This is a genomic window from Streptomyces sp. NPDC051567, from assembly GCF_044454165.1.
Lineage (GTDB): Bacteria > Actinomycetota > Actinomycetes > Streptomycetales > Streptomycetaceae > Streptomyces.
Genome location: NZ_JBITDK010000014.1, coordinates 1 through 57,671 on the forward strand (window position 1 = coordinate 1; position 57,671 = coordinate 57,671).

A 57,671-nucleotide genomic window follows, 5' to 3' on the forward strand; every position below is an offset into this window, starting at 1 on the left:
TGCTGTTTCCTGCTGTTCCTGCGTTTCCGACTCTATCAGACTCTTTCGTGTCCGACTTCCCCGGCGCTTTCCAGATCCAGCACTTCCGCGCTTTCTCTTTCCGGCGAGTCCGACTCTATCAGATCCTTTTCCGTGTCCGCTTCCAGAAGAGAAAGCAGTCAAGTGGATTCGAATTCCGATGGCCTTCGGAGGGCCTTTCCCTTTCGGGTGAATCAGACTTTATCAGGTCTCCCTGAGCCTTGATCCCCACCCGCTCGCAGGACGGTCCGGACACACGTGTATGCCGGGGTGCCGTGCGAGGTGGAGACGTAAACGTACTGGAGCGGGGCCCCCGGACGCAAATCCGGTTGCCCCGCTCCCGTGCGGTCGCTACGGCGAGGGTCAGACCTCGACGACGACCGGGAGGATCATCGGGCGGCGGCGGTAGCCGTCCGAGACCCACTTGCCCATCGTGCGGCGGATGAGCTGCTGGATCTGGTGCGGCTCGGCGACGCCGTCGGCGGCGGCCCGGGCGATGGCGTCCACGATCTTCGGCAGGACCGAGCCGAAGGCCGAGTCCTCGATGCCGGAACCGCGGGCCTGGATGTTCGGGCCGCTGACGACCTTGCCCGTGGTGCTGTCCACCACCACGTAGACCGAGATGATGCCCTCGTCCCCGAGGATGCGGCGGTCCTTGAGCGAGGCCTCGGTGACGTCGCCGACCGAGAGGCCGTCCACGTACACGTAGCCGGCCTGGACCTTGCCGGAGATGCGGGCCTTGCCGTCGATCAGGTCGACGACCACGCCGTCCTCGGCGATGACGATGCGGTCCTTCGGGACGCCCGTCAGGGCGCCGAGCTCGGCGTTGGCGCGCAGGTGGCGCCACTCGCCGTGGACCGGCATCAGGTTCCGCGGTTTGCAGATGTTGTAGAAGTACAGCAGCTCGCCCGCGGAGGCGTGGCCGGAGACGTGCACCTTGGCGTTGCCCTTGTGCACGACGTTGGCGCCCCAGCGGGTCAGGCCGTTGATCACGCGGTAGACCGCGTTCTCGTTGCCCGGGATCAGGGACGACGCCAGGATCACGGTGTCGCCGGGGACGATCCGGATCTGGTGGTCGCGGTTGGCCATGCGGGACAGGGCCGCCATCGGCTCGCCCTGGGAACCCGTGCAGACCAGGACGACCTCGTGGGCCGGCAGGTCGTCGAGGGTCTTGACGTCCACGACGAGGCCGGCCGGGACCTTCAGGTAGCCGAGGTCACGGGCGATGCCCATGTTGCGGACCATCGAGCGGCCCACGAAGGCGACGCGGCGGCCGTACTCGTGGGCGGCGTCCAGGATCTGCTGGATGCGGTGCACGTGGCTGGCGAAGCTCGCCACGATGATCCGGTTGTTGGCGTTCGCGAAAACCGTGCGCAGGACGTTGGAGATCTCGCGCTCGGGCGGCACGAAGCCGGGGACCTCGGCGTTCGTCGAGTCCGAGAGGAGGAGGTCGATGCCCTCCTCGCTCAGACGCGCGAAGGCGTGCAGGTCGGTGAGCCGGTTGTCCAGCGGGAGCTGGTCCATCTTGAAGTCACCGGTGCACACGACCATGCCCGCGCCGGTGCGGATGGCCACGGCCAGCGCGTCCGGGATGGAGTGGTTGACCGCGATGAACTCGCAGTCGAAGGGGCCGAGGTTCTCGCGCTCCCCCTCCTTCACCTCAAGGGTGTAGGGGCGGATGCGGTGCTCCTGGAGCTTCGCCTCGATGAGGGCCAGCGTCAGCTTGGAGCCGATCAGCGGGATGTCCGGCTTCTCCCGGAGGAGGTAGGGGACGGCGCCGATGTGGTCCTCGTGACCGTGCGTGAGCACGATGCCCTCGATGTCGTCGAGGCGGTCCCGGATGGACGAGAAGTCCGGCAGGATCAGGTCGATACCGGGCTGCTCCTCCTCGGGGAAGAGGACGCCGCAGTCGACGATCAGCAGACGGCCGTCGAACTCGAAGACCGTCATGTTGCGGCCGATCTCACCGAGACCGCCCAGGGGGGTGACCCGGAGGCCGCCCTTGGGGAGCTTCGGCGGGGGACCGAGTTCAGGATGCGGATGGCTCAAAAGTCTCTCCTCACCACACGCGCCACGTACCTCGGTAAGGCACGTGGCGCGCATGTCATTCGTGTGTCGTTCGTGCACTTGCGCTGTCTGTTTTATCTTGTTTGTTCAGTTGTGAAGTCTGGTGTCAGAGCTGTACCCCGCCGGCGGCGAGATCGAGCTTGAGCCGGTCCGTCTCTTCCCCGGTCAGCTCGACCAGCGGGAGCCTCAGCGGGCCCGCGGGCAGTCCCTGGAGGTTCAGCGCGCCCTTGGTCGTGATCACGCCCTGGGTGCGGAACATGCCGGTGAAGACGGGGAGCAGCCTCTGGTGGATCTCGGCGGCCTTCTGGACGTCCCCGCCCAGGTGGGCCTCCAGCATGGCGCGCAGCTCGGGGGTGACCACGTGGCCGACCACGGAGACGAAGCCGACCGCGCCGACCGACAGGAGCGGCAGGTTCAGCATGTCGTCACCGGAGTACCAGGCCAGGCCGCTCCGCGCGAGGGCCCAGCTGGCACCGCCGAGGTCGCCCTTGGCGTCCTTGTTGGCCACGATACGGGGGTGCTCGCCCAGCCGTACGAGAGTTTCGGTGTCGATCGGGACACCGCTGCGGCCGGGGATGTCGTAGAGCATGACCGGCAGGCCGGTGGCGTCCGCGATCGCCGTGAAGTGGCGGTAGAGACCCTCCTGCGGCGGCTTGCTGTAGTACGGGGTCACGGCGAGCAGGCCGTGGGCTCCGGTCCGCTCGGCCGCGCGGGCGAGTTCGAGGGTGTGGCGGGTGTCGTTGGTGCCGATGCCGGCGACCACGTGGGCGCGGTCCCCGACCGCTTCGAGGACGGCTCGTACGAGGTCGGTTTTCTCCGCGTCGGTGGTGGTAGGCGACTCACCGGTGGTGCCGTTGACGATCAGGCCGTCGTTGCCTGCGTCCACCAGGTGGACGGCGAGCCGCTGCGCGCCGTCGAGGTCGAGTGCGCCATCCGCCGCGAACGGCGTGATCATGGCGGTGAGGACCCGCCCGAAGGGGGTCTGCGGAGTCGAGATCGGAGCCATGGGTAACACGCTACTCGCTGCCACGCTCGCGATGTCCCTTCGGGGGACGTCAACAGGGGGGTACCTCCCGGCGGGGGCCGGGGAAGTAGGGAGCCCGGCACTGCCTGCTCGGGGGTTCAGGCAGTGCCGGGTCCGTTTGATCAGCCTAGATGAACTTTACGAAACGCCGCAATACGGACACTTCGGACTTGCTTCGTACATGCGTACGTTACGAGGGGGCGTCCGGGGCCCGATCCCTTGCGGCGCCTACGGTGCGACGCGGCCGTTGGCGTTGAAGGCCGCGTACGTGAGCGGCATCAGGCCGGCCCAGTGCTGCTCCATCTTCTCGCCGACCATCTCGATCTCCCGCTGCGGGAAGGACGGCACGGCCGCCAGCTCGTGCTGCGTGCGCAGACCGAGGAAGTGCATCAGCGAGCGGGCGTTGCAGGTGGCGTACATCGAGGAGAAGAGACCGACCGGCAGGACCGCACGGGCCACCTCGCGGGCCACGCCCGCGGCGAGCATCTCCTGGTACGCCTCGTACGCCTGCCGGTAGGAGTCCTCCATGACCCGGCCGGTCAGCTCCCGCTGTGCCTCGGTGCCCTCGACGAAGACGTACTTGCCGGGGCGGCCCTGCTGGACGAGCTTGCGCTCCGCGTCCGGGACGTAGAAGACGGGCTGGAGCTCCCTGTAGCGGCCGGACTCCTCGTTGTACGACCAGCCCACGCGGTGGCGCATGAACTCGCGGAACACGAAGATGGGGGCGCTGATGAAGAAGGTCATCGAGTTGTGCTCGAAGGGGCTGCCGTGGCGGTCCCGCATGAGGTAGTTGATCAGGCCCTTGGAACGCTCCGGGTCCTTGCTCAGCTCCTCCAGGGACTGCTCCCCGGCCGTGGAGACCCGGGCGGCCCACAGCACGTCGGAGTCGGCGGCTGAGTGCTTCACCAGCTCCACCGTCACATCACTGAGGAAGCTGGGTTTCAGATCTGAAGCGGTGGTCTCGCTCACCGGGGGTCCTTCCACACGTGCGTTACCTGGGGCGCTGCCACTCTACGTCGCCGTCCGGGGGCCGCCGCGCAAGTGCGCTCCGGTGCGCACCGGAGCACGGTCGGCGGTACCAGAGGCGACTTGCCATAAAATTCGGGCCGATGTGCCGAATCGAGGCACCGATCGGGCGGCCCGGACGTCCTACTGGGCAGAGGACGAAACGCACACCCCGTCCGCCACCACCGCCCCAGGGCCCCGATCGTGAGGAGAGCCACGCCCATGTTCCTCCCCCAGCTGCCGCCGGGAGGTGCCCCTTCGCGCGAACCCGTCCCGTTCGCGTTCGTCGCCGAGGCAGACCGTTTCCGCAGCAATGTCACTCCGCCGCCGCGCGAGCGTCCGAGCATGACCCAGATCGCCGCCCGTAGTCTGGTCGGGCTGACCGTGGTAGCGGGGCTCGTCGGCTCGCTGCTCTTCGGCATGCCCGCGCTCCAGCCGAGCAAGACGCCCGCGACCTCCCAGTCGCAGCAGTCCGAGGCGTCCGAGGGGCGTTAGCCGCCCCCGCCCCAGCCCAGCCGAACATGCATGTGAGTGAGGTCCATCCGTGCCCCTGACCTTCTTGACGGCCGACGGTGTGTTCGAAGCGGATGACGACACCGTCCTCGCCCACGACGACCACGACCGCTGGCGCCGTCCCTACCGGCCCGGCCCCTGGCGGGTGGCCGTCGCCGCGCTGATGCTCCTGGTCTCCGCCTTCATGCTGCTCTCCACCATGATCATCGCCTTCGCGGGCACCTGGGACGGGGCGGCCGTCTGCATGGCCGCCGCGCTCGCCGTGATCGGGGCGGCGCTGCGGCTGCTGCGCACGGGCCTGTGGGTCAGCCGTACGGGGCTGCGCCGGGTGGGGTTCTTCGCGACCCGCTCGATCCCGTGGAGCGAGGTCCACGAACTCCGCACGGTCCAGCAGCCGGTGCGCTGGCTCGGGCTGCCGAGGACCGTGCAGGGCCAGGCGCTGACGGCCGCCGGGGCCGGCGGCACGCGGCTGCCGGTGCTGCTGACCGACCACAGCGCCGACTTCCTCTCCCGGACCGAGGCGTTCGACCGGGCCACCGACACGATCGGGGCCTGGGCCGAGGAGTACCGGCCCGTACCCGCCTGACCGGACGCCGCCGGTCAGGCGACGTCCGGCGGCGGTCCGGCAGAGCCGGACGGCCCGCGCGAAGCCCGTACGGGTCAGGCCCGTACGGGCTTTCCGTCGTACAGGGCGATCGCGCGCTGCATGGCCTTGCGCGCCCGCGGGGTGTCACGGGCGTCGTGGTAGGCGACGGCCAGGCGGAACCAGCTGCGCCAGTCCCCCGGCGCGTCCTCGGTCTCGGCCTTGCGGCGGGCGAAGACCTCGTCGGCGGAGTCCCGCAGGATGCGGCCGTACTGGTCGCGTTCCAGCTCGTCGACGGGCAGGCCGCCCTCGGCCTCCAGCTCGGTCGCGAGCCGGTTGGCGCGGGTGACGAAGCGGGTGTTGGCCCAGAGGAACCAGACGCCGATGACCGGCAGGACCAGGACGGCCACCCCGAAGGTCACGGTGAGCCAGGTGCCCTGCGCGATCAGCGTCAGGCCCCGGCTGCCGGCCAGGACGAAGTAGACGACCAGGACGGCGGCCGTGAGGAAGTAGGTGATCTTCGCGCGCATGGTTCAGCCCAGGTCGAGGAAGTGTTCCAGGCCGAAGGTCAGGCCCGGGGTGCGCACGACGCGGCGCACGCCGAGCAGGATGCCCGGCATGAAGCTGCTGTGGTGCAGGGAGTCGTGCCGGATGGTGAGGGTCTCGCCCTCGCCGCCGAGGAGCACCTCCTGGTGGGCCAGCAGGCCGCGCAGGCGGACGGCGTGCACCGGGACGCCGTCGACGTCCGCGCCGCGGGCGCCGTCGAGCGCGGTGGCGGTGGCGTCGGGCTGGGCGCCGAGACCGGCCTCGGCGCGGGCCGCCGCGATGAGCTGCGCCGTCCGGGTCGCCGTGCCCGAGGGGGCGTCGGCCTTGTTCGGGTGGTGCAGCTCGATGACCTCGACGGATTCGAAGTAGCGGGCGGCCTGGGCGGCGAACTTCATGGTCAGGACGGCGCCGATGGAGAAGTTCGGGGCGACGAGCACGCCGGTGCCCGGCGCGGCGGCGAGCCAGGTGTCCAGCCGGCCGAGGCGCTCCTCCGTCCAGCCCGTGGTGCCGACGACGGCGTGGATGCCGTGGCGGAGGCAGAAGTCGAGGTTGTCCATGACGGAGTCGGGGGTGGTCAGCTCGACGACGACCTGGGCGCCGGTCCGGGCCAGGGTCTCCAGCTCGTCCCCGCGGGTGAGGGCGGCGACCAGTTCCATGTCCTCGGCGGCGTCGACGGCCTTGACGGCTTCGGCGCCGATGCGCCCGTGGGCGCCGAGCACCGCGACCCGCAGCTTGCTGCTCATACTCGTGCTTCCTTCGCTTCCTGTCGTACGGGCCGGACGCCGGCCGGGGCCGGCGTCCGTCTCCGTGCTTCGCGTCAGGCCACGGCTTCGTCGAGGCGGGCGGCCTGCTTCTCCTTGAGCGGGCCGATCACCGCGAGCGAGGGCCGTCGGCCCAGTACGTCCCGCGCGACCGCGCGGACGTCGTCCGGGGTCACGGCGGCGATCTTGCCCAGCATGTCGTCCACCGACATCTGGTCGCCCCAGCACAGCTCGCTCTTGCCGATGCGGTTCATGATCGCGCCGGTGTCCTCCAGGCCGAGGACGGTGGAGCCGGAGAGCTGGCCGATGGCCCGCTTGATCTCCTCGTCGTCGAGCCCGTCCGCGGCGGCCTTGCCGAGTTCGTCGCGGCAGATCCGGAGCACGTCGTGGACCTGGCCGGGCCGGCAGCCCGCGTACACGCCGAAGAGGCCGGTGTCGGCGAAGCCCGAGGTGTACGAGTACACGCTGTAGGCCAGGCCGCGCTTCTCCCGGATCTCCTGGAAGAGGCGGGAGGACATGCCGCCGCCGAGGGCGGTGTTCAGCACGCCCAGCGCCCAGCGGCGCTCGTCGGTGCGGGCGAGGCCGGGCATGCCGAGGACCACGTGGGCCTGTTCGGTCCTGCGGCTCACCAGGTCGACGCGGCCGGCGGTGCGGATCTGCTTGGTCCCGGTGCGCGGGCCGACCGGCTCGGCGTCGGTGCGGCCGAGGGCGCCGGCCTTCTCGAAGGCCGCGCGGACCTGGCGCACGACCTTGGCGTGGTCGACGTTGCCGGCGGCGGCGACGACCAGGCGGGTCGGGTCGTAGTGCTTCTTCCAGAAGCGGCGGACCCGGTCGGCGCCGAGGGCGTTGACCGTGTCGACGGTGCCGAGGACGGGACGCCCCAGGGGGGTGTCGCCGAACATGGTCCGCGCGAACAGGTCGTGCACGCAGTCGCCCGGGTCGTCCTCGGTCATCGCGATCTCTTCGAGGATGACGCCGCGCTCGGCGTCGACGTCCTCCTCACGGATCAGTGAGCCGGTGAGCATGTCGCAGACGACGTCGATGGCGAGCGGCAGGTCGGTGTCGAGCACGCGGGCGTAGTAGCACGTGTACTCCTTCGCCGTGAAGGCGTTCATCTCGCCGCCGACCGCGTCGATCGCGGAGGAGATGTCGAGGGCGCTGCGCCGGGCGGTGCCCTTGAAGAGGAGGTGCTCCAGGTAGTGCGTGGCGCCGCCCAGCGAGGGCGTCTCGTCACGGGAGCCCACGTTCGCCCAGATGCCGAAGGTGGCGGAGCGGACGGAGGGCAGCGTCTCGGTGACGACGCGCAGCCCGCCGGGGAGGACCGTGCGCCGGACGGTGCCGATGCCGTTGTTCCCGGCGAGGAGGGTTTGGGTACGGGCGACGGCCCGCCCCTCCGAAGAGGGGCGGGCCGTCACACGGGAACTACGCGACGTCACTTGTCGGAGCCCCCGGCGAAGCCGGTGTCGGAGCCAGTCTTGTCAGCATCGGCGTCCACGGCCTCGCCGTCGATCACGGGGATCAGGGAGAGCTTGCCGCGCTGGTCGATCTCGGCGATCTCGACCTGGACCTTGGTGCCGACCGCGAGCACGTCCTCGACGTTCTCCACGCGCTTGCCACCGGCGAGCTTGCGGATCTGCGAGATGTGCAGCAGGCCGTCCTTGCCCGGGAGCAGGGAGACGAAGGCACCGAAGGTGGTGGTCTTGACGACCGTACCCAGGTAGCGCTCGCCGACCTCCGGCATGGTCGGGTTGGCGATGGCGTTGATCGTGGCGCGGGCGGCCTCGGCGGCCGGGCCGTCGGAGGCACCGATGTAGATGGTGCCGTCGTCCTCGATCGTGATCTCGGCGCCGGTGTCCTCCTGGATCTGGTTGATCATCTTGCCCTTGGGGCCGATGACCTCACCGATCTTGTCCACCGGGATCTTGACGGTGATGATCCGGGGGGCGAACGGGGACATCTCGTCCGGCGTGTCGATCGCTTCCATCATCACGTCGAGGATGTGGAGGCGGGCGTCGCGGGCCTGCTTGAGGGCCGCGGCCAGGACGGAGGCCGGGATGCCGTCCAGCTTGGTGTCCAGCTGGAGGGCGGTCACGAACTCCTTGGTGCCGGCGACCTTGAAGTCCATGTCGCCGAAGGCGTCCTCCGCACCGAGGATGTCGGTGAGGGCGACGTAGTGCGTCTTGCCGTCGATCTCCTGGGAGATCAGGCCCATGGCGATGCCGGCGACGGGGGCCTTGAGGGGCACACCGGCGTTCAGCAGCGACATGGTGGAGGCGCAGACCGAGCCCATGGACGTCGAACCGTTGGAGCCGAGGGCCTCGGACACCTGACGGATCGCGTACGGGAACTCCTCGCGGGTCGGGAGGACCGGCACGATCGCGCGCTCGGCGAGCGCGCCGTGGCCGATCTCGCGGCGCTTGGGCGAGCCCACGCGGCCGGTCTCACCGACGGAGTACGGCGGGAAGTTGTAGTTGTGCATGTAGCGCTTGCGGGTCACCGGGGAGAGGGTGTCCAGCTGCTGCTCCATGCGGAGCATGTTCAGGGTGGTGACGCCCAGGATCTGGGTCTCGCCACGCTCGAACAGCGCCGAGCCGTGCACGCGCGGGATGGCCTCGACCTCGGCGGCGAGGGTACGGATGTCCGTGATCCCGCGGCCGTCGATGCGGACCTTGTCCTTGATGACGCGCTCGCGCACCAGGGCCTTGGTCAGGCTGCGGTAGGCGGCGGAGATCTCCTTCTCGCGGCCTTCGAAGGCCGGGAGGAGCTTCTCGGCGGCGAGCTCCTTGACGCGGTCCAGCTCGGCCTCGCGGTCCTGCTTGCCCGCGATGGTCAGCGCCTGGGAGAGCTCGCCCTTGACGGCGGCCGAGAGGGCCTCGTACACGTCGTCCTGGTAGTCCAGGAAGACCGGGAACTCGCCCTCGGGCTTGGCGGCCTTGGCGGCCAGGTCCGACTGGGCCTTGCAGAGCGCCTTGATGAACGGCTTCGAGGCGTCGAGACCCGCGGCGACGATCTCCTCGGTCGGCGCCTCGGCGCCGCCCTTGACGAGGGCGATGGTCTTCTCGGTGGCCTCGGCCTCGACCATCATGATCGCGACGTCGCCGTCGTCCAGGACGCGGCCCGCGACGACCATGTCGAAGACGGCGTCCTCAAGCTCGGTGTGGGTCGGGAAGGCGACCCACTGGCCGCGGATCAGCGCGACGCGGACGCCGCCGATCGGGCCGGAGAAGGGCAGGCCGGCCAGCTGGGTGGACGCGGACGCGGCGTTGATCGCGACGACGTCGTACAGGTGGTCCGGGTTGAGCGCCATGATCGTGGCGACGACCTGGATCTCGTTGCGCAGGCCCTTCTTGAAGGACGGGCGCAGCGGGCGGTCGATCAGGCGGCAGGTGAGGATCGCGTCCTCGGAGGGGCGGCCCTCGCGGCGGAAGAAGGAACCGGGGATCTTGCCGGCCGCGTACTGGCGCTCCTCGACGTCCACCGTCAGGGGGAAGAAGTCGAGCTGGTCCTTGGGCTTCTTCGACGCGGTGGTCGCGGAGAGGACCATCGTGTCGTCGTCCAGGTAGGCAACGGCGGAGCCGGCGGCCTGGCGGGCCAGACGGCCCGTCTCGAAGCGGATGGTGCGGGTGCCGAAGGAACCGTTGTCAATGACGGCCTCGGCGTAGTGGGTCTCGTTCTCCACTAGCGTTTTCTCCATTTTCGTCGTCTCCGTCCGCCGCCCGTGTGGCGGTGGACGGTTGCGGAGAAGCGCTCCTGGCGTGCGGGCCGGTCTTCGATCGAAGTACCCGGTGTCGGTGCCCGTGGGGGCGTTCCGGGTACCACTACCGAGGACCGGCGGCGTAGGGAGGGCGCTCCTCCTCTTCGGTTGTGCGCGTGGGACCAGACTACAAAGCGTCCGGTACGTCCCGCACGTACAGCAAAGGGAGCGGCCCCCTGAATGTGGGAACCGCTCCCTTCACGGCGTCTTTACTTGGCGCCGGCCGCGCCGCGGCGGATGCCCAGGCGCTCGACCAGCGTACGGAAGCGCTGGATGTCCTTCTTGGCCAGGTACTGCAGCAGGCGGCGACGCTGGCCGACCAGGATCAGCAGACCACGACGGGAGTGGTGGTCGTGCTTGTGGGTCTTGAGGTGCTCGGTCAGGTCCGAGATCCGGCGGGAGAGCATCGCGACCTGAACCTCGGGAGAGCCGGTGTCGCCCTCCTTGGCACCGAACTCCGTGATGATCTGCTTCTTCGTTGCGGCGTCGAGCGGCATGCTTACTCCTCGTATCAGGTCTTGCCACCGAGTGCCCAGGTCTGAGTCTCTGGGGAGCTTCCGTTACTCGGGAGGCGGGGTCCGCTGGGCGCAGCCTCCAGAAAGGGTTCCGGGGGCGCGTACACAAACGGCCGTCACACAGCGTACCAGGCTGCGGCTCGGCCGCCGTCTCAGCCGGTGAGGGCCCGGACCCGGGCGTAGACGTCGAGGACGGCCAGGGCCAGCGGGACGAGGCTGAGGAGGACAGCGGCCTCGGTGAGGTCGAGCAGTCTCCCCCAGAAGGGTGACAGACCCTTGCGGGGGACGACGAGGGCGACGGCCGTGAGGAGGGCGGCGCCGGCGGCGACCGCGGCGGAGAGCCAGATCGTCCGGAGGTCCAGGCCGCTGCGGTCCGGATTCCCGGCGGTTCCGGCGGTCTCGGCCAGGGCCCTGACCAGCTCGGCGGGCGGGTTCAGCGCGAGGCCCAGGATCAGCAGGGCGACGGCGGCCAGTCCGGCGGCCAGGGCGCACACCACCTGGGAGGTGTAGCGGAAGAGGCGGGCGCGCAGCAGCATGGCGAGGCCGGTGGCCAGGGCGAGCAGCCGGGCCCAGGTGTCGTCGGAGAAGCCGAGGACGGCGGCGGAGCCCACGGCGAGGGCGGCGCAGCCGCCGACCAGGCCGAGCAGCATCTCGTGGCCGCGGCGGGCCTGGGCGGCGATCTGTTCTGCGTCGAGGGGGTCGCCCTGGTCGTGCGGGTCGGAGCCGGGGTCGTACGGGTCGGAGCCGGGGGCGTTCTCGTAGCGGTCGGGGCTCTCGTACGCGTCGTCGGTGGCGCTGCGCGGGGCGGCGTAGCCGATGGGGAGCCGGGCGAAGCGGGCGGAGAGGCCGGGCAGGAAGGCGACGAGGCCGATGGCGACGGGGGCGCAGACGGCGGCGGTGGCGGTGGCGGACGCCTCGGTGGCGATGGCCGCGAAGGTGGCCAGGGTCGCGGCGGCGGCCGTGGCGGTGGCCGCGACGAAGGGGGCGTCGCCGCTGGGGGCGAGGGCGACGAGGGCGACGGAGGCGATCAGGACGCAGACGCAGCCGAGGAGGAACTGGAGGCGGCCGGGGCCCTCGCCGGCGGCGGGGGCGACGAGGCCGGAGCCGGCGATCAGCAGGTGCGGGAGGGCGCCGAGGCCGAGGGCGACGGCGGTGGCGCGGTCGCGGTAGACGCGGGCGCGGACGGCGGCCACGGCGGTCAGCAGGAGGCCGGTGGCGCCCGCGATGACGCCGGGCAGGGAGTGCATGTCGTGGCGGACGGGGTCGGCGTACCAGAGGACGAGGCCCAGCAGGACGAGGAGGAGGCCGGCGCCGGCCAGGCCCGCGCCGCGGAGCATGTCGTCGCTCCAGCGGTGGCGGTCGCGGACGACGGCGGAGGCGACGGCGTCGGAGACGTCGTCGAAGACGGCGGGGGGCAGGGAGTCGGCGAAGGGGCGCAGGCTGAGCACCTCGCCGTCGAGGACCTGCTGGGCGGCGAGGGTGCGGGCGCCGTCGAGGACGGTGCCGGAGCGGCGTACCAGGTGGAAGCCGGTGGGCGCGCCGACGGGCTGGGTCTGGCCGGTGAGGCGCAGCAGCTCCGGGTAGATGTCGGCGACGGCGATGTCCTCGGGGAGGGCGACGTCCGTCCGGCTGTCGGGGGCCACGACGGTGACCCTGCAGAAGCCGGTGGTCATGGCCGTACTCACCTGTGGGACCCCCTAGATCGTGTGGTGTCGGTGGCGTCGTCCGCCCGCGGGGGCGGGGCCACTTCGGCGGTACGTCCCGCCGGCCGGTGCCCGCGGGGGCGGGTGGCCGGCGGGCGGGTGTGCCGCGCGCGCCACCCTACCCAAAGGGGGTGCGGCTGTCGGCACGTAGGATCGCCTCCCGGCCGGGCCGGGTGGTGACCCGGAGGTGGAGACCCCCGTGACGTGTCCGGGACTTGGGGGCGCCGGCCGTGACGTCCCGTCCGTTCTCAAGGGGGTTGGTGCTCCGGTGAGCCAGATCGTCGTCAAACGCCCGCCGCGGTCGCTGCCGCCCGAGGTGCCTTCGGACGAGCTGAGGCTGGAGGCTCCGCCGGAGCTTCCGCGGGGGCAGCAGGAGGGCATGCTGATGCAGCTCCTGCCGATGCTCGGCATGGGTTCGTCGGTGGTCTTCTTCTTCATGCCGGGTGCGGCGCCGTTCATGCGCATCATGGGTGTGCTGATGCTGGTCTCGACGGTGGGCATGGTCGTCGCGCAGCTGGTGCGCCACCGGCGCGGTACCCAGGGGCAGATGGCCGATGTGCGCCGGGACTACCTGAAGTACCTGGCGCAGACGCGCCGTCAGGTGCGGCGGACCGCGCGGGCGCAGCGGGACGCGCAGTTGTACCTGCACCCGGCACCGGAGCAGTTGTGGTCGGTGGTGGCCGAGGGGTCGCGGCTGTGGGAGCGGCGGGTGGGCGACGCGGACTTCGGTCAGGCCCGGCTGGGGCTGGGCGCGCAGCGGCTGGCGACGCCGCTGGTGGCTCCGCAGACGGCGCCGGTGGACGAGCTGGAGCCGTTGACGGCGGGGGCGATGCAGCGGTTCCTGCGGGTGCACTCCTCGCTGGACGGGCTGCCGGTGGCGGTGTCGGTGCGGGCGTTCTACCACGTGACGGTGGGCGGGGAGCAGGAGGCGGCGCGCGGGACGGCGCGGGCGCTGGTGGCCCAGCTGGCGACGCTGCACTCCCCCGAGGACCTGATGGTGGCGGTGGTGGCCGCGCCGGGTGCGGTGGCCGCGTGGGACTGGACGAAGTGGCTGCCGCACACGCAGCTGCCCGGTCAGGTCGACGGGGCGGGTACGAAGCGGCTGTTCGCGGACGGGCTGGCGGAGCTGGAGGAGCTGCTGGGGCCCCGGCTGGAGGGGCGGCCCCGGTTCAGCCGGGAGGTGTCCCCGGTGCTGGACCAGCCGCACCTGGTCGTGGTGGTGGACGGGAACTCGCCGCGCGGTGCGACGGTGCCGCCGGACTCGGTCTTCGCCGCGGCCGAGGGGTTGCAGGGGGTAACGCTGGTCGAGGTGGTCGCCGGGGAGCAGGACGAGGGTGCCCGCCCGTCCGGGGAACTGCCGGGCCGGGGCGGGCTGTCGGTCGTGGTGCGGCCGGGCCGGCTGCGGCTGGAGTCGGGTCCGGGGGTCGCGTACGAGGGTGTCCCGGACGGGCTGTCGCTGCCGGCCGCCCAGGCGCTGGCCCGGCAGCTGGCGCCGTTGCGGACGGGTGGCGGTGACGACGACGAGCCGTTGCTGGCCAATCTGGACTTCACGGACCTGCTGAACCTGGGCGACGCGGCCTCGGTCGACGTGGCCCGGACCTGGCGTCCCCGGTCGGCCGGTGAGCGGCTGCGGGTGCCGATCGGGGTGGGTGAGGACGGCGCGCCGGTCATGCTGGACCTGAAGGAGGCGGCGCAGGAGGGCATGGGTCCGCACGGGCTGTGCGTGGGGGCTACCGGTTCGGGCAAGTCGGAGCTGCTGCGGACGCTGGTGCTGGGGCTGGCGGTGACGCACACGTCGGAGACGCTGAACTTCGTCCTCGCCGACTTCAAGGGCGGGGCGACCTTCACGGGCATGGGGCAGATGCCGCACGTCGCGGCGGTGATCACCAACCTGGCGGACGACCTGACGCTCGTGGACCGGATGGGCGACTCGATCCGCGGTGAGCTCCAGCGGCGTCAGGAGCTGCTGCGTTCGGCGGGCAACTACGCGAACATCCACGACTACGAGAAGGCGCGTGCGGCGGGTGCCCCGCTGGAGCCGCTGGCCTCGCTGGTGCTGGTGATCGACGAGTTCAGCGAGCTGCTGACGGCGAAGCCGGACTTCATCGACATGTTCATCCAGATCGGGCGGATCGGCCGGTCGCTGGGGGTGCACCTGCTGCTGGCCTCGCAGCGGCTGGAGGAGGGGAAGCTGCGCGGGCTGGACACGTACCTGTCGTACCGGATCGGTCTGCGGACCTTCTCGGCGGCGGAGTCGCGGACGGCGATCGGGGTGCCGGACGCCTACCACCTGCCGTCGGTGCCCGGTTCGGGGTACCTGAAGTTCGGTACGGACGAGATGACCCGGTTCAAGGCGGCGTACGTGTCGGGGACCTACCGTTCGGGCGGGCCGGACCTGTCGGTGGGGCTCTTCCCGGTGGAGCGGCGGCCCGTGCTGTTCACGGCGGCGCCGGTGCCGGTGGTGTACGCGGCTCCGGACCCGGCGCACCTGGCGGCGCCCCCGGCGCGGGAGGACGACGCGCTGGCGGACACGGTGCTGGACGTGATCGTGGGGCGGCTGGAGGGGCAGGGGGTGCCGGCGCACCAGGTGTGGCTGCCGCCGCTGGACCAGGCTCCGCCGCTGGACCAGTTGTTGCCGGCGCTGGCGCCCTCGGCGGAGCGCGGGCTGCACGCGCAGGGGTACACGCGGCCGGGGGGGCTCGTCGTACCGCTGGGGCTGATCGACAAGCCGTTCGAGCAGCGGCGCGAGGTGCTGTACCGGGACTTCTCGGGTGCGGCGGGTCACATGATGGTGGTGGGTGGTCCGCAGTCGGGCAAGTCGACGCTGATGCGGACGCTGATCTCGTCGTTCGCGCTCACGCACACCCCGCGCGAGGTGCAGTTCTACGGGCTGGACTTCGGCGGGGGCAGTCTCTCGGCGGTGGCGGAGCTGCCGCACGTGGGCGGGATCGCCTCGCGGCTGGACCCGGAGCGGGTGCGGCGCACGGTCGCGGAGGTGGGCGGCGTCCTGGGCCGCCGCGAGGAGTTCTTCCGCGCGAACGGCATCGACTCGATCGGCACCTACCGGCGGCGGCGCGCGGCGGGTGAGCTGCCGGGCGAGCCGTGGGGCGACGTCTTCCTGGTCATCGACGGCTGGGGTGGTTTCCGGGCCGAGTACGAGGGGCTGGAGCAGGTCGTCACGGAGATCGCGGCCCGGGGGCTCGGGTACGGCATCCACGTGGTGGTGACCGCCGCCCGGTACATGGAGGTGCGGGCGGCGCTCAAGGACCAGATGCTGAGCCGGCTGGAGCTGCGGCTCGGCGACGTCATGGACTCCGAGTTCGACCGCAAGGTCGCGGCGAACGTCCCGACGGGCATGCCGGGCCGGGGGCAGGTGGCGGAGAAGCTGCACTTCCTGGGCGCACTGCCGCGGGTCGACGGCTCGCACGACGCGGGTGACCTGTCGCAGGCGTCGGCCGCGTTCGTGGCGTCGGTGCGGGAGAACTGGACGGGCCCGTCGGCTCCCGGGGTGCGGCTGCTGCCCCGGCTGCTCCACGACGACCAGCTCCCCGGGGGCGGCGCGCACCCGGGGCGCGGTATCGCGATCGGGATCGACGAGACCGCGCTGGAGCCGGTCTTCGTCGACTTCGAGTCCGATCCGTTCCTGCTGGTCTTCGGTGAGAGCGAGTCGGGCAAGACGAACCTGCTGCGGCTCATCGCCCGGCAGATAGCGCAGCGGTACACCCCGGACCAGGCCCGGATCGTGGTGGGCGACTACCGGCGGGGCCTGCTGGGGGCGCTGCCGGAGGAGCACCTGCTGGAGTACGCGCCGATGGCGGGTTCCCTGCAGACGCACATGGACGCGCTGTCCGGTGTGTTCTCCCGGCGCCAGCCGCCGGACGACGTCACTCCGCAGCAGTTGCGCGACCGCAGCTGGTGGACGGGCCCGGACGTGTTCGTCCTCATCGACGACTACGACCTGGTGGCCACCGGTCAGGGCAATCCGCTGGCGCAGCTGGTGGAGTTCCTGCCCTTCGCCCGGGACACGGGCGTCCGTTTCGTGATCGCGCGCAGCTCGGCGGGGGCCTCGCGTTCGCTGTACGAGCCGTTCATGCAGCGGCTCAAGGAGCTGGGGGCGCAGGGCGTGGTGCTGTCGGGCGATCCGTCCGAGGGCGATCTGGTGGGCGGTGTCCGGCCGCGTCCGATGCCGCCGGGGCGGGCGTACTACGCCTCGCGCAAGCGGGGTGTCTCGCTGGTGCAGCTCGGGCGGATGCCGCAGAGGTGAGTGTGCCGGGCGGGCCGGGCGGCGGATCGGGCGGAATCCCGTACCCGCCGGCGGCCGAGCACGGATAATCGGCGGTGAAGAACCGCACGACGAGGGAAGGGCCGCACATGGGCACCCAGCAGGAGAAGGACGAGCTGTACGGGCTCGACATCAGCGGTGTGGAGTGGGAGGGCCCGCCCGGGACCAGCCCGGACGAGGAGCGGGTCGAGATCGCCCGGCTGCCCGAGGGCGCGGTGGCCATGCGGTCCTCGCTGGACCGGGAGACCGTGCTGCGCTACACCGCGGCCGAGTGGGAGGCGTTCGTCCTGGGCGCCCGGGACGGCGAGTTCGACCTCGACCGGGCCGACCGAGGGTAGTCCCGGCGGTGGCGGAAGGGGCGCGTCCGGTGCGGGCGCGCCCCTTCGGTGCGTGCGGGCGGCTCTGGGGGCCGCTGGTTCAGAATCCCTCGGTGAACAGGCGGGAGGCCTTCACGTCGGTGGCGCGGTAGTCGGCCTTGCCGCGCTCGATGAGGCCCGCGACGCGCTCCAGCTGGTCGCGCATGTGCTCGGCCTTGCCCTTGTACTTGGCCTGGAGCTGGATGTACTGGGCGTGCGCCTCGCCGTCCCAGGTGTCCGTGACGACCTTCAGCGCCTGGTCCATCTCGGCCAGGTCGTCGATGATCTTCTTGGAGACGACGCGGATGCGGTTGGCCATCTCCTGGACGCTCTCGTACTGGACCTTGGTGTGGCCGTCAGCACCAGCCATGTTCTTCTCCTTCGCGCGGGGTCGACCTGTGGATGTCGGTGGGTCAGATGCCGTTGAGGGCGGAACCGTTGGAACCGGCGGAGCCCTTGACGGCGTTGAAGGCGGCGCGCACGTCGTCGTCCTGGGCGTTGCTCAGGTTCTTGGTCTGGGCGACCGCGTTGTGCAGGACGCCGAGCAGGCGGCGGATCTGGTCGTGGTCCTCGTTGACCACCGCCTGGGCGGAGACGAATCCCGAGGCGCCGACACCGGTCCAGCCGGCGCTCACCGTGGCGAGGATGTCGGCCAGTTCGCGTGCCTGCCGGGTGACGGCCTCGGCCGTGTCGGAGATCTTGTTCTTCGCCTGGACGACCGGATCGTCCGCGAGTCCGAAATTGCTGCTCATCCGAAGCTCCTCACTTCTCAATTCGCCGGCAGGACCGGCGGATCGCGTGGCGGAGCGGTCGGTCCCGGGCACGGCTTCGCACCACGTGCCCCGGACATCCCCCTCCGCCTCACGCGTATCCCCCGATCGCAGTCGTGAAGCCTGTTGTCACTCTAGCCAGTTCACCCGTGCGGCCCAACACCGGACGCGGGGCCGGTCCGTGCGAGGGCTCCGGTCACCGCGGACGGCGACGGCGGAGACGGGCGTCCCGGACGGCGGTCGCGGTCCCCGCGATGACGGCGATCAGGACCGCGCCGACGCCGAGGGCGTAGGTGGCGAGCCGCTCGTCGCGTTCGCGCGGGGTCTCGGTGAGCCGGAGCGCCGCCGCCCGGGGTGCGGCGGCCGGCGGGGGGCCGGGGTCCGGGACGGGGGCCCGGGGCCGTTCGTGGTCCTGGGCGAGCGCGCGCACGGGGTCGACCACGCCCCAGCCGACGTAGTCGTCCCGGCCGTTGACCGCGCGCTCGGCGGTGTTCTGGATCTGCCAGACGATCTCCTGTGGGGACCAGTCCGGGTGCAGGGCGCGGAGCAGGGCGGCGACCCCGGCCACGTAGGGCGCGGAGAAGCTGGTGCCGTTGTCGACGCACTGGCCGAAGCCCGGGACGGTGGAGACCATGTCGACGCCGGGGGCCGCGACCCCGATGAACTCGCCGGGCTGGGAGAAGGCGGCCCGCTCGTTGGTGCGGTCGGCGGAGGCGACCGCGAGCACGCCGGGGAAGGCGGCCGGGTAGGTGTTGCGCTTGTGGCCGTTCAGCCCGTCGTTGCCCGCCGAGGCCACCACGACGACCCCCGCGTCCAGGGCCCGCCGGACGGCGCGGGCGAGCGTGGAGTCGGGGGACAGCGGTACGTCGGTGTCCTGGGAGATGTTGATGACCTGGGCGCCCCGGTCCACCGCGTGGTCGATGGCCAGGCTCAGGGTCTGGGTGTCGCCCTTGCCCTGGCCGTCGTTCTGCCGGACGGGGATGATCGTGGCCTCCGGGGCCAGGCCGACGAAGCCGGTCCCCTCCTGGGGGCGGGCGGCGATCAGTCCGGCGACCTTGGTGCCGTGCCCGACGGTGTCGTTGGTGCCGTCACCGCCCTTCGGGTCGACGTAGTCCTTGCCGGCGCTCACGTCGAGGGCGCCGCTGAGCTGCGGGTTCACCCGGTCCACGCCGGTGTCGATGACGGCGACCCGCACGCTCCTGCCGTTCTTGTCCTTGCCCTTGGTCCGCGCCCAGAGCTCGTCGAGCAGGAGCCGCTGGAGCGCCCAGGGGCGGTCGGCGATCTGCTTCTTCATGGGGAAGGTGCACTCACCGGCCCCGGCGGGCCGCAGCGGGTGCGGCGGCGGGGCGGCGGCGGCCGGGGCCGCGGGTGCGGCGGCGGTGAGGAGGAGGGCGGCGAGGAGGGCGGCGGCCGGTGGCGCGGCCCGGGCGGGGCCACGCCGGGGGGCCGGGAGCGGGCGGGCGGGGAGCGGGCGGGCGGGCTCGGACATCGGTGCGCTCCTCACGAACCCTGCGGCTGGCGGGCCGCGTTGGTGTCCAGGCGCGGCCCCTTGGAGAGGAACTCCGACCACGCGATGGGCACCATGGCCGGGGTGACCCCGCCGTAGCCGAGGCGGATCTGCGCCTGGCTGGCCTCGGGGCGGGCGTCGGCCGCGTCCTGCGACGGCTGCGGGCCGGGGGCGCCGATCCCCGACTGCTCGGCGTCGCTGTCGCCGTTGGCCTGGACGGCGTAGCGCAGGCCGGTGTCGGTGACCAGGAAGAGGGAGCCCCCGGCGGAGGTCTGCCGGCCCTGGACCTGGGTGTAGAGCAGTCCCGAGCCCGGGGTGACGTACGCGCTGGTGCCGCTGGCGGTGATGTCGACGGGGAAGCCGGTGCCGGCCCAGGTGCTCAGGGTCGGCCTGCCCTGGCCGTCGACCGCGCGCAGGACGTTGCAGACGGTGTCCCGGTCGCTGCCGCCCTGGCCAGGCCCGGCACCGGCGTTGACCTGGACGGACTTCTTCTGCGGCCATCTGGTGTCGCCCTTGAAGGGGGTGGCGTCCGGGTCGAGGGACTGGAGGTCGACCTCGCGCGCCTTGCCGTGCATGTCGAGGCGGTCGGTCTCGGGGGCGGAGATCAGCAGCCAGGCGACGAAGCCGGAGACCGGGGCGACCTTCCCGGGCAGCACCACGTAGTGCTGGGTGCCCGAGCCGGTCTGGGCCCTGAGCACCATGCCGACCTTGTCGTCGGCGGCGGCCAGGCCCTTGACCCCGGCGGGGGTCCCGGCGGCGGCGGGCAGCCGGGGGAAGGCGAGGTCCTCGCCCGGTTCGAGGGTGGCGAGCCACTCCTCGGTGACCTGCTGCGGGGTGGCGCCGGTGCCGACCAGGGCGGTCGTCATCGTCCCCGCGTCGGGCGTGCCCTCGGGGAACCGGTACTTCGCTCCCGTCGCGTCGACCAGGTAGCGCTCCTTGCCCGGCCCGGTGCTCCGGACGTACATCACCTGGGTGTCGGTGACCTTGCGGCCGTCGTCGAGCAGGCCCGCCTCGCGGTCGGCGAGGACGAAGGCCGCGGTCTGCACGCCCCGGCCGTTGCCGCCCGGCCGCTGGCAGACGGCCCACCGCTTGGCCTTGCCCGCGTCGGCCTTGGCGGGGAGCCGGTCGGGCGCGTAGGGGATGCCGATGATGGGGCCGCGCGGTGGCCTGCCCTTGTCCAGCAGCTTGTCGGCGACCTGGACGACCTTGAACTTCTGCGGGTCCAGCAGGAGCCGGGCGGAGGCGAGGTTCAGCACCGGGTGCAGCCGGGTCCGGTCCTTGCCGTCGACCTTGGTGGTGAGGACCACGTACCGGGTGGTGGAGTCCTTGCCGACGATCACCTGGGTGCCGGGCTGGGCCCAGCCCTTGGGGGCGGTCGGTTTGAACATGCCCCACGCCCCGAACCCGGCGACGACGAGCGCCCCGACGATCAGCCCGGGCAGGACCGCGCGCAGCGGGCGCGGCGCGCCCTCCTCGGTCCCCGTGGCGGAGGGCTGGAGGAACGCGGCCACCGTGCGCCGCTTCGCGAAGGTGTACGCGTTGAGCTCATCACGTCGTGAGGCCATGGCCGTCTGTTTCTCCCCGCACGGCCCGGTCGGTGGGTACGGTCCCCGGGCCTCGATGTCGGACCGGGCACCTACTATGCCTCTTGACGGACGGTATGCGCGGGCCGGGTAGGGTCGGACGGCCGCGCAGCGCCTCCGGGACCGGGGCAGTCAGGGCTTGTTGGGGTGGATCGGGGGGTCCGGGGGCGGGCGGCGGGTGCCGCGCCGCACCGGGTCCGCGGGTCCGCCCCGGGGAAGGGGAGGTGCGCGAGTGAGGGCGACCACGACGGAGCCGCGCGCCGGTACGGACCCGCCCGCGCACGGCGGGGCCGGTGGGGTGACCCCGCATCCGCGGCCGAGCCCGGACCGGTTCGGACCGGTCCGGCTGCACCAGCTCGTGCTGCTCCAGGTCGCGGCGGCCGTGCTGCTGGTGGCGTGGGTGGTGGAGCCTTTGCTGCTGGTCCCCGCGGGCGGGGCCGCCCTCGTCCTGGTGCTGCTCGCGGTCGTACGGCGCCACCGGCGCTCGCTGCCCGAGTGGATCGGCGGCGCGCTCGCGCTGCGGGCCCGGCGGCGCCGGGCCGCCGCGCTGGCCGTGCCCGCCGGTACGGAGCCGGGGCTGGCGCCGCTGGTGGAGGCCGATCCGGCGCTGCGGACCCTGACCTTCGGCGACCGGGACCGGCGGCCGGTCGGCATGGTCGGCGACGGCACCTTCCTGACCGCGGTGGTGCAGGTGGACCTGGACGCCACCGCGCTGCGGCCCGACCGGTCGGCCCGGCCCCTGCCGCTGGCCCTCGTCCGGGACGTCCTCGAAGTGGACGGCATCCGGCTGGAGTCGGCGCAGCTGGTGCAGCACACCCAGCCGGCCCCGGCGCCGCACCTGCCGTCCCGGTCGACGGCCGCCCTCAACTACGCCCCGTTGCAAGCCCGTACGGGCACCCCGGCGGTGCGGCTGACCTGGATCGCGCTCAAGCTCGACCCGGAGCTGTGCCCCGAGGCGGTCACCGCGCGCGGTGGCGGGACGACGGGCGCGCAGCGGTGCGTGGTGCGGGTGGCGGACCAGTTGGCGAGCAGGCTGAGCGGGGCGGGTTTCACGGCCACGGTCCTGACCGAGCAGGAGCTGACGGCCGCGCTGGCCACCTCCTCGTGCGCCAACCCGATGGCGATCACCCAGGCGGGGCGCTCGGCGAGCACGGGACGGCGTACGGAGGAGACCCCCCGGACCTGGCGGTGCGACGACCGGCGGCACACCACGTACTGGATAGGCCGCTGGCCGCGGTTGGGCGGTTCCGGGGCCGCGGCGCTGCCGCAGTTCGTGGCGCTGCTGACCTCGCTGCCGGCGCTGGCGACGAACTTCAGCCTGACCCTGGCCCCGGCGGAGCGGCACGGGGTGACGCTGACCGGGCACGTCCGGGTGACCGGGCGCAGTGACGAGGAACTGGTGGCGGCGCGCCGGGAGCTGGAGCGGACGGCGCGGGGGGTGCGGGCCGGGCTGGTGCGGCTCGACCGTGAACAGGTGCCGGGGCTGCTGGCCTCGCTGCCGCTGGGAGGAGCACGGTGAGGGGCGCGTCGCGAGGTGGTTTCGGGCTGGTCGGCCCCCGGCGGGAGCGGCACGTGGTGGCCGCAGCGGAGCTGGACGCGCTGGCACTGCCCGTGGGGGACGACGGGGTCGTCATCGGCGTGGACGCCGAGGGCCGGCCCGCGGTGCTCGGCGTCAACCGGCCGACGCCGTACGAGGTGACGCTGATCGGCGGCCTGTGGACGGCGCAGGTACTGGCGTTGCGGACGGCGGCCACGGGTGCGCGGGTGGCGGTGGAGACCGGGCGGGCGCAGGTGTGGTCCGGGCTGGCCCAGGCGGCGGGCGGCGGACAGCCGTGCGTGACCCTGCACGAGGTGGGCCGGGTGCCGCCGCAGGGCGCGTCGGCGGGCAGTCCGGTGCTGGTGATCCGCGACTGCGGGATGCGGCCCCCGCGCGGACGGGTGGTGGCCGGACCCTGGCAGTCGGTGCTGACCCTGCTGCCGTACCTGAGCCCGACGGCGCCGCGGCTGCTGCGGCAGGCGTCGCTCGCGGGCGTCCAGCGGGTCTCCCCGGACGAGGCGGAGGAGATAGGCCGCCTGATGCACCTGGACCGGGCGGCGGTGGACTCCCTCCCGACGCTGGGTGACGGGGTGACGTTGTGGTGCACGCCCCGGGACCGGCAGTTCGTGCTGACCCAGGGGACAGAGGTGGAGACGGGCCTGCTGGGCGCCGCGCGGCGGATCGACTGAGCCCGGGACGCCCGGGATACGGCCCCGGGCGCCCCCGCCCCGGAGCGGCCTCGCGCAACGGCCGGTACCGGCCCGGCCGGTGCGGCACGCGCGGACGGTGGCGGACACCGGTGCCGGGGGAGGACCCGCGCGATTAGGCTGGGTACGGGCGCGGTGTCGAGGTGGGCGCCGGAACAGCGTTCGACAGACCAGGAGGACCAGTGAGCGGCGATCGGAACGAGAGGCGCGGCGGGACGTGGGACGCCCCGACGGACGATCAGTCCGACGCGGAGCCCGAGGTGACGGGCGAGTTCACCATCGACTACACCCCGCCGGCCTGGTACACGCAGGGCGGCGCCCCGGCGGCTCCGGTACCCGGGCTCCCCGAGGGCAGCGGCTTCGAACCCCACCGTCCCTCGGACGTGGTCTCGCCCCCGACCATGCGGATCGCTCCGCCGGTCCCGCGCACCCCGGCCGACGGCACGTCCACCGCCCCGGCGCAGGCGCGGGCATCCGCACCGGTGCAGGCGCCGGTGGACGCCACGGCCGAGGCCCCCGGCCCGGCCCCGGCGGCGCACCCCGCCCCGGGCGTCGGCACCGGCCCGGCGGACGCACCGCCCACCCCGCTCACGGCGGCCCCGGCCGAGCCCCCGGCGGAGCGGGCGGCGCCCCCGGCACAGGCGCCGGTGGACGCGCCGCCCGTCCCGGCTCCGGCTCCGGCTCCGGCTCCGGCTCCGGCTCCGGCTCCGGTCGATGGTGTCCCGTCGTACCCGGCCTTCGCGCCGCCCGTACCGCTCGCCACCGCTGCCGAGCCCCCGGCGCCGGTGGACGCGCCGCCGGTGGACGCGCCGCCCGTACCGTTCACGGCGGCCCCGGCGGAGCAGGCCGCTCCCCCGGTCCCGGCCGACCGGGTGCCGTCGTACCCGGCGTTCGCGCCGTCCCCGCCGTTCGGGCTCCCGGCCGCCGCCGAACAGCCGTACCCGGCCCAGCCGTTCGCCGCGCCCGCGCCCGCGGACAGGGTGCCGCCGTCCGGCGAGGCGGCGGGGGTGCCCGTCGAGGACGGCGGGAGCCGTCCCTCGTTCGGGGGACCCGGTGGGGAACTCCCGCCCCTGCCGCCCACGTTCGCGGTGCAGGACGGCTACCGGTTCCCGCCCCCCGCCCCGCCGCACCAGGACGCCCAGGCCGCCCCGCAGTGGCACGCCGCGCCGCCGCAGCAGCAGCCCCCGCAGCCCCAGCCCCAGCCGCACGACCCCCGTCACCCGGCCGGCCAGGCCACCGGTGGGGCGCCGCTCGGCTACACCGCCGCCGTCGAGCTGTCCTCGGACCGCCTGCTGCGCAACAAGCAGAAGCCCCGGAACAACAGCGGCGGCCCCGGCGGCCTGTTCCGCTTCGGCGGCAAGGCAGCCGAGGCCGAGCGCCGCCGCAAGCTGGAGCTGATCCGCACCCCGGTCATGTCCTGCTACCGGATCGCCGTCATCAGCCTCAAGGGCGGCGTCGGCAAGACCACGACCACCACCGCCCTCGGCGCCACCCTCGCCACCGAGCGCCAGGACAAGATCCTCGCCATCGACGCGAACCCCGACGCCGGCACCCTCGGCCGCCGGGTCCGGCGCGAGACGGGTGCCACGATCCGGGATCTGGTCCAGGCGATCCCGTACCTGCACTCGTACATGGACATCCGCCGGTTCACCTCCCAGGCCCCCTCCGGGCTGGAGATCATCGCGAACGACGTCGACCCGGCCGTCTCGACGACCTTCAACGACGAGGACTACCGCCGCGTCATCGAGACGCTCGGCCGCCAGTACCCGATCATCCTCACCGACTCGGGCACCGGACTCCTCTACTCCGCCATGCGCGGCGTCCTGGACCTGGCCGATCAGCTGATCATCGTCTCGACCCCGTCCGTGGACGGTGCCAGCAGCGCCAGCACCACGCTCGACTGGCTCTCCGCGCACGGGTACGCCGACCTCGTCTCCCGCTCGCTCACCGTCATCTCGGGGGTCCGCGAGACCAGCAAGATGATCAAGACCGAGGACATCGTGCGGCACTTCGAGACCCGTTGCCGGGGCGTGGTCGTGGTCCCGTTCGACGAGCACCTCGCGGCCGGTGCCGAGGTCGATCTCGACATGCTGCGGCCCAAGACGCGCGAGGCGTACTTCACCCTCTCCGCCCTCGTGGCCGAGGACTTCGTCCGGGCGCAGCAGCAGGCCCCGCAGGGGCACTGGGGAGCGCCGCCCCACCAGCCCCAGCCTTCTCCGCCGTCCCAGCAGCCCCCGTACGGACAGCCCCAGGCCCCGCCCGCGCAGCCCTACGGCCGGCCCGCGCAGCCCGCGTGGCAGCCGCAGTACCCGTCCCAGCCCCCGCGCGACCCCCGCCTCGGCTGACGCACGGGACGACAGCGAGAGGGGCCCGTACCCCCTGGTGACCAGGGGGTACGGGCCCCTCTCGAACATCTCCCGCCGGCTCCCGCCGGGGCGTCAGCGCTCCGCGTCGTACGCGTCCGTCAGGACCCGGGCCCGCTTCACGTCGTCGGCGATGGCCTCCAGCAGCCCGTCCAGCGACTCGAACTTCGCCATCCCGCGCACGTACGCGAGGAAGTCGACGGTCACGTGCATGCCGTACAGGTCCAGCCCGATCCGGTCGATCGCGTACGCCTCGACCGTCCGCTCCGTGGCGTCGAACTGGAGGTTGGTCCCCACCGAGATCGCCGCGGGCATCCGCTCGCCGTCCGCGGTCAGCCACCCCGCGTACACCCCGTCGGCCGGGATCGCGGTGTGCGGCGGCGTCTCGACGTTGGCGGTCGGGTAGCCGAGTTCGCGTCCGCGCTGCGCACCGCGCACCACGACGCCCTCGACGCGGTGCGGCCGTCCCAGGATCCGGGCCGCGCCCTCGACGTCGCCCTCGGCGACCAGCCTGCGCGCCAGGGTCGAGGAGAACGGCGCTCCGCCGCCCTCCGTCCCGCTCTCGACCAGGTCCACGACCTCGACCTCGTAGTCGTAGGTGGAGCCCAGTTCGCGCAGGAAGGCGACGTTCCCGGCGGCGCGGTGGCCGAAGCGGAAGTTCGGGCCCTCGATGACGGCGCGCGCGTGCAGCTTGTCCACGAGGACCTTCACGATGAAGTCCGCCGGGGAGAGCTGCGAGAACCCGGCCGTGAACGGCAGGATCAGCAGCGCGTCCACCCCGAGCCCGGCCATCAGTTCGGCGCGCCGGTCGTACGGGGCCAGGATCGGCGGATGGCTGCCGGGGCGGACCACCTCGCTCGGGTGCGGGTCGAAGGTGACGACGACGGAGGGGACCCCGAGCGCCCGCGCCGTGGCCACGGCCCGTCCGATGATCAGCTGATGACCCCGGTGCACACCGTCGTAGGAGCCGATGGTGACGACGCTGCGTCCCCAGTCCTGGGGGATGTCCTCCAAGCCACGCCAGCGCTGCACTGTGACCGCTCCTCGCCCGAACCCATGGTGTCCTCGTACTGCTTGCCGATTGCAGGTCTAAGACTGCCATGCCCCCGACCGGGGCCCCGCATCGGCATCCGGCCGGAACCGGTGCTGTGTCACCTCGTCACGTCGCGCCCGGGGCCGCCCCGCCGAGGCTCTCCACCGCCCGCCGGGCGCCAGGCCCCAGCAGCGCCGCCTCCGGCGCGTCCGCCTCGGCCAGCCAGCGCGCGGCCAGCGCCCCGAAGACCGGGTCGGTCCGTGCCAGCTCCACCGTCCGGCGCTCGAACACCGCCGGCCCGCCGGTGACCCGCAGCAACTGCCGCCCGGTGCACCGCAGCAGCTCCCGGGTACGGGTCTCCGGGCGGCTCCGGGCCCCGGCCGCGACGGCTCCGAGGAACGCGTCGAGCACCTGCGGGGAGGTCTCCTCGCGCAGCAGCACGCCGGCCAGCTCGTCCCGCGGCCCGTACGCGGTGTCGCCGCCCGGCGCGGCCAGTACGGCGGCCAGCGCGGCCCGCACCACCACCGGCCCGGCCCGGAGCAGCTCCAGCACCAGCGGGAGCAGCACGGCGTGCGCGGCGGGGCCCTGCCGGAGCCGCCGGTCCACGAAGGCGGCGGCGTGCGCGGCGTCCCCGGGGCACCGCGCGAGGTGGTCCCGTACGAGGTCGGCGGCGCGGGCGGCGAGGGCGGGGTCCGTCAGCGCGGCCAGGGCCCGCACCACCTCCCCGTCGGCCCGGTCCCACAGGGCGGCGAACACCGGGTCCGGGTCGGGCAGCGCGGGCACCACCGCGACCAGGGCCTCGGCGGACAGCCGGGAGGCGCACCCCTGGTCGCGGAAGCAGGACAGGGCCGCGGACAGGTACCGGCCGCGGGTCTGCGGGTCGCGGAGCAGCATGCCGAGGGCGCCGCCGTGCAGGGAGGAGTCGGCGGGCCGGGCCACCAGCAGCGCGCGGGCGGCGTGGCGCAGCAGCTCCCGGTCGGCGGGGTCACGGGCGTAGGGGGCGACGGCCGGGCCGTGGACGGCGGCGGCGGCGCGGCGGCCGGGCCGCTCGTCGTGGGCCCAGCGGTGGACGGCCCGGCACAGGGCGGCGGGCTCCTCCTCGGCGAGGACGGCGAGCAGCTCGTCGGCGCGCGGGTGCGCGGCGGTGACGAGCGCCTCGGTGAGGCCGTCCACGGCGAGGAGGCGGTGGGTGTGGAGCAGGGCCTGCGCGGCGGTGGCGACGGTCGCCCCGGGCCGCCCGCGCAGCCTGCGCTCGTCGGTGAACCAGGCGCAGAGCAGGGGTTGCGCCAGCCGGGGATCGCGGACCAGGCGGCGGGCGACGGCGTCGAGGAAACGGTCGCCGGGGGCCGCCTCGGCGGGGTCGGCGGGCAGCAGCGCGCGCAGGAGGTCGAGGCGGTCGGGCTCGGGGAGCCGGAGCCGGTTCCAGAACCAGCCGCCGAAGCCGCCGGGGCCGGTCCGGGCCACGTGCCCGGCGAGGGAGTGCAGGACGGGGAGGTGGGGGCGCGCGTCGGGTGCGCGGAGCAGGGTTGCGCGCAGCAGCCGGACGGCCCACCAGCCCGGGGAGGGCGGGGCCTCCCCGGGCTCCCCGGCTGTTGCGGCGGCGGTGCCCGCCCCGGTGGGCGGCGCCACGGGGGAGACGGACGGGACGACCGGGCCGCCCCCGGGGACGGCCGGGTCCCCGGTGACGGCGAAGACGTCCAGGGCGTGGACCAGCCGCAGGAGTTCGCGCCGGAGCACGTCCGGGGGGAGCCTGCGCAGGGCCTCGCGGACGGGCCCGATCCGGTGCCGGGGCAGGAACGGTGCGGGTCCGGTGGGGCTGGTAGATCCCGTGGGGCCGGTGATGCCCGTGGGCCCGATGGGGGCCGGGGTGGGCGGGCCCTGGTGGACGAGGTGGTCGAGGGCCGTCAGGACGTCCAGGTGGGCGGCCTGGAGCCAGTCGGACAGCTCCTCGTGGGCGAAGCGGTAGCCCGGTCCGGCGGGGGTCAGGAGCCCTTCGGCGAGGACGGCGCGGGCCCAGCCCGTGTGCCGGGGGAACAGTTCCTCGAAGGCGGCCCGGTCGAGCTGCCCCTCCCCCGCGTCCAGGCACCGCCGCGCGGCCTCGTGCACCCGCCCGGCCACCCGCGCCGCCAGTGAGCGCGCCCCGGGCCCGGGTACCGCGGCCGGTCCCTCCCCCTCGGCGGTGATCCGGGCGGCCGTGCGCAGGCAGAGCAGGTCCAGGTGGGCCGCGAAGACCTCGTCCCGGCCCGCGCGGCCCGCGGTGGCCCCGGCCGCGCGGACCCCGGCGAGCAGGCCCAGGGTGAGCGGGTGCCGGGCGTCGGCCTCCTGGACGGCGTCGGCGGGCAGGCCCAGGCGGGTCCGGAGGGTCCCGGCCTCGGCGGGGGTGAGATCGCCGACCGGGAGCGCGGGCGGCAGCCGCCGCGCCGGGCGCGCCGGGGCGTACAGGGCCCCGGCCGGATAGCGGGCGCCCGCCTGCTCCCAGTGCTCGGGCCGGGTCGCGACGGCCATCCGGGCCCCCGCCCCGCGCAGCCACCGGACGGTGGCCTCGGTCCAGGGACCCAGCCGCCGGGCGAGGAGCGGCGGCATCTCCTCCGGCGCGTCCAGCACGACGAGCAACGCCCGCCCGGCCCCGGCGGCCACCCCGGCCACCCGCCCGGCGAGGCCGGGGTCGGGGTCGGGGTCGGAGCCTGTGCCGGTCCCTCCCCCGGGCCCGGCGCCGTGGCCTTGGCCGTGGCTCTGACCCTGGCTCTGACCCTGGCTCTGACCCTGGCTCTGACCCTGGTCAGCGCCGGGGCCGGACCCCGCGCCTCCGCCCTCACCCGACCCCGCACGCGCCCTCGTGACCGTCCGGGCCGCCGACGCCAGCGCCCGCGTCACCGCCTCGGCCACCGAGGTGTCCCCGTCCCGCAGGTCCGCGCCCCGGAGCCACAGCGTCGGCGCGGGCGCGGGCCCCCGGGCCCGGCGTGCGGCCAGGGCCGCCAGCTCCGTGGTGCGGCCCGTGCCCCCCTCCCCCACCAGGGCGAGGACCGGCCGGTCGCCCCGGGTGAACGCGGCCAGCTCGGCGGCGATCTCCGGCCGCTCCACCGGACGGGTACCGGGCCCCGGCCCGGGCCGGGGCCCCGCCCCCGGTCCCGACCCGGCTCCGGGTGGCGGGAACGCCGAAGCCACCGTGGCCGCGGTCAGTTCCAGTACGCCGGCGAGGTTCAGATCGGCGCCGTGGCCCGGCACGGTCACGGCGTTCCGCTCCAGCAGCGCGGCCAGCGGGCCGCCCGGATCGGCTCCGGCCGCCGCCCGCAGCGCCACGGCCGGGCTCCCGGAGCACCGCTCCGCTTCCGGAGCACCGGTCAGTACCGCGAGCACCGCCCCGGTCCCGGCGTCCAGCACCGGACCCCCGCGCGGTTCCCCGCCCAGCCGCAGCGCGTCCCGTCCGTCCGTGCCGAGGGCCAGTTCCACCACCTCGGGCCGGGCGTGGCACAGCACCCGCGCCTGCCGCCATCCCCGCGCGGCCAGCCGTACGTAGGTCCCCGGGGCGATCACCTCGCGCGCCGCCACCGGCAGCGGACGCACCCCGAGCCCGTCGGTGCGCACCAGCGCCAGCGCGACCCCGGGCAGCACGGTCACATCGCCCGGTCCCGCCACCCAGCTCCGCCCCGCGGGCCCCGGCGCGTGCAGGACCATCCGGGTCAGGCCCTCGACCACTTCACGGCTGGTGACGACCGTTCCCCGGTCGTCGGCGACGAACCCGCTGCCGCGCGGGTGACCGTCGAAGTCGCAGATCAGGACCAGCGCCGCGCCGCTCCCACCGCTGTCGGCGCCGTCGTCGTCACGGCAGTCCCCGTCACCCGGACCGACCCCACCGATCTCATTGATCTCATTGATCTCGCCGAGTCTGCCGGTCCCATCGACCGCGTCCACCATCGCCGCACCACTTCCCGCCGTACCCCGTGCTCACGAACGTAGGCGGGTGAAGATCGGCAGGAACAGCGCACAGCGCGAACGCGCCCCCAATGCTCCCGTCGTTCACTCCGAGCGCCTGCTCGGACGGGTGCATGGAAGGGGCGGGGCGGGGAGAGAGGCCCGACGCGGGTCGTGGAGCGGTGAGCGGCGGTTCCCGCGCGCTCACCGCTCCACGTCATGACCCGGTCCCAGCCCCAGCCCCGGCGACGGCCACGGCGGTCATACCAGCCGCACCGGCAATCTCAGTCCATCGCGGGAACCACAGGGCCGCGGGCAGGGCTCAGACGAAGACCGCGAGGGACTTCGCCTTGCCGCCCTTGCTCTCCACGAGGCCGAGCAACTGCCCCTGCGGCCCGTAGGCCGCCACCGCCTTGCCGGCCGCGTACTCCTCCGGCATCTCGATCCGCACGCCGTTGACCAGCAGCGCGGCCCTTCGGGCGTCCAGGTCCCAGCGCGGGAAGGCCGCGGCTGCGGCCTCGCCGATCGGCATCACGGTCAGCTCCTCCTGGAGCTGGTCCAGGGTCCGCGCCCGGTCGATCTTGTACGGGCCGACCCGGGTGCGCCGCAGCGCCGTCAGGTGCCCGCCGACGCCCAGGTCGGCGCCCAGGTCACGGGCGAGCGCCCGGATGTAGGTGCCGCTGGAGCAGACCACGGAGACGACGAGGTCGACGACCTTGGTGCCGTCCTCGGCCTCCGCCTCCCGCATGTCGTACACCTGGAACGACGAGATGGTCACCGGCCGGGCCGGGATCTCGAACTCCTCGCCGTCCCGCGCGCGCTTGTAGGAGCGCACACCGTTGATCTTGATCGCGCTGACCTTCGACGGGACCTGCATGATCTCGCCGGACAGCTTGGCGATGCCCTCGTCCACGGCCTCCCGGGTGACCCCGGTGGCGTGCGTGGAGGAGGTCAGCTCGCCCTCGGCGTCGTCCGTCAGGGTGTTCTGGCCCAGCCGGATCGTGCCGAGGTACTCCTTCTCCGTGAGCGCGAGGTGGCCGAGGAGCTTGGTGGCCTTCTCGATGCCCAGGACGAGCACACCCGTCGCCATCGGGTCGAGCGTGCCGGCGTGGCCGACGCGGCGGGTCCTGGCGATCCCGCGCATCTTGGCGACCACGTCGTGCGAAGTGAAGCCGGACGGCTTGTCGACGATGACCAGGCCTCCCCCAGCCTCCGGCCGGGAGGTGCCCCCGGGGGTCTTCCCTGCTTCGGTGCTCATTCCGCGGCTGCGTCCTCGTCCTCGTCCTCGCCCGGCTTCTTGTACGGGTCGGCCTCGCCGGCGTACTTCGCGCCGGAGGAGACCTCACGCACCTGGGCGTCGGAGGCGCGCGCCTTGTCCAGGAGTTCCTGGATGGTCTTGGCGTTCTCCGGGAGGGCGTCCGCGACGAAGGTCAGGGTGGGCGTGAACTTGGTCCCCGCCGCCCGGCCGACCGCGGAGCGCAGAACGCCCTTGGCGCTCTCCAGGCCCGCCGCGGCGCTGGCCCGGTCCGCGTCGTCGCCGTAGACCGTGTAGAAGACCGTGGCCTCCCGCAGGTCGCCGGTGACGCGGGTGTCCGTGATGGTCACGTGCGTACCGAGGCGGGGGTCCTTGACGCCGCGCTGCAGCTTCTCGGCCACCACCTCCCGGATGAGGTCCGCCAGCTTCTTCGCCCGCGCATTGTCGGCCACTGGTCCGTCTCCTTCTTTCTTGCAGACAAGCAATCAGTCTTCATCACCGTGGAGCCGCCGTCGTACCGACAGCAGCTCCACTTCCGGACGCGCCGCGACCAGCCGCTCGCAGCGGTCCAGTACGTCCGAGAGGAACCCCAGGTCCCCGCTGACCAGCGCGACCCCGATCCGGGCCCTGCGGTGCAGGTCCTGGTCGCCCACTTCGGCCGCGCTCACCGAGAACTTCCGTTGGAGTTCGGCGACGACGGGCCGGACGACGGAGCGTTTCTCCTTCAGCGAGTGGACGTCGCCGAGGAGCAGGTCGAACGAGAGGGTCCCCACGTACATGCGGTTGCCGGATGTCCCGCCGGTTCGGGTTAGGTGGCCTGCCGGGCCTTCGCGCGGCAGGATCACCCGGTCGTCACGCGGCCGGGTCCTTCTGAACCGTACACGCAACGGCCGGGGCCGATCGACGGATATTCCGCCGACCGGCCCCGGTCACGACACGGCACGAGCCGCCACGCGGTTACGCGCGGGGCTTCTCGCGCATCTCGTACGTCGCGATGACGTCGTCGATCTTGATGTCGTTGAAGGAACCGAGGTTGATACCGCCCTCGAAGCCTTCGCGGATCTCGGTGACGTCGTCCTTGAAGCGGCGCAGACCGGAGATGGTGAGGTTCTCGGCGATGACCTTGCCATCGCGCAGGAGCCGCGCCTTGGTGTTGCGCTTGACCTCGCCGGACCGGATGAGGACACCGGCGATGTTGCCCAGCTTGGACGAGCGGAAGATCTCGCGGACCTCCGCCGTACCGAGCTCGACCTCTTCGTACTCCGGCTTGAGGAGACCCTTCAGGGCCGCCTCGATCTCCTCGATGGCCTGGTAGATCACCGAGTAGTACCGGACGTCGACACCCTCACGGTCCGCCAGCTGCGCGGCACGGCCGACCGCACGGACGTTGTAACCGATGACGATGGCGTCGGAGCCCATCGCGAGCGAGATGTCCGACTCGGTGACCGCACCCACACCGCGGTGCAGGACGCGGATGTCGACCTCTTCGCCGACGTCGAGCTGGAGCAGCGAGGACTCAAGAGCCTCGACCGCACCGGACGAGTCGCCCTTGATGATGAGGTTGAGTTCCTGGACGAGACCGGCCTTGAGGACCGAGTCGAGGTCTTCCAGGGACACCCGGCGGACGCGCTTGGCGAAGTTGGCGTTGCGCTCGCGCGCCGCACGCTTCTCGGCGATCTGACGGGCCGTACGGTCCTCGTCGACGACGAGGAAGTTGTCGCCGGCGCCGGGGACGTTGGTGAGACCCAGGACCAGGACGGGGGTCGACGGACCCGCTTCCTCGATGTTGTTGCCCTTGTCGTCGAGCATGGCGCGCACCCGGCCGTAGGCGTCGCCCACGACCATCGTGTCGCCGACGCGCAGCGTTCCGCGCTGGACGAGGACGGTGGCGACGGCACCGCGGCCACGGTCGAGGTGGGACTCGATCGCAATACCCTGAGCGTCCTGCTCCGGGTTGGCACGCAGGTCGAGCGAGGCGTCGGCGGTGAGGACGACGGCCTCCAGCAGGGAGTCGATGTGCAGACCCTGCTTGGCGGAGATGTCGACGAACATCGTGTCGCCGCCGTACTCCTCGGCGACCAGACCGAACTCGGTGAGCTGACCGCGCACCTTGACCGGGTCGGCACCTTCGACGTCGATCTTGTTGACCGCGACGACGATCGGGACGCCGGCGGCCTTGGCGTGGTTGAGCGCCTCGATCGTCTGCGGCATGACGCCGTCGTTGGCCGCGACCACGAGGATCGCGATGTCGGTCGACTTGGCACCACGGGCACGCATGGCGGTGAACGCCTCGTGACCGGGGGTGTCGATGAAGGTGATCTTGCGCGCTTCACCGTTGACCTCGGTGCCCACCTGGTAGGCACCGATGCCCTGGGTGATGCCACCGGCTTCGCCCGCGACGACGTTCGTCTTGCGGATGGCGTCGAGCAGGCGGGTCTTGCCGTGGTCGACGTGACCCATGACGGTGACGACCGGCGGACGCGGCACGAGGAACTCCTCGCCGCCCTCGTCCTCGCCGAACTCGATGTCGAAGCCCTCGAGGAGCTCGCGGTCCTCTTCCTCCGGGCTGACGATCTGAACCTGGTAGTTCATCTCGCCGGCCAGCATTTCGAGGGTCTCGTCGGAGACGGACTGCGTGGCGGTGACCATCTCGCCGAGGTTCATCATCACGGCGACGAGCGACGCCGGGTTGGCGTTGATCTTCTCCGCGAAGTCGGTCAGGGAGGCACCGCGCGACAGGCGAACGGTCTCGCCGTGGCCGCGGGGCAGCATCACGCCGCCCACGGACGGGGCCTGCATGGCCTCGTACTCCTGGCGCCTCTGACGCTTCGACTTGCGACCGCGACGGGCGGGCCCGCCGGGACGGCCGAAGGCACCCTGCGTGCCACCACGGGCACCGGGACCGCCGGGACGGCCACCGAAGCCGGGACGACCGCCGCCACCGGCACCGGCCGGACCGCCGCCGAAGCCGCCGCCACCGGGGCGCGGGCCGCCGAAGCCGCCGCCGCCACCGGGACGCGAGCCCGGACCGGCCGGACGGCCGGCGAAGCCGCCGCCCGCGGGACGCCCGGCACCGCCGGGACGACCTGCGCCACCCGTACCGGGACCACGGCCGCCGGGGCCGCCGCCGGGACGGGGACCGGGACCACCGGCAGCGGGACGCTGCGGCATCATGCCCGGGTTGGGACGGTTACCACCGGGAGCACCGCCCGGACGCGGGGCGCCGCCCTGCGGACGCGGCATGCCGCCCGGGGTCGGACGGCCCGCGCCGGCACCCTGCGGGCGCGGGGCGCCGCCGGGGCCGCCCTGCGGGCGGGGAGCACCCTGGCCGCCACCGGCGCCGGGGGCGCCGGGACGGGGCGCGCCGGCCGGACGGGGCGCCTGCGGGCGCGCCATGCCGGTGGAGCCGCCGGAGGTGAAGGGGTTGTTGCCCGGACGGGGACCCGCCGGACGGGAGCCCTGCGGACGCGGGGCCTGGGCGCCACCGGCGGCCGGGCGCTGCGTCTGGGCACCGGGGGCGGTGCCGGCCGGACGCGGGGCGCCGGGACGGGCGCCGCCCTGGGCGGGACGCTCGGTGCGCTGCTGCTGCGCCGGACGCGGACCGGGGGTCGCGCCGGGACCGGCGGGACGCTCGGTGCGCGCCGGGGCGGCGGCCGGAGCCGCCGGGGGCGCGGAGAACTCGGTCGCCACGGGGACCGCCGGAGCGGGCTTCGGGGCGGCCGGAGCCTTCGGACCGGGACGCGGGCCGGAGGCGGCCGGGGTCACCGGGGCGGGCGCCGCGGCGGCGGGGGCCTCGGCGACGACCGGCTTGGGGGCCGGTGCGCCGGGCTTGGGAGCCGCGGGACGTGCAACGGGACCCGGGGTCGGGGCCCCGGGCTTGGCGGGTGCTGCCTGGCGGGGCGCACCCGGCTTCGCGGCGGACTTGCCGGCGTTGCCGCCGGGGCCCTGCAGCGCGTCGGTCAACTTGCGTACGACCGGCGCCTCGATGGTCGAGGACGCCGAACGGACGAACTCACCGAGTTCCTGGAGCTTGGCCATGACGACCTTGCTCTCAACTCCGAACTCCTTGGCGAGTTCATATACCCGGACCTTAGCCACTTCGCTCCTTTTAGGTCCGGGTTACGCCGGACCGTCGCTACTTCATGGGCGTACTCATCGCGTACTCATCGAGTGCTCATCGCAATCTCGACCTACTTCCAACTCGCGAGGTACCTGACCGCACGGGGTATCCGTGCCGTACTACGTCTTACGGTGTCGCCCCGGCCTCACCGGCCACGGTGTCGCGCAGTTCCGCGGTGTCGAGCGTTCCGGCGGACCGGAAGGCCCGGGGGAACGCGCGGCGGCGGACCGCCTGGTCGAGGCAGACCACGGCGGGGTGCACGTAGGCACCCCGGCCGGGCAGCGTACCGCGTGGATCGGGGACGCATGCGTCCCCGATCGCCACGATGCGCAGCAGATCGTTCTTGGCCGCTCGCTCCCGGCACCCCACACAGGTGCGTTCGGGGCATGCGCGGGCTTGCGTCCGGCCAGACACGCTTAAGTCTACCTCCCCGCACCGACCTCACCGCTTCGGGTGAGAAATCGAACGGATGTTGTCGCGATCTGTTGTCCCGCGGACCGCGGCCGAGTGCTCGGCCGTGCCGGTCCACGGCTCCTGTCTACCGCCCGGGAAGCCCCGGCCGGTACCGGTTTATTCGGAGTCCCGGCCCCGGTCCCGGTCGCCGTCGCGGTCCTCCGGCTGCTCGGTGTCGGGCCGGATGTCGATGCGCCAGCCGGTCAGACGGGCGGCGAGGCGGGCGTTCTGGCCCTCCTTGCCGATGGCCAGCGACAGCTGGTAGTCGGGGACGGTCACCCGCGCGGAGCGGGAGTCCCAGTCGACGACCTCGACCTTGCTCACCCTGGCGGGTGACAGCGCGTTCGCGACCATCTCCGCCGGGTCGTCCGACCAGTCGACGATGTCGATCTTCTCACCGTGCAGCTCGGCCATCACGTTGCGCACCCGGCTGCCCATCGGGCCGATGCAGGCGCCCTTGGGGTTGAGGCCGGAGCGGGTGGACCGGACGGCGATCTTGGTGCGGTGACCGGCCTCACGGGCGATCGCCGAGATCTCGACGCTGCCGTCGGCGATCTCCGGGACCTCCAGCGCGAAGAGCTTCTTCACGAGGTTGGGGTGGGTGCGCGAGAGGGTCACGGACGGACCGCGCACACCCTTCGCCACGCGCACCACGTAGGTCCGCAGGCGCAGGCCGTGCGTGTACTCCTCGCCGGGCACCTGCTCCTGCACCGGCAGCATGGCCTCCATCTTGCCGATGTCGACCAGGACGTTCTTGGGGTCCTTGCCCTGCTGGACGACGCCGGTGATGACGTCGCCCTCGCGGCCGGCGAACTCACCGAAGGTGATGTCGTCCTCGGCGTCGCGCAGCCGCTGCAGGATCACCTGCTTGGCGGTGGAAGCGGCGATCCGGCCGAAGTCCGACGGGGTGTCGTCGAACTCCTTGGCCTCCTGCCCCTCCTCCAGGTCCTTCGGGTCCTCCGTCGCCCACACGACCACGTGACCGTTGGCACGGTCCAGCTCGACGCGGGCGCGCCGGAAGCTTCCGTCGGTGCGGTGGTACGCGATGAGGAGGGCCGACTCGATCGCTTCGACCAGCAGCTCGAAGGAGATCTCCTTCTCGCGGACCAGACCCCGCAGGGCACTCATGTCGATGTCCACGGCTACGCCTCCTCTTCCTTCTTGTCCTTGCGGTTGAACTCGATCTCGACACGCGCCTTGGCGATGTCGGTGAAAGCGATACGGCGGGCGGTCGCCTTGCGGCCCTTCACGCCCGGCACTTCGAGGTCCAGGCCCTCGTCGTCCACGCCGAGGACGCGGGCGACGAGTTCCCCGTCACCCTTCTCGCCCTCGGTGGTCAGCTGGAACTTCACGAGACGGCCGGTCGCCCGGACGTAGTGACGGTGCTCGGTCAGCGGGCGGTCCGCGCCCGGCGAGCTCACTTCGAGGACGTACTCGTCCTCGCCCATGACATCGCTCGCGTCGAGGGAGTCGGAGATCTCACGGCTCAGCTCGGCGCACGTGTCCAGTTCCACACCTTCGTCGGAGTCCACGATGACGCGCAGCATGCGGCGCTTGCCCGCCCGGGACGTCTCGATCTCTTCGAGGTCCAGGCCCTTGGCGGCGACGAGCGGCTCCAGCAGTCCGCGCAGCCTGTCGCTCTGGGTGGTGCTCATCCGGGTGACTCCTCGGCCGCGTGTGCTGTTGTGGGTTTTCCGTCGTGTGTCAGGTCAAAGGGTATCCGGTCGCGAAGGGTGTTGCCGTCCGTCCCTCGGACGGTGCCCCGGTACGGTGATCACATCTTGACCCGCCGCACCCCCCGAGGACGTCGCCGTGCCCTGGACCCTGTCTTTCAGGCCCTCGCGAAGGAGCCTGCTCGCCGGTGCCGCGGGGGCGGCCCTGCTCACCGGATGCTCCGGCGGGCGGTCGCCCGACGGCGGCTCCGGGGTTCCGCTCGAACGGCGGATGCGCGAGAAGGCCGTCCGTGACAGCGCGCACCTGCTGGAACGTTACGACGCCACCGCCGCCGCCCATCCGGACCTGGCCGCGCGCCTCGCGCCGCTGCGCGCGGCGGTCGCGGCGCACACGACGGCGCTGGCTCCCGCGGACAGCGCTCCCGGCGCGCCCTTGCGCTCCCCCTCCCCGTCCCCGTCCGGCGCCGCGTCCGGCGGGCCCCGGGCGGGCGGCGCCCCGGTGCCCGCCGGGCCCGCCGAGGCGCTGACCGCCCTCGCGGACGCCGAGCGGAGCCTCGCCGAGGCCCGGAAGATCGAGCTGGCCGACGCCCCCGGGGAGCTGGCCCGGCTGCTGTCCTCGGTGGCCGCGTGCGGTGCCGTCCACACCTTCCTGCTGACCTCGACCCCGGGAGACAGACCGTGAAGCCCCAGCCCTCCCCCTCCGGCCGGGCCCTGGAGGCCGCCCAGGCCGCGCTCGCCGCCGAGCACGCCGCCGCGTACGGCTACGGGGTGATCGGGGCCCGGACCGGCGGGGACCGGGCGACCCAGGCGCGGGAGGCGTACGGCGCGCACCTCGCCCGCCGGGACGCGCTCGCCCGGACCGTGCGGGAGCTGGGCGGTTCCCCCCGGCCGGCGGAGGCCGCGTACGCCCTGCCCTTCGAGGTGCGCGGCCAGGAGGACGCCGAGCGGCTGGCCGCCGGGATCGAGGACCGGGTGGCGGGCGCCTACTCCGACCTGGTGCGGGCGGCGGAGGGTCCGCTGCGCCGGGAGGCTGCCGACGCGCTGGGCGCGGCGGCCGTGCGCGCGGCGCGCTGGCGTGGTGGCGGCGTAGCCTTCCCTGGGCTCACGGAACGCGCGGAACGACCTGCGTGACCTGCCCGGACCAGCTGAAAGGGACCACGCACGCATGGCTTTCGAACCGCCGCAGCGGCTTGTACGGGCGCTCGGCGAGACGCCGGAACCGGACCACGAGGCACGGTGGCTGGGGCAGTTGCCCCGGCTCGCCGAAGAGGCGCTGGAGCGGCGTGGGGTACGGGCCCAGCGGGTGCAGGCCCCGGGCGGGCGCAGCAGCCTCGTCGTCCTCGTCCGGTACGACGACGGGACCCCGGCCGCGCTGAAGCTGGCGCCGCCGGGCGCCCGGCCCGACCGGGAGCTGGCCGCGCTGGCGCACTGGGGCGGCTTCGGCGCCGTCCGGCTCCTGGACCCGGAGCCGTACGAGGAGGGCGGGGGGCTGCTGCTGGAGCGGCTGCGGCCGGAGGTCTCCCTGCGGTCGCTGCCGGAGGCGAAGTCGCTGCTGGAGGCGTGCGGCACGCTGCGCAGGCTCTGGGTGGCCCCGCCGGCCGGTCACCCCTTCGAGACGGTGGCGGAGCGGACCGGGCGCCAGGCCGGGGCGCTGCTCACGGCCCCGCCGGAGCTGGGTCCCCTGGCGGAGGCGGCGCTCGCGGCCCGCGCCGAGCTGACGGCGGTGCCCGGTGAGGAGTTGCTGCTGCACGGGAACTTCCGGCAGGGCAAGGTGCTGGCGGGCGAGCGGGCGCCGTGGCTGGCGGTGGGCCCGGACCCGCTGACCGGCGAGCGGGCGTACGACCTGGCCCGGCTGGTCCGGGACCGGCTGGAGGACCAGGTCGCCTCCTCGGCGGGGGCGGCGGGGGCCCGGCGCCGGGTGAACAGGCTGGCGGACTCGCTGGAGGTGGACCGGGACCGGCTGCGGGGCTGGACGCTGTTCCGGGCCGTGGAGTCCGGCAACCGGGCGCTGGCCGCGGGGCGGCGGCGGGACGCGGAGCTGCTGCTGGAGTTCGCGGCCTGGCTGTAGGCCGTCTCTTACGGATCTCGCTCCGCCCCGGCTCCGGGTTCCCGGTGGTGGGGCGGCGCGCCGGGCATATCGTTGATGACAGGGATATGTCTGGCAGGGGGCCGTCATGGTCGGAGAACTGCTGGCAGCGGGCATCGCCGCGAGCGCGGCGGCCGTGGTCTGCCTGGGCGCCGCCGCCCGCGTGGTGAAGCAGTACGAGCGGGGCGTGGTGCTGCGTTTCGGGCGGCTGCGCGCGGGCGTCCGCGGGCCGGGGTTCACGCTGGTCGTGCCGGTCGTGGACCGGCTGCACAAGGTGAACATGCAGATCGTGACGATGCCCGTGCCCGCCCAGGAGGGCATCACCCGGGACAACGTCACGGTCCGGGTGGACGCGGTGGTGTACTTCAAGGTGGTGGACGCGGCCAGCGCGGTCATCGAGGTGGAGGACTACCGCTTCGCGGTCTCCCAGATGGCGCAGACCTCGCTGCGGTCGATCATCGGCAAGTCCGACCTGGACGACCTGCTCTCCAACCGGGAGCAGCTCAACCAGGGCCTGGAGCTGATGATCGACAGTCCGGCGGTGGGGTGGGGCGTGCAGATCGACCGGGTGGAGATCAAGGACGTGTCGCTGCCGGAGACGATGAAGCGGTCGATGGCCCGGCAGGCGGAGGCGGACCGGGAGCGGCGGGCCCGGGTGATCAACGCGGACGCGGAGCTCCAGGCGTCGAAGAAGCTGGCCGAGGCGGCGGCGGTCATGTCGGAGCAGCCCGCGGCGCTCCAGCTCCGGCTGTTGCAGACGGTGGTGGCGGTCGCCGCCGAGAAGAACTCCACCCTGGTCCTGCCCTTCCCGGTGGAGCTCCTGCGCTTCCTGGAGCGCTCCACCCCGGCCCCGGCCGGACCGGCGCCCGTGCCTCCCGCACCTCCCGCACCGGAACCGGAGGCCGTCCGGGCCCTGGACCAGGAACCGCCGCCGCAGCCGCTTCCCGGGCCGGACCCCGGCCCGGCCGGCCCGCCGCCCGGACAGCGGTAGCCGGCCGGACGCGCGGGCCGGTCAGGCCGTCAGCCGGGCGAGGGCCTCGCCCAGCGGGAGTTCCTCGCGGGCGCCCGTGGCGCGGTTCTGGAGCTCGACCACCTCGTCGGCCGAACGGCGGCCCGCCACCAGGATCCACGGGACGCCGATCAGTTCCGCGTCCGTGAGCTTGACCCCCGGTGACAGCCCCGGCCGGTCGTCCAGCAGGACCCGCAGGCCCGCCCCGGCCAGGGCGGTCGCGGCCGTCTCCGCCAGCGCGAGCGGCACCGCCTTGCCCGCCGCCACCACGTGGACGTCGGCCGGGGCCACTTCCGCGGGCCAGCACAGGCCGCGCTCGTCGGCCGTCTGTTCGGCCAGGGCCGCCACCGCGCGCGAGACGCCGATGCCGTAGGAGCCCATGGTGACCCGGACCGGCTTGCCCTCCTTGCCCAGGACGTCGAGGCCGAAGGCGTCCGCGTACTTGCGGCCGAGCTGGAAGATGTGGCCGATCTCGATGGCCCGGCCGAGTCGCAGGCCGGTACCGCAGGAGGGGCAGGGGTCGCCCGGCTCGACCACGACCACGTCCAGGTACCGGTCCACCTCGAAGTCCCGGCCGCAGACCACGTTCCGGGCGTGGGTGTCCGCCCGGTTGGCCCCGGTGACCCAGGAGGTGCCGGGCGCCACCCGGGGATCGGCCAGGTAGCGGACCTTCTCCAGGCCCTGCGGGCCCACGTAGCCGCGTACCAGGTCGGGGCGGTCCGCGAAGTCCTCGGCCGTCATCAGTTCCACCACGGCCGGGGCCAGGTGTTCGCCCAGCTTGCCCAGGTCCACCTCGCGGTCCCCGGGCACGCCGACGGCCGTGATCTCGCCGTCGACCTTGACCAGGAGGTTCTTCAGCGTCGCGGAGGCCGGGACGCCCAGGTGCGCGGCCAGGGTCTCGATCGTCGGTGTCCCGGGGGTGTCCACCTCCTCCGGCGCGGGGTGGTCACCGGTGGCCGGGGCCGGTGTGAAGGTCACGGCCTCGGTGTTGGCCGCGTAGTCGCAGGAGGGGCAGTCCACGAAGGTGTCCTCCCCCGCCCGCGCCGGGGCCAGGAACTCCTCGGACGCCGATCCGCCCATGGCACCCGACACCGCCGAGACGATCCGGTGGTCCAGGCCGAGGCGCTCGAAGATCCGCCGGTAGGCGGCGCGGTGCAGGGCGTACGACTGGGCCAGGCCCTCGTCCGACACGTCGAAGGAGTACGAGTCCTTCATCTGGAACTCGCGCCCCCGCAGCACCCCCGAGCGCGGGCGGGCCTCGTCGCGGTACTTGGTCTGGATCTGGTAGAGCATGACCGGCAGGTCCTTGTACGAGGTGCACTGGTCCTTGACGACCAGGGTGAAGATCTCCTCGTGCGTGGGGCCGAGCAGGTAGTCCGCGCCCTTGCGGTCCTTGAGCCGGAACAGCAGGTCGCCGTATTCCGTCCAGCGCCCGCTGACCTCGTACGGCTCCCTCGGCAGCAGCGCCGGGAGGAGCACCTCCTGGGCCCCGATCGCGTCCATCTCCTCGCGGACGACGCGGGAGACGTTGTCCAGGACCCGCTTGCCGAGCGGCAGCCAGCTCCACACCCCGGCCGAGCTGCGCCGGACGTAACCGGCCCGGACCAGGAGCCGGTGGCTGAGGGTCTCCGCGTCGGCCGGGTCCTCGCGAAGGGTCCTGGCCATGAGTCGGGACATGCGCTGCACGTGTTGTGTGGACATGCCGGGAGGCTACCGGGGGCCGGGCGGGCGCCGACGGGGAATTATCCCGCGCACGGGGTCCGGGGCGGTTCCAGGGGCGGTCTCAGGGCCGGGGCAGCGGCAGCGGGGCGCCCATGACGGCGTACGGGAGGCTCGCGCTCGGGAAGTGGACCTGGCGGGCGAGGTCCGTGTACCCGAGGGCGTGGTAGAGGCCGCGGGCCGGGCTGTCGGTGTCGATGGCGGAGAGGATCGACCGCGGCTCGGCGGCGGTGTCGGTGACCCGGGTGATCAGGGCGCGGCCGACGCCGTGGCCCTGGAAGCCGGGGTGGACGTGGAGTTCGGTGATGACGAAGGAGCCGTCGAGCCAGCCCTCGTGGCCGCCGGGGCGCAGGTACGGTTCGACGACCGTGGACCACCAGTGCGTCCGGTCGTTCGGCATCCCGTACACGAACCCGGCGAGCGCCCCGTCCTCGGTGAACGCCCCGAGCGCGCGGGCCCCGCGGCAGGTCATGTGGCGCCGGACGATGTACCGCCGGATGGCGACCTCCTCCCGGCTGAGCCCGAAGGCGACCGCCTGCACGCGCAGGGCCTCGTCCACGTGGGCGGCGAGGTCGAGGGGGGCGATGCGGAGTCCTGCGGGCCGGTCGGGGTCGTCGTCCCCGGGGGTAGGCAGCATGCGGTGACCTTACTTCCCGGCCGTGGCGCGCCGGTACGACATGACGCGCCCGCGCGCGAGGCGGTACGGCGACGGCCCAAGCGGTGCGGACCGTCCCGGGCGCGTGGTCAGAAGAGCACGCTCATGAAGGTGCCGACCTCGCGGAAGCCGACCCGCCGGTAGGACGCCCGCGCGGCGGTGTTGAAGTCGTTGACGTAGAGGCTGACCACGGGGGCCACATCGCGCAGGGCGTGGGCGACGACGGCGGCCATCCCGGTCTCCGAGTACCCCCGGCCGCGGAACTCGGGGGCCACCCAGACGCCCTGGATCTGGCAGGCGCGGGCGGTGGCGGCGCCGATCTCGGCCTTGAAGACGACCCTGCCGTTCTCGACGCGGGCGAAGGAGCGGCCGGTGCCGACGAGTTCGGCGACCCGGGCCTGGTAGAGGAGTCCGCCGTCACCGGCCATCGGCGAGATGCCGACCTCCTCGGTGAACATGGCCACGCAGGCGGGCATGATCAGGTCCATCTCGTCCTTGCGGACGCGGCGGACCCCCGGGTCGGCGGCGACCGTGGTGGACGGCCGGTCGATGGTCATGAGCGGCTGGTGGGAGCGGACGTCGCGGGCCGGTCCCCAGGCCGGTTCCAGCAGCTGCCACAGCAGCCGGGTGGCCTCGGCGGGGCCGACGATGGAGGAGCAGCGGCGGCCGGTGCGGCGGGCCCGTTCGGCGAAGGAGCGTACGGCGTCGGGTCCGGCGCAGACGGGGACCAGGTTGGCGCCCGCGTAGCAGAGGGAGCGGAGCTCGCCGTCCGTGTACCAGCCCCACATCTCGCCGCCCAGGCGCCAGGGGTCGAGTCCGGCGACCTGGACCCTGGAGGTGACGAAGGCGTTCGTGACCGGCTCGCGTCCGAGGATTTCGAGCGCGGCGTCGAGATCACTGGGCTCAAGGACCCGGGTGGTGGTCTGCGTCAACACTGGGGCCTCACCATGCAAGTCCGCTGATCTCCGCACTGTACCCGGCGGCGCTCGGGGATGCCTCGTCCCCGGAGTCACGAAAAGGCCCCGACCCCGCCCGCGAGCTGCGGGAACGGGGCCGGGTCCCTGTGTGCGGAGTCCGTACCGCCCGGCCTGAGGTCCCCCCCGTTCCTCGGCCCCGACCCTCCGGGCGGGTGAACCGGAGGGGCACGCCTGACGGCCCTGCGGGTCAGCCTGCGGGCGCCCCGGAAGAGACGGTCTAGACGCCGATGGCGACCGTGGGCTCGCCGGACGGGATGCCGTCCTTCTCCATCTGTTCGGCGATCTTCATCGCCTCTTCGATGAGGGTCTCCACGATCTTCGATTCGGGGACGGTCTTGATGACCTCGCCCTTCACGAAGATCTGGCCCTTGCCGTTGCCGGAGGCGACGCCGAGGTCGGCCTCGCGGGCCTCGCCGGGGCCGTTGACGACACAGCCCATGACCGCGACGCGCAGCGGGACCTCCATGCCCTCCAGGCCGGCGGTGACCTCTTCGGCCAGCTTGTAGACGTCGACCTGGGCCCGGCCGCAGGAGGGGCAGGAGACGATTTCCAGGCGGCGCGGCTTGAGGTTGAGCGATTCCAGGATCTGGATGCCGACCTTGATCTCCTCGACCGGCGGGGCGGACAGCGACACGCGGATGGTGTCGCCGATGCCCTCGGCGAGCAGCGCGCCGAAGGCGACGGCGGACTTGATGGTGCCCTGGAAGGCGGGGCCCGCTTCGGTGACGCCGAGGTGCAGCGGGTAGTCGCAGGCGGCGGCGAGCTGGCGGTAGGCGTTGACCATGACGACGGGGTCGTTGTGCTTGACCGAGATCTTGATGTCGCTGAAGCCGTGCTCCTCGAAGAGGGACGCCTCCCAGAGCGCGGATTCGACCAGCGCCTCGGGGGTGGCCTTGCCGTACTTCTTCAGCAGCCGGGCGTCGAGCGAGCCCGCGTTCACGCCGATCCGGATGGGGGTGCCCGCGTCCTTGGCGGCGCGCGCGATCTCCTTGACCTTGTCGTCGAACTGCTTGATGTTGCCCGGGTTCACGCGGACGGCGGCGCAGCCGGCGTCGATGGCGGCGAACACGTACTTGGGCTGGAAGTGGATGTCGGCGATGACCGGGATCTGCGACTTCTTCGCGATGACCGCGAGCGCGTCGGCGTCGTCCTGGGTGGGGCAGGCGACGCGGACGATGTTGCAGCCGGAGGCGGTGAGCTCGGCGATCTGCTGGAGCGTGGCGCCGATGTCGGAGGTCCGGGTGGTGGTCATCGACTGCACCGAGACGGGCGCGTCGCCGCCCACGGCCACGGAGCCGACCTGGATCTTGCGGCTGACCCTGCGGTCGGCAAGCTTCGTCGGCACGGCCGGCATTCCGAGAGAGATGGCAGTCATCTGCTGTGCAACCCCAAGGTGTGGATCAAGGCCCGAGATCGGCGGGCTCCAGCCTTCGAGATTACGCCAATCCCCGGGTGCCCCGTGCATCCGCGGGGCCGCACCACCCGAACGTAGGGAGCCGGGCACGATGTGTGCCCGGCTCTCAGAGTTGTCGTGTACAGGCGGTCGGTGCCGGGCCGGCCGGGGTGTTCCGGCCGGTCCCGGCACGTGGACGCACCGACGCGCGGACGCACGGGGCGCGGCTACGTGATCGTGATCGGGTTCACCACGTCGGCGACGAGGACGAGCAGGGTGAAGCAGACGAAGACCCCGGCGACCACGTAGGCGGCGGGCATCAGCTTCGCCACGTCGAACGGGCCGGGGTCGGGGCGGCGGAAGACCCGGGCCAGGTTGCGGCGGACCGACTCCCACAGGGCGCCCGCGATGTGCCCGCCGTCCAGGGGCAGCAGCGGCAGCATGTTGAAGAGGAACAGCGAGAGGTTGAAGAAGCCGACGAGCTGGAGGAAGAAGACGAGCCGCTGCTCGGCCGGGATGTCCAGGGTGGCGATCTCGCCGCTGATCCGGGCGGCTCCGACGATGCCCATCGGGGAGTCGGGCTCGCGCTCGGCACCGCCGAAGGCCGCGTTCCACAGCGCCGGGATCTTGGCCGGGAGCTTGACCAGTCCCTGCACGCTGCTGTCGACGACCTCGCCCATGTGGTCCACGGACCGGGCGAAGGAGAGGGGGGCGATCTCGTTCCTGGGGCTGAAGCCGAGCCAGCCCGCCGTCACGTACTCGCCCTTGACGTAGCCGCCCTGGCCGTCGGTCCGGGCGACCTTGTTCTCGATCAGGTCGACCGGGAGGGAGAGCCGCGCGCCGTCGCGGACGACGGTGACGGTGGCGGGGCCGACGGTCTCGCGGATCTGCTGCTGGAGGACGGCCCAGTCGGTGACCTCGCGTCCGTCGAAGGCGACGATCCGGTCGTCCGGGAGCAGCCCCGCGGCCTTGGCCGGGGCCACGGGGTCGCCGGGCTTGCAGACCTCGCGGTTCTCGCTCTGCTGGATGACGCAGGGCGAGACCGTCGCGACCTGGGTGGTGGTCTGGCTGATCCCGAAGGTCATCCAGACCCCGAAGAAGATCGCGAGGGCCAGTACCAGGTTCATGAAGGGGCCCGCGAACATGACGATCACGCGCTTCCACGGCTTGCGCGTGTAGAAGAGCCGGGTCTCGTCACCCGGCTGGAGCTCCTCGTACGCGGCCGAGCGGGCGTCCTCGATCATCGAGCGGAACGGCGAGGTCGAGCGGGCGGTGACCTTGCCGTCCTCGCCGGGCGGGAACATCCCGATCATGCGGATGTAGCCGCCCATCGGAATGGCCTTGATCCCGTACTCGGTCTCGCCCTTGTGCCGCGACCAGAGGGTCGGGCCGAAGCCGACCATGTACTGCGGCACCCGGATGCCGAAGAGCTTGGCCGTGGAGAGATGGCCCAGCTCGTGCCAGGCGATGGAGACGAGCAGGCCGAAGACGAAGATCAGCATCCCGATCACCGTCATGAGTGCTGTCATGCGCGCGCCTCCACGGCGGCCCGAGCCGCCATTTCCCGTGCCCGGGCCCTTGCCCAGGTCTCCGCTTCAAGGACGTCGTGGACGGTGAGGGGCGTTCCCGTCGCCGGGTTCCCGTTCCGCTCCGCCGGGTCCGCGCCGGCGGGGGGGACCGTGGAGCCGAAGCGCTCGTCGACCACGGCAGAGACGGTATCCATGATTGCTGTGAACGGCAGCCGCCCGGCCAGGAACGCCTCCACGCACTCCTCGTTCGCCGCGTTGAAGACGGCGGGGGCCGTGCCGCCCAGGGCGCCCACGTGCCGGGCCAGGCCCACCGAGGGGAACGCTTCCGTGTCCAGCGGGAAGAACTCCCAGGCCGAGGCCTTGGTCCAGTCGAAGGCGGGGGCCGCGTCGGGAATCCGCCGGGGCCAGCCGAGACCGACCGCGATGGGGCCGCGCATGTCGGGCGGGGTGGCCTGGGCGAGCGTGGAGCCGTCCGTGAACTCCACCATCGAGTGGACGTAGGACTGCGGGTGGACCACGACCTCGATGCGGTCGAAGGGGATGTCGTAGAGCAGGTGCGCCTCGATGACCTCCAGTCCCTTGTTGACCAGGGTCGCGGAGTTGACGGTGATCACCGGGCCCATGGCCCAGGTGGGGTGGGCGAGCGCGTCCTCGACGGTGACGTCGGCCAGTTCGGCGCGGGTCCGGCCGCGGAAGGGGCCGCCGGAGGCGGTGACCACGAGCTTGCGGACGTCGGCGCGGGTGCCGGCGGCGAGCGCCTGGAAGAGGGCGGCGTGCTCGGAGTCGACCGGGATGATCTGGCCGGGCCGGGCGAGGGCCTTGACCAGGGGGCCGCCGACGATCAGCGACTCCTTGTTGGCGAGGGCCAGGGTCCGGCCCGCGCGGAGCGCCGCGAGGGTGGGCGCGAGGCCGATGGAGCCGGTGATGCCGTTGAGGACGGTGTGGCACGGGGAGGCGGCGAGTTCGGTCGCCGCCCCGGGCCCGGCCAGGATCTCCGGCATCGGCTCGGTGCCGTACTGGTCGCTCAGCGCCTTCTTGAGGGCGGGTACGGCCTCCTCGCGGGCGACGGCCACGGCCTTGACCCGCAGCAGCCGGGCCTGCTCGGCCAGGAGCCCGACGCGTCCGCCGGCGGCGGACAGCGCGGTGACGCGGAACCGGTCCGGGTGGCGCAGGGCGAGGTCGATGGCCTGGGTGCCGATGGAGCCGGTGGAGCCGAGGATGACGATGTCCCGGCGGCCGGCCGCGGGGTCGAAGAGGACGTGCGGGTCGGCGAGGGGGGCTGGGCGGTCGCTCATGGTCCCATTGTTGCCGCAACTCAGGGGCGGTCGGGCACCCAGTCCCCGTGAACGGCACCGGCGAGGAGTTCCGGCAGGGTTCCGGCGAAGCCGGGCAGCGCGCGGGCCGCCCGCCACCAGGCCCGCGGGTCCTCGCCCAGGGCCGCGGTGAGGAGCCGGTCGGCCTCGGCGCGGGCCGCCAGCACGGCGCCGGGCCGGTCGTGCCGGTCGGGGTGGCCGCTCTCGCCGAGCCACTGGTCCTCGTCCAGGGCCCAGCAGGCGGGCACCTTGTGCCGGATCACGTCCGCCCCGGTGAGCAGGGACCGGTCCAGGCAGTCGCGCACCCAGCGGATGTCCTCCTCGGCGCTCTCCATGGGGACGGCGAGGCTGGCCAGGGCGAGTTCGCGTTCGACGCCGTCCGGCGGCCGGGCGGCGAAGGGGGCCAGCCCGTCCAGGATCTCCGCGAGGGCGGCCGGGGGCGCTCCGGCGGGCGGCTCGGGCAGGCCGGGACCGGCCGGGGTGGAGCCGGGCAGGGCGCGGCCGGTCAGGCGGGCCACCAGGTCGGGCAGGGTCCCGGGGAAGGTGCCCGCGTGGCGGAGCAGTTCGGCCCAGAGCCTCGGGTCGTCCCCCAGCGGGCGCAGGGCGCGGGAGACGGCCGTGCGCGTCTCGGCCTGTTCGGGCAGGGTCCAGCGCAGCCCGTGGCGGACCCCGTCGAGGCGGGCGAGGCGCAGGGTGCGGTGGGCGGGGGCGAGGTGGGCGACCAGCTCCCCGGGGGTGGCCAGGCCCGCCCGGACGGCGCGGACGGCGGGCCGGTACCAGGCGGGCCCGTCCGCGTCCGCGTCTCCGTCCCCGTCCGCGCGGCCGGTGGTGAGGAGGGCGGCGCGGGTGGCGGGGGTCAGCTCCGCGGCGAGCAGCAGGGCCTCGCGGGCGCCGGGCGGCAGCGGCTGCCGGGCGTGCGCGCTCCGCAGGGCCTCCTCGTCCAGGTCGTGCGGGAGGGTCAGGACGTCGAGCGGGACCCGGGGCCGGCGGGCGCCGTGGCGGCGGAGCAGGGTGACCAGTTCCCCGGTGGTGAGGGGCCCTTCGCCGGGGTCCCGGCCCAGCTCGGCGCGGAGCACCGGCAGCAGGGCGGGCGGGGTCCGGCGGGCGGCGTACCGGGCGGGGCCGGGCAGGCCCGGCAGGGGCCGTCCCAGGACGCGGGGGTTGCGGGCGAGGAGGGTGCGGTCCGTGGCGGTGCCGTGGCGCAGCAGCAGGGTGACGGCGGCGGCGGGCAGCCACTGGTCCCGGCAGAGGTAGGCGCGGGCGGGCGCGTCGAGCCGGCCGGTCAGGGCGGTGACGACGGGGTCGGGTGCGTGGCGCATCAGGTGTGCCACGCACCAGGCCAGCAGTCGGCTGTCGCGGTCCTCCTCGGCCGTCGCCATCGCCCTCGTCCGCCTCGTGCTCATGCGCGTACGTACTCGTACTGCTGCCCGTGTCTGGTGCCCGTATGTCGTACAACAGTCCGGGCTCCGCCGATGATGGCAGGTCAGCGCAGGGGGCGGTGGACGTTTTCCCGGTGGGAGGGGCCGGGGGTGGCGTCCGCGATCCAGGGGCCGTCGTCCGAGGGGTCGAGGATGCCCTCCTCCAGCCAGGTGTAGGTGCCGGACAGGACGCCCGCGACGACGGTGCGGTCGAGGTCGTCGGTGTTGGACCAGAGCCGGCCGAAGAGTTCCTCCACGCGCAGCCGGGACTGCCGGCAGAAGGCGTCGGCGAGCTGGTACGCCTCGCGGCCGTGCGCGCCCGAGGCGCGCAGGTGTTCGGCGCGGACGCAGGCGGCGCTCATCGCGAAGAGTTCGGCGCCGATGTCGACGATCCGGCCGAGGAAGCCCTGTTTCGTCTCCATCCGGCCCTGCCAGCGGGCCATGGCCAGGAAGGTGGCGCGGGCCAGGCGGCGGGAGCCGCGCTCGACGTACCGCAGGTGGGTGGCGAGGTCGGGGTGGCCGGCGGGGTGGAACTCGCGGTAGGTGCCGGGGACCTGGCCGGGTCCGGCGGCCAGCCGGGGCAGCCAGCGGGCGTAGAACCCGGCCGCGCGGGCGCCCGCCCGCGCCTTGTCGCCGAGTTCCTTCTCCGGGTCGATGAGGTCGCCCGCCACCGACAGGTGGGCGTCGACGGCCTCGCGGGCGATCAGCAGGTGCATGATCTCCGTCGAACCCTCGAAGATCCGGTTGATGCGCAGGTCGCGGAGCATCTGCTCGGCGGGGACGGCGCGCTCGCCGCGGGCGGCCAGCGACTCGGCGGTCTCGAAGCCGCGTCCGCCGCGGATCTGGACCAGTTCGTCGGCCATCAGCCAGGCCATCTCGGAGCCGTAGAGCTTGGCGAGGGCCGCCTCGATCCGGATGTCGTTGCGGTCCTCGTCGGCCATCTGGGAGGAGAGGTCGACAACCGCTTCGAGGGCGAAGGTGGTGGCGGCGATGAAGGAGATCTTGGCGCCGACGGCCTCGTGGAGGGCGACCGGGCGGCCCCACTGCTCACGGACCCCGGACCACTCCCGGGCGATCTTCAGACACCATTTCCCGGCGCCCACGCACATGGCGGGCAGGGAGAGCCGCCCGGTGTTGAGCGTGGTCAGCGCGATGCGGAGCCCGGCGCCCTCGGCGCCGATGCGGTTCGCGGCGGGGACCGTGACCCGGTGGAAGCGGGTGACGCCGTTCTCCAGGCCGCGCAGGCCCATGAAGGCGTTGCGGTGCTCGACGGTGATGCCCGGTGAGTCGGCCTCGACGACGAAGGCGGTGATCCCGCCCCGGTGGCCCTCGCGGCGGGGCACGCGGGCCATGACCACGAGCAGGTCCGCGACGACCCCGTTGGTGGTCCAGAGCTTCACCCCGTCGAGGAGGTAGGCGTCCTCCCCGTCCGGGACGGCCGTGGTGGCCAGGCGCGCCGGGTCGGAGCCCACGTCGGGTTCGGTGAGGAGGAAGGCGCTGATCGCGGTGGTGGCGCAGCGCGGCAGGTAGGCGGCCTTCTGTTCGGGTGTGCCGAACATCTTCAGCGGCTGCGGCACCCCGATCGACTGGTGGGCGGAGAGCAGGGCCCCGACGGCCGGGCTGACGGAGCCGACGAGGGCGAGCGCCTTGTTGTAGTAGACCTGGGTGAGGCCGAGGCCCCCGTACTCGGTGGCGATCTTCATCCCGAGCGCGCCGAGCTCTTTCAGGCCGCGCACGGTCTCGTCGGGGATCTTCGCCTCGCGCTCGATGCGGGCGCCGTCGATGCCGTGGGCGCAGAACTCCCGCAGCCGGGCCAGGAACGCCTCGCCGCGCCGGACGTCCTCGGCGTCGGGGAGCGGGTGGGGATGGATCAGGTCGAGCCGGAAGCGGCCCAGGAAGAGTTCCTTGGCGAAACTGGGTTTTCGCCAGTCCTGTTCCCGGGCCGCCTCCGCGACCTGCCGGGCCTCGCGTTCGGTCACCTTGGGCTGCGTGCCACCGGGCTGTGTTGCGGACATGAGCGGGCTCACCTCGCCGCCGGAGTCGGACGATGTTCCGGATGACCAGTCGGTTACCACCTGGGATGCGTACCCGCTCCGGGCCCGCGGGAAAAGGAAAACGGCCGGAGCCCCCGCACAGTGGGCTCCGGCCGTCGGCTCTTCGGCCGTACGGGATCAGATGTCGAGGCCGGTCAGGACCAGGACGCGCTCGTACGTGTAGTCGTCCATCGCGTAGCGGACGCCCTCGCGGCCGACACCGGACTGCTTGACGCCGCCGTACGGCATCTGGTCGGCGCGGTAGGACGGCGCGTCGCCGATGATCACACCGCCGACCTCCAGTTCCCGGTGGGCGCGGAAGGCCGTCTGGATGTCCCGGGTGAAGACACCGGCCTGGAGGCCGAACTTCGAATCGTTGACGGCGGCGAACGCCTCGTCGGTCCCGTCGACCCGGTGCAGGGTGAGCACCGGCCCGAAGACCTCCTCGACGGCGAGCGTGACACCGGCCGGGAGTTCCGCGAGGACGGTGGGCTCGTACGAGGCGCCCTCGCGGGTGCCGCCGGTGAGCAGCTCGGCCCCGGCGGCCACGGCCTCGTCCACCCAGGACTCGACGCGCCGGGCGGCGGCCTCGGAGACGAGCGGGCCGACGTCGGTGGCGGAGTCGTTCGGGTCACCGGTGACCTGGGCCCGGACCTGGGCGACGACCTTCTCGACGAGGCGGTCGTAGACGGAGGCGTCGGCGATCACGCGCTGCACGGAGATGCAGGACTGGCCGGCCTGGTAGTTCGAGAAGGTCGCGATCCGGGTCGCGGCCCAGTCGAGGTCGGCCTCGGAGGACCAGTCGGCGAGGACGACGGCCGCGGCGTTGCCGCCGAGCTCCAGGGTGCAGTGCTTGTGGGGCACCGACTGCTGGATGGCGTAGCCGACGGTGTCGGAGCCGGTGAAGGAGATGACGGGCAGCCGCTCGTCCTTGACCAGGGCGGGCATCGCGGCGTTCGTGACCGGCAGCACCGACCAGGAACCGGCCGGGAGGTCGGTCTCGGCGAGCAGCTCGCCGAGGATCAGGCCGGAGAGCGGGGTGGCCGGGGCCGGCTTGAGGATGATCGGCGCGCCGACGGCGATGGCCGGGGCCACCTTGTGGGCGCACAGGTTCAGCGGGAAGTTGAACGGCGCGATGCCGAGGACCGGGCCCTTGACGAACCGGCGGGTCAGGGCGAAACGGCCGACACCGCCCGGGTCGGTGTCCAGGCGCTGGGCCTCGCCGCCGTTGAAGCGGCGGGCCTCCTCGGCGGCGAACCGGAACACGGACACCGCGCGGCCGACCTCGCCGCGGGCCCACTTGACCGGCTTGCCGTTCTCGGCGGAGATCAGCTGGGCGATCTCCTCGGTGCGCTCGGCGAGCCGCTTGGACACGTGGTCCAGGGCGGCGGCCCGTACGTGGGCGGGCGTCGCGGAGAACTCCGCCGTCACCGCGTGCGCCGCGGCCACGGCCTCTTCGACCTGCGCGTCGGTGGGAACGCTCACGGCGGCGACGAGGCGGCCGTCCCACGGGGAGTGGACGTCGAAGCTGTCCTCGCCGGTGGCCTGACGGCCGGCGAGCCAGAAGGCGTGGGGGGAAGTCATGCGAATCCCGGCCCTTCGGTGGGTGCGGTGGGCGTTGTCCCCTCCACCGTAGGACTCGGCCGCGGATTCGGCGGTTGTCCGCGGTGGAGCACCCGCCCCACCCGCCCACGCCGCTTTGTCAGTGTCGCCCCCGGCCGGGGGGGGTGGTCGGGCGCGCGACCGTCCCGCTTCCGGTGCCGTCAGCCCGGCGCCGAGGTCGCCTTGAGCGCGAGCCAGAGCTCCATCCGCACGTCGGGGTCGTCCAGGGAGCGCCCCAGGATCTCCTCGACCCGCCGCATCCGGTACCGCAGGGTGTGCCGGTGCACGCCCAGGTCCGCCGCCGCCGCGTCCCACTGGCCGTGGCGGGAGAGCCACGCCCGGAGCGAGGCCACCAGATCGCCCCGCCCGGTCGCGTCGTGCTCCCGCAGCGCGTGCAGCGTGGCGTCCGCGAAGGCCCGTACCGCGTCGTCGGCCAGCAGCGGCAGGACCGAGCCCGCCGCCATGTCCTCGTGCCCGACCAGCGGCCGGCCGCGCCGCCTGGCCACGGCGAGGGCCTGCTCGGCCTGGCCCAGGGCCACCGCCGCGCCCGCCGCCGCGGCCGGCGCGGACACCCCCACCACCGGCTCGCCCGGCTCCGGCCCGGCCGTGTCCCGCCCCCGCCGCGCCTGCGTCGCGCGGGCGTGCTCCAGGCACGCCCGCACGGCCGCGCCCCCGGCGGCGGCCAGTACCGTCAGCCGCCCCTCCTCCGTCACCAGCAGCACGGCCTCGCCGGTGCGTGCCGCCGCCGACTCCACGGCGTCGGCCAGCGCCGCCGTCGCCTGCGGGCCCGCCGGTCCCGGTCCCGCGGGCTCGGCCACGATCAGTCGCAGCGGGGCCTCCAGCAGGGTCCCGTACAGGTCCCCGGCCACGGCCCCGGCCTGGTCCGCGGCGCCCGCCAGGAGCATCCGCAGCACCGCCGCCCCCAGCCGGGACTCCGCGTCGCGCAGCGAGCGGGAGCGTTCCGTGGTCAGGGTGAGCAGGGCGACCGCGGAGTGGACGGCGTACCGCTCGGCCGTGCCCAGCGGGGCCGCGGTGCCGACGGCCAGCGCGCCGCGCGCCCGGCGGCCGGTGCCCAGCGACTGGAGCTCCACCCGGTCCTCGGAGCCGCCCACGACGGCGCTCGCGGGCGCGGGCCGCTCCCGCAGCCGCTCCACGTCGGGCGTGAGCCGGGCGGCCCGGCGGGCGGCCCAGTCGGGCGCGGCGGCGACCACCGCGCCGGAGGTGTCGTAGAGCGCGGCCCAGCCGTGCACGAGGGCCGCCAGCCGGGTGATCAGCTCGGCGGGGCCGGCCTCGGAGAGCGCGGCCCGGGTCAGCTCCCGCTGCGCCGCGAAACCGGCGGTGACGGCGCGGTACTGGTCGGCCGCGAGCGCCGCCGAGACGGCCTTGCTGATGGCGAGGAACGGGGTCCTGCGCGGGACCTCCAGCAGTGGCAGGTCCTCGGCCCGCGCGGCGTCGACCAGCGGCTGCGGGATCTCCTCGTAGTTGACGCCGATCGCGAAGCCGATGCCGACGACCCCGGCCGCGGCGAGGCGGCGGACGTAGCGGCGCATCTCCTGCGGGTCCTGGGCGTCCAGCTTCATCGCGGTGGTCAGCAGCAGCTCACCGCCCTCCATGTAGGGGACGGGGTCGGCGAGCTCACTGACGTGGGCCCAGCGGACGGTGGCGCCGAGGCCGCTCTCCCCCGCCCTGACGCCGAGCTTGAGCGCCGAGTGCTGGACGAGTGCGGCGAGGGTGAGCGGCATCGGGAACCAGGGGCCTTAGCGGAGGGGGCGGGGACGGCCCGGCGGGAGCGGTTTCGCCGTGTCGTACGAACGGCTCCTTCCGATTCTGCCATCCCGTACGGGTGGGCCCGGCGTCGGCCGGACCGCCCGGACCGCCCGGACCCTCGGGTTCCGGCTGCCTCTCAGTCGGTGCCCGCGAGCCGGACCAGCAGCGGGGCCGCCCGTTCCCCGCGGACGGAGGTGAGCGACAGCACCGCGTGTCCCGGCGGGACGGCGTGGGCCAGGTCGGAGGCGGACCACCGTTCCCGTTCGACCTGGCGCACGGTCACCGCGTCCGTGGTCACCGCCTTCCCCGTCACCAGCTTGCGGAAGGAGTGCATCGCCCGGGTCAGCGGCTGGTCGGCGAAGACGGTCCGGTGGGTGACGTCGCGCGTCTCCACCCACTCGGTGCCCCACGCCTCGGCGAAACGCTTGCCGTCCCAGGTGGTGACCCCGGAGAAGGCCATCCGGCAGCCGACCGCCCCGAGCAGCGGCGTCCGCAGCGCCTCCGGTACCTCGTCCAGGGAGCGCAGGGTCAGCAGCACCCCCGCGTGCGCCGAGCGCAGCCGCTGGACGCCCCGCACGGTCCCCGGGGTCAGGGTGTGCGAGGCGTCGTCGAAGGCGAGGAAGGCGAAGAGGGAGCGGTCGGTGCGGGCGGCGGCGGCGGCGTTGAACTGGGCGAGCAGCAGCCGGGCCAGCATGCGGGAGGCGTCGGCGTGGCCGCGCTCGGGCAGGTCGACGCGGACGCGGATCGGGTGCTCCAGCGTGCGCAGCGAGAAGGGGCGGCCCTGCCCGGTGGTGTCGAAGAAACCGGCGAAGGCCGGGCGGTCCAGCAGCGCGACCCGGTCGGCGAGGGCCGGTCCGGGGTCGGCGGGGGACCCGTACTGCCGGGTCCGGGCGTCGAGCTCGCGCAGCATCGTGCGGTGCCCGGCCCGTTCCAGTGCGCGGCGCAGTCCGTCGAGGGCGGCCGGTACCCGGTCGAGCAGCTCGCGCAGCTCGGGCACGGCGGGGAAGCGGCCGTGCACGGCGCGGAACGGCCCGAGGAGCTGGGCCAGGGCGGTGGCGGCCCGGCGTACGTCGGTTCCCGGGATGTCGCCCACGAACGCCTCGGCGAGCAAGGTGGCCGCCTCGTCGGGGTCGGTGGTGCCGCCGTAGAGGTCGAGGTCGTGGGCGGAGCCGGGGTCGCCGACGCGGACCACGACGTCGTACGCGGTGTCCGGTCCGAGCCCGGCGCCGGCCGGGCCCACGGCGACGACGGCGGCCTGTCCGGCCAGGGCCTGGAGCGCCAGCGATTCCACGACGGGCCGCACCAGCCGGCCGGTCTTGCCGGTCCCGGACGGGCCGACGGCGAGCAGGGAGGTCCCGAGGACGGCGGGGTCGAGGGCGAGGGCGGTGCCGCGGCGGGCGTAGGGGTTGCGCGCGCCGTCCTGGACGGTGCCCAGCAGCACCTGGCGGGCCAGCAGGTCGTGGCGGGCGGAGCGGACGGGCAGGTCCCGCGCGCCGGAGGGGTGCGGGCAGGCGGCGGCGCCCTTGTCGCGCACGGTGTCGGCGAAGGCCCGCAGCCGCGAGGGGTCGGCGCGCACGGAGTCCCAGGCCCGCCGGATGCGCGCGTAGTCGACGTCGTTCATCCGCCCGGCCCCGATCTCCCCGGCCAGCCGCTCGGCCACCTCCCCCATCCCCGCCTCCCGCACCTCGGGCCACGCGACGGGGTCACCGGGACTCCCCGCCTCCGACACCCGCACGACCGGGACGGCGGCGGGCGTCACCGGCTCCGGCGCGGACGGGCCACGGCGTCCGCGCCACCCGCCGAGCCGGGCGAAGAGGACGAGGACGGGCCCGTAGATCAGCCCGTACAGGAGGAGGCTGACCACCAAACCCCCCGTCCTGCCCAGTTCCGGGTACGGCAGGTGGGCGAAGGCCAGGTCCTCGGCGGTCAGGGTCTTGGTCCAGAGGAGCGTCGTCACGAAGAGGGCGCCGACCGCCGCGCCGGCGGCGCGGGCGCCGGGGCCGCGGGCCGCGACGAGGCGCTCGAAGGCCGTGCCCCAGGAGCCCAGCCGGCTGAACCACACGACGAGCAGTGCGGTCACCACCAGTTCGTACGCCTGGAGCGCGGCCTCGCCCCGGTGGTCGACGGCGG

The 57,671-nt window shown here is 73.6% G+C and carries 44 protein-coding genes (1 of these 44 running past the window's edge); 11 read left to right on the forward strand and 33 right to left on the reverse strand.

The genetic code is table 11. The features are described 5' to 3' along the window. Positions 1 to 381 precede the first annotated feature (381 nt). From ACIA5F_RS17300 to thyX, 3 genes are all read right to left on the reverse strand, one after another. A complete protein-coding gene (locus ACIA5F_RS17300) occupies positions 382 to 2,067 on the reverse strand; it encodes a ribonuclease J (RefSeq protein WP_399353725.1) in 1,686 nt (561 codons plus the stop codon). Positions 2,068 to 2,191: 124 nt separating this feature from the next. After that, positions 2,192 to 3,091: a 4-hydroxy-tetrahydrodipicolinate synthase gene (gene dapA, locus ACIA5F_RS17305; RefSeq protein ID WP_399353727.1), complete on the reverse strand. Its 900-nt coding sequence runs from the start codon at positions 3,089 to 3,091 to the stop codon at positions 2,192 to 2,194. Positions 3,092 to 3,337: 246 nt separating this feature from the next. Then, on the reverse strand, positions 3,338 to 4,078 hold the full coding sequence (gene thyX / locus ACIA5F_RS17310) for an FAD-dependent thymidylate synthase (RefSeq protein ID WP_399353729.1): 741 nt from the start codon (positions 4,076 to 4,078) through the stop codon (positions 3,338 to 3,340). Positions 4,079 to 4,336: 258 nt separating this feature from the next. Between thyX and ACIA5F_RS17315 the strand changes: the two genes are divergently transcribed. Then, a complete protein-coding gene (locus ACIA5F_RS17315; protein ID WP_399353731.1) occupies positions 4,337 to 4,609 on the forward strand; it encodes a hypothetical protein in 273 nt (90 codons plus the stop codon). 49 nt (positions 4,610 to 4,658) lie between these two features. Beyond that, the gene (locus ACIA5F_RS17320) at positions 4,659 to 5,213 is read left to right on the forward strand and encodes a PH domain-containing protein (RefSeq protein WP_399353732.1); all 555 of its coding nucleotides are present in this window, start codon (positions 4,659 to 4,661) and stop codon (positions 5,211 to 5,213) included. Between the two features lie 74 nt (positions 5,214 to 5,287). Here the strand turns inward: ACIA5F_RS17320 and ACIA5F_RS17325 are convergent, their stop codons facing one another. The 6 genes from ACIA5F_RS17325 to eccD all read right to left on the reverse strand — a co-directional run bounded on the left by ACIA5F_RS17325 (position 5,288) and on the right by eccD (position 12,459). Then, positions 5,288 to 5,740 (reverse strand): hypothetical protein, encoded by a 453-nt coding sequence (locus tag ACIA5F_RS17325; protein WP_399353734.1) that lies wholly within the window; start codon positions 5,738 to 5,740, stop codon positions 5,288 to 5,290. A gap of 3 nt (positions 5,741 to 5,743) precedes the next feature. Then, positions 5,744 to 6,499: a 4-hydroxy-tetrahydrodipicolinate reductase gene (dapB, locus tag ACIA5F_RS17330; protein ID WP_399353736.1), complete on the reverse strand. Its 756-nt coding sequence runs from the start codon at positions 6,497 to 6,499 to the stop codon at positions 5,744 to 5,746. A gap of 74 nt (positions 6,500 to 6,573) precedes the next feature. Further along, positions 6,574 to 7,953, reverse strand: a complete 1,380-nt coding sequence (locus ACIA5F_RS17335; protein WP_399353738.1) for a M16 family metallopeptidase — start codon at positions 7,951 to 7,953, stop codon at positions 6,574 to 6,576. Beyond that, on the reverse strand, positions 7,950 to 10,196 hold the full coding sequence (locus ACIA5F_RS17340; RefSeq protein ID WP_399353966.1) for a polyribonucleotide nucleotidyltransferase: 2,247 nt from the start codon (positions 10,194 to 10,196) through the stop codon (positions 7,950 to 7,952). Before ACIA5F_RS17340 ends, ACIA5F_RS17335 begins: the two co-directional genes overlap by 4 nt. 284 nt (positions 10,197 to 10,480) lie before the next feature. Next, positions 10,481 to 10,768, reverse strand: coding sequence for a 30S ribosomal protein S15 (gene rpsO / locus ACIA5F_RS17345; RefSeq protein WP_030011220.1), 288 nt, complete (start codon positions 10,766 to 10,768; stop codon positions 10,481 to 10,483). Positions 10,769 to 10,938: 170 nt separating this feature from the next. Further along, positions 10,939 to 12,459, reverse strand: coding sequence for a type VII secretion integral membrane protein EccD (gene eccD, locus ACIA5F_RS17350; protein ID WP_399353740.1), 1,521 nt, complete (start codon positions 12,457 to 12,459; stop codon positions 10,939 to 10,941). A gap of 298 nt (positions 12,460 to 12,757) precedes the next feature. Between eccD and eccCa the strand changes: the two genes are divergently transcribed. Both eccCa and ACIA5F_RS17360 read left to right on the forward strand, forming a co-directional pair. Next, positions 12,758 to 16,753 (forward strand): type VII secretion protein EccCa, encoded by a 3,996-nt coding sequence (gene eccCa, locus ACIA5F_RS17355; RefSeq protein WP_399353742.1) that lies wholly within the window; start codon positions 12,758 to 12,760, stop codon positions 16,751 to 16,753. A 107-nt stretch (positions 16,754 to 16,860) separates the two neighbouring features. Next, on the forward strand, positions 16,861 to 17,109 hold the full coding sequence (locus ACIA5F_RS17360; RefSeq protein ID WP_399353744.1) for a DUF397 domain-containing protein: 249 nt from the start codon (positions 16,861 to 16,863) through the stop codon (positions 17,107 to 17,109). Positions 17,110 to 17,188: 79 nt separating this feature from the next. Here ACIA5F_RS17360 and ACIA5F_RS17365 read toward each other — a convergent pair whose 3' ends face one another. From ACIA5F_RS17365 to eccB, 4 genes are all read right to left on the reverse strand, one after another. Beyond that, complete coding sequence (locus tag ACIA5F_RS17365; protein WP_399353746.1) at positions 17,189 to 17,497, reverse strand: WXG100 family type VII secretion target; 309 nt, start codon at positions 17,495 to 17,497, stop codon at positions 17,189 to 17,191. Positions 17,498 to 17,540: 43 nt separating this feature from the next. After that, on the reverse strand, positions 17,541 to 17,879 hold the full coding sequence (locus tag ACIA5F_RS17370; RefSeq protein ID WP_399353748.1) for a WXG100 family type VII secretion target: 339 nt from the start codon (positions 17,877 to 17,879) through the stop codon (positions 17,541 to 17,543). A 214-nt stretch (positions 17,880 to 18,093) separates the two neighbouring features. Then, on the reverse strand, positions 18,094 to 19,386 hold the full coding sequence (mycP, locus tag ACIA5F_RS17375; RefSeq protein WP_399353750.1) for a type VII secretion-associated serine protease mycosin: 1,293 nt from the start codon (positions 19,384 to 19,386) through the stop codon (positions 18,094 to 18,096). Between the two features lie 11 nt (positions 19,387 to 19,397). Then, complete coding sequence (eccB, locus tag ACIA5F_RS17380; RefSeq protein WP_399353752.1) at positions 19,398 to 20,969, reverse strand: type VII secretion protein EccB; 1,572 nt, start codon at positions 20,967 to 20,969, stop codon at positions 19,398 to 19,400. Positions 20,970 to 21,219: 250 nt separating this feature from the next. On the opposite strand from eccB, the gene eccE reads away from it, so the two are divergent. The 3 genes from eccE (at position 21,220) to ACIA5F_RS17395 (ending at position 25,576) form a co-directional block, all read left to right on the forward strand. After that, positions 21,220 to 22,506: a type VII secretion protein EccE gene (gene eccE, locus ACIA5F_RS17385; protein ID WP_399353754.1), complete on the forward strand. Its 1,287-nt coding sequence runs from the start codon at positions 21,220 to 21,222 to the stop codon at positions 22,504 to 22,506. Next, complete coding sequence (locus ACIA5F_RS17390) at positions 22,503 to 23,213, forward strand: hypothetical protein (RefSeq protein ID WP_399353756.1); 711 nt, start codon at positions 22,503 to 22,505, stop codon at positions 23,211 to 23,213. The genes eccE and ACIA5F_RS17390 overlap by 4 nt, the downstream gene beginning before the upstream one ends. A gap of 200 nt (positions 23,214 to 23,413) precedes the next feature. Then, positions 23,414 to 25,576 (forward strand): SCO5717 family growth-regulating ATPase, encoded by a 2,163-nt coding sequence (locus tag ACIA5F_RS17395; RefSeq protein ID WP_399353758.1) that lies wholly within the window; start codon positions 23,414 to 23,416, stop codon positions 25,574 to 25,576. A gap of 93 nt (positions 25,577 to 25,669) precedes the next feature. Here ACIA5F_RS17395 and ACIA5F_RS17400 read toward each other — a convergent pair whose 3' ends face one another. From ACIA5F_RS17400 to rimP, 9 genes are all read right to left on the reverse strand, one after another. Further along, entirely contained in the window at positions 25,670 to 26,626 is a 957-nt protein-coding gene (locus tag ACIA5F_RS17400; RefSeq protein ID WP_399353760.1) for a bifunctional riboflavin kinase/FAD synthetase, read from the reverse strand. 127 nt (positions 26,627 to 26,753) lie between these two features. Next, positions 26,754 to 30,542, reverse strand: coding sequence for a serine protease (locus ACIA5F_RS17405; RefSeq protein ID WP_399353762.1), 3,789 nt, complete (start codon positions 30,540 to 30,542; stop codon positions 26,754 to 26,756). Positions 30,543 to 30,861: 319 nt separating this feature from the next. Continuing rightward, positions 30,862 to 31,797, reverse strand: a complete 936-nt coding sequence (gene truB / locus ACIA5F_RS17410; protein WP_399353764.1) for a tRNA pseudouridine(55) synthase TruB — start codon at positions 31,795 to 31,797, stop codon at positions 30,862 to 30,864. After that, the gene (gene rbfA / locus ACIA5F_RS17415) at positions 31,794 to 32,246 is read right to left on the reverse strand and encodes a 30S ribosome-binding factor RbfA (RefSeq protein WP_399353766.1); all 453 of its coding nucleotides are present in this window, start codon (positions 32,244 to 32,246) and stop codon (positions 31,794 to 31,796) included. Before rbfA ends, truB begins: the two co-directional genes overlap by 4 nt. 33 nt (positions 32,247 to 32,279) lie before the next feature. After that, the gene (locus ACIA5F_RS17420; RefSeq protein ID WP_399353768.1) at positions 32,280 to 32,573 is read right to left on the reverse strand and encodes a DUF503 domain-containing protein; all 294 of its coding nucleotides are present in this window, start codon (positions 32,571 to 32,573) and stop codon (positions 32,280 to 32,282) included. Positions 32,574 to 32,751: 178 nt separating this feature from the next. Then, complete coding sequence (gene infB, locus ACIA5F_RS17425; protein WP_399353770.1) at positions 32,752 to 35,892, reverse strand: translation initiation factor IF-2; 3,141 nt, start codon at positions 35,890 to 35,892, stop codon at positions 32,752 to 32,754. Between the two features lie 148 nt (positions 35,893 to 36,040). Continuing rightward, positions 36,041 to 36,328 (reverse strand): YlxR family protein, encoded by a 288-nt coding sequence (locus ACIA5F_RS17430; protein WP_399353772.1) that lies wholly within the window; start codon positions 36,326 to 36,328, stop codon positions 36,041 to 36,043. A gap of 156 nt (positions 36,329 to 36,484) precedes the next feature. Beyond that, positions 36,485 to 37,507 carry a transcription termination factor NusA gene (gene nusA / locus ACIA5F_RS17435; protein WP_399353774.1) on the reverse strand — a complete coding sequence of 341 codons (1,023 nt, stop codon included), beginning with the start codon at positions 37,505 to 37,507 and terminating at the stop codon, positions 36,485 to 36,487. A 2-nt stretch (positions 37,508 to 37,509) separates the two neighbouring features. Then, positions 37,510 to 38,022: a ribosome maturation factor RimP gene (gene rimP, locus ACIA5F_RS17440; RefSeq protein WP_399353776.1), complete on the reverse strand. Its 513-nt coding sequence runs from the start codon at positions 38,020 to 38,022 to the stop codon at positions 37,510 to 37,512. Between the two features lie 157 nt (positions 38,023 to 38,179). On the opposite strand from rimP, the gene ACIA5F_RS17445 reads away from it, so the two are divergent. The 4 genes from ACIA5F_RS17445 to ACIA5F_RS17460 all read left to right on the forward strand — a co-directional run bounded on the left by ACIA5F_RS17445 (position 38,180) and on the right by ACIA5F_RS17460 (position 41,117). Then, a complete protein-coding gene (locus ACIA5F_RS17445) occupies positions 38,180 to 38,722 on the forward strand; it encodes a hypothetical protein (RefSeq protein WP_399353778.1) in 543 nt (180 codons plus the stop codon). Further along, positions 38,719 to 39,171 carry a ferritin-like domain-containing protein gene (locus ACIA5F_RS17450; protein ID WP_399353780.1) on the forward strand — a complete coding sequence of 151 codons (453 nt, stop codon included), beginning with the start codon at positions 38,719 to 38,721 and terminating at the stop codon, positions 39,169 to 39,171. Before ACIA5F_RS17445 ends, ACIA5F_RS17450 begins: the two co-directional genes overlap by 4 nt. Positions 39,172 to 39,205: 34 nt before the next feature. Next, on the forward strand, positions 39,206 to 40,108 hold the full coding sequence (locus ACIA5F_RS17455) for an aminoglycoside phosphotransferase family protein (RefSeq protein ID WP_399353782.1): 903 nt from the start codon (positions 39,206 to 39,208) through the stop codon (positions 40,106 to 40,108). 106 nt (positions 40,109 to 40,214) lie between these two features. Continuing rightward, positions 40,215 to 41,117, forward strand: coding sequence for a slipin family protein (locus ACIA5F_RS17460; protein ID WP_399353784.1), 903 nt, complete (start codon positions 40,215 to 40,217; stop codon positions 41,115 to 41,117). A 21-nt stretch (positions 41,118 to 41,138) separates the two neighbouring features. On the opposite strand, the gene ACIA5F_RS17465 is transcribed toward ACIA5F_RS17460, so the two are convergent. From ACIA5F_RS17465 to ACIA5F_RS17515, 11 genes are all read right to left on the reverse strand, one after another. Continuing rightward, positions 41,139 to 42,836, reverse strand: coding sequence for a proline--tRNA ligase (locus ACIA5F_RS17465; protein ID WP_399353785.1), 1,698 nt, complete (start codon positions 42,834 to 42,836; stop codon positions 41,139 to 41,141). 82 nt (positions 42,837 to 42,918) lie between these two features. Beyond that, complete coding sequence (locus ACIA5F_RS17470; protein ID WP_399353787.1) at positions 42,919 to 43,491, reverse strand: GNAT family N-acetyltransferase; 573 nt, start codon at positions 43,489 to 43,491, stop codon at positions 42,919 to 42,921. Positions 43,492 to 43,598: 107 nt separating this feature from the next. Then, complete coding sequence (locus tag ACIA5F_RS17475; RefSeq protein ID WP_399353968.1) at positions 43,599 to 44,441, reverse strand: GNAT family N-acetyltransferase; 843 nt, start codon at positions 44,439 to 44,441, stop codon at positions 43,599 to 43,601. A gap of 262 nt (positions 44,442 to 44,703) precedes the next feature. Then, on the reverse strand, positions 44,704 to 45,861 hold the full coding sequence (gene ispG / locus ACIA5F_RS17480) for a flavodoxin-dependent (E)-4-hydroxy-3-methylbut-2-enyl-diphosphate synthase (protein ID WP_399353789.1): 1,158 nt from the start codon (positions 45,859 to 45,861) through the stop codon (positions 44,704 to 44,706). A 245-nt stretch (positions 45,862 to 46,106) separates the two neighbouring features. Next, positions 46,107 to 47,408: a M50 family metallopeptidase gene (locus ACIA5F_RS17485; protein WP_399353791.1), complete on the reverse strand. Its 1,302-nt coding sequence runs from the start codon at positions 47,406 to 47,408 to the stop codon at positions 46,107 to 46,109. Beyond that, entirely contained in the window at positions 47,405 to 48,703 is a 1,299-nt protein-coding gene (dxr, locus tag ACIA5F_RS17490) for a 1-deoxy-D-xylulose-5-phosphate reductoisomerase (RefSeq protein WP_399353793.1), read from the reverse strand. Before dxr ends, ACIA5F_RS17485 begins: the two co-directional genes overlap by 4 nt. A 20-nt stretch (positions 48,704 to 48,723) precedes the next feature. Beyond that, positions 48,724 to 50,124, reverse strand: coding sequence for a hypothetical protein (locus ACIA5F_RS17495; RefSeq protein ID WP_399353795.1), 1,401 nt, complete (start codon positions 50,122 to 50,124; stop codon positions 48,724 to 48,726). An 80-nt stretch (positions 50,125 to 50,204) separates the two neighbouring features. Continuing rightward, the gene (locus ACIA5F_RS17500; protein ID WP_399353796.1) at positions 50,205 to 52,154 is read right to left on the reverse strand and encodes an acyl-CoA dehydrogenase family protein; all 1,950 of its coding nucleotides are present in this window, start codon (positions 52,152 to 52,154) and stop codon (positions 50,205 to 50,207) included. A gap of 156 nt (positions 52,155 to 52,310) precedes the next feature. Then, positions 52,311 to 53,756 (reverse strand): aldehyde dehydrogenase family protein, encoded by a 1,446-nt coding sequence (locus ACIA5F_RS17505; RefSeq protein WP_399353798.1) that lies wholly within the window; start codon positions 53,754 to 53,756, stop codon positions 52,311 to 52,313. A gap of 179 nt (positions 53,757 to 53,935) precedes the next feature. Continuing rightward, positions 53,936 to 55,516: a PucR family transcriptional regulator gene (locus ACIA5F_RS17510; protein ID WP_399353800.1), complete on the reverse strand. Its 1,581-nt coding sequence runs from the start codon at positions 55,514 to 55,516 to the stop codon at positions 53,936 to 53,938. Between the two features lie 161 nt (positions 55,517 to 55,677). Beyond that, positions 55,678 to 57,671, reverse strand: partial view of an ATP/GTP-binding protein gene (locus tag ACIA5F_RS17515; RefSeq protein ID WP_399353802.1) — the 3' portion only. It continues 385 nt past the right edge of the window; only the last 1,994 of its 2,379 coding nucleotides appear in the window; its start codon lies off the right edge, out of view; it ends in the stop codon at positions 55,678 to 55,680.

Excerpts from the sequence above, each read along its gene's own strand:
- ACIA5F_RS17455 (WP_399353782.1), top strand. The coding sequence starts at position 39,206 with ATGGCTTTCGAACCGCCGCAGCGGCTTGTACGGGCGCTCGGCGAGACG.
- dxr (WP_399353793.1), bottom strand. The coding sequence starts at position 48,703 with ATGAGCGACCGCCCAGCCCCCCTCGCCGACCCGCACGTCCTCTTCGAC.
- ACIA5F_RS17495 (WP_399353795.1), bottom strand. The coding sequence starts at position 50,124 with ATGAGCACGAGGCGGACGAGGGCGATGGCGACGGCCGAGGAGGACCGC.
- dapB (WP_399353736.1), bottom strand. The coding sequence starts at position 6,499 with ATGAGCAGCAAGCTGCGGGTCGCGGTGCTCGGCGCCCACGGGCGCATC.
- ACIA5F_RS17365 (WP_399353746.1), bottom strand. The coding sequence starts at position 17,497 with ATGGCTGGTGCTGACGGCCACACCAAGGTCCAGTACGAGAGCGTCCAG.
- dapA (WP_399353727.1), bottom strand. The coding sequence starts at position 3,091 with ATGGCTCCGATCTCGACTCCGCAGACCCCCTTCGGGCGGGTCCTCACC.
- ACIA5F_RS17370 (WP_399353748.1), bottom strand. The coding sequence starts at position 17,879 with ATGAGCAGCAATTTCGGACTCGCGGACGATCCGGTCGTCCAGGCGAAG.
- ACIA5F_RS17500 (WP_399353796.1), bottom strand. The coding sequence starts at position 52,154 with ATGTCCGCAACACAGCCCGGTGGCACGCAGCCCAAGGTGACCGAACGC.
- ACIA5F_RS17325 (WP_399353734.1), bottom strand. The coding sequence starts at position 5,740 with ATGCGCGCGAAGATCACCTACTTCCTCACGGCCGCCGTCCTGGTCGTC.
- rpsO (WP_030011220.1), bottom strand. The coding sequence starts at position 10,768 with ATGCCGCTCGACGCCGCAACGAAGAAGCAGATCATCACGGAGTTCGGT.
- ACIA5F_RS17510 (WP_399353800.1), bottom strand. The coding sequence starts at position 55,516 with ATGCCGCTCACCCTCGCCGCACTCGTCCAGCACTCGGCGCTCAAGCTC.
- ACIA5F_RS17405 (WP_399353762.1), bottom strand. The coding sequence starts at position 30,542 with ATGGTGGACGCGGTCGATGGGACCGGCAGACTCGGCGAGATCAATGAG.
- ACIA5F_RS17360 (WP_399353744.1), top strand. The coding sequence starts at position 16,861 with ATGGGCACCCAGCAGGAGAAGGACGAGCTGTACGGGCTCGACATCAGC.
- ACIA5F_RS17465 (WP_399353785.1), bottom strand. The coding sequence starts at position 42,836 with ATGTCCACACAACACGTGCAGCGCATGTCCCGACTCATGGCCAGGACC.
- eccB (WP_399353752.1), bottom strand. The coding sequence starts at position 20,969 with ATGGCCTCACGACGTGATGAGCTCAACGCGTACACCTTCGCGAAGCGG.
- ACIA5F_RS17505 (WP_399353798.1), bottom strand. The coding sequence starts at position 53,756 with ATGACTTCCCCCCACGCCTTCTGGCTCGCCGGCCGTCAGGCCACCGGC.
- ACIA5F_RS17420 (WP_399353768.1), bottom strand. The coding sequence starts at position 32,573 with ATGTACGTGGGGACCCTCTCGTTCGACCTGCTCCTCGGCGACGTCCAC.
- mycP (WP_399353750.1), bottom strand. The coding sequence starts at position 19,386 with ATGTCCGAGCCCGCCCGCCCGCTCCCCGCCCGCCCGCTCCCGGCCCCC.
- ispG (WP_399353789.1), bottom strand. The coding sequence starts at position 45,861 with ATGACTGCCATCTCTCTCGGAATGCCGGCCGTGCCGACGAAGCTTGCC.
- ACIA5F_RS17470 (WP_399353787.1), bottom strand. The coding sequence starts at position 43,491 with ATGCTGCCTACCCCCGGGGACGACGACCCCGACCGGCCCGCAGGACTC.
- ACIA5F_RS17485 (WP_399353791.1), bottom strand. The coding sequence starts at position 47,408 with ATGACAGCACTCATGACGGTGATCGGGATGCTGATCTTCGTCTTCGGC.
- eccD (WP_399353740.1), bottom strand. The coding sequence starts at position 12,459 with ATGACCACCGGCTTCTGCAGGGTCACCGTCGTGGCCCCCGACAGCCGG.
- rimP (WP_399353776.1), bottom strand. The coding sequence starts at position 38,022 with ATGAGCACCACCCAGAGCGACAGGCTGCGCGGACTGCTGGAGCCGCTC.
- ACIA5F_RS17315 (WP_399353731.1), top strand. The coding sequence starts at position 4,337 with ATGTTCCTCCCCCAGCTGCCGCCGGGAGGTGCCCCTTCGCGCGAACCC.
- truB (WP_399353764.1), bottom strand. The coding sequence starts at position 31,797 with ATGAGCACCGAAGCAGGGAAGACCCCCGGGGGCACCTCCCGGCCGGAG.
- ACIA5F_RS17460 (WP_399353784.1), top strand. The coding sequence starts at position 40,215 with ATGGTCGGAGAACTGCTGGCAGCGGGCATCGCCGCGAGCGCGGCGGCC.